This is a genomic window from uncultured Aquimarina sp. (genome assembly GCF_947495315.1).
Lineage (GTDB): Bacteria > Bacteroidota > Bacteroidia > Flavobacteriales > Flavobacteriaceae > Aquimarina.
Genome location: NZ_CANLYD010000002.1, coordinates 403,700 through 461,370, shown reverse-complemented (window position 1 = coordinate 461,370; position 57,671 = coordinate 403,700). Strand labels below are relative to the sequence as shown.

The 57,671-nt window shown below is 33.7% G+C and carries 57 protein-coding genes (2 of these 57 running past the window's edge); 25 read left to right on the top strand and 32 right to left on the bottom strand.

Annotated features, from left to right (window positions below; translation table 11 throughout):
* From Q0910_RS05480 to Q0910_RS05430, 11 genes are all read right to left on the bottom strand, one after another.
* Positions 1-597, bottom strand: partial view of an ABC transporter permease gene (locus Q0910_RS05480; protein WP_299213360.1) — the 5' portion only. Its footprint begins 513 nt before the window's first position; the window shows 597 of its 1,110 coding nt (coding positions 1-597); the start codon lies at positions 595-597; its stop codon lies off the left edge, out of view.
* An 11-nt stretch (positions 598-608) separates the two neighbouring features.
* A complete protein-coding gene (locus Q0910_RS05475) occupies positions 609-1,109 on the bottom strand; it encodes a DUF2141 domain-containing protein (RefSeq protein WP_299213359.1) in 501 nt (166 codons plus the stop codon).
* Between the two features lie 12 nt (positions 1,110-1,121).
* Positions 1,122-1,850 (bottom strand): ABC transporter ATP-binding protein, encoded by a 729-nt coding sequence (locus Q0910_RS05470; protein WP_299213358.1) that lies wholly within the window; start codon positions 1,848-1,850, stop codon positions 1,122-1,124.
* Positions 1,843-2,220, bottom strand: a complete 378-nt coding sequence (locus Q0910_RS05465) for a hypothetical protein (protein ID WP_299213357.1) — start codon at positions 2,218-2,220, stop codon at positions 1,843-1,845. The genes Q0910_RS05470 and Q0910_RS05465 overlap by 8 nt, the downstream gene beginning before the upstream one ends.
* A gap of 4 nt (positions 2,221-2,224) precedes the next feature.
* Positions 2,225-3,148, bottom strand: a complete 924-nt coding sequence (locus tag Q0910_RS05460) for an ABC transporter ATP-binding protein (RefSeq protein ID WP_299213355.1) — start codon at positions 3,146-3,148, stop codon at positions 2,225-2,227.
* Complete coding sequence (locus tag Q0910_RS05455; RefSeq protein ID WP_299213354.1) at positions 3,149-4,063, bottom strand: HlyD family efflux transporter periplasmic adaptor subunit; 915 nt, start codon at positions 4,061-4,063, stop codon at positions 3,149-3,151.
* A gap of 8 nt (positions 4,064-4,071) precedes the next feature.
* The gene (locus Q0910_RS05450) at positions 4,072-5,355 is read right to left on the bottom strand and encodes a TolC family protein (protein ID WP_299213353.1); all 1,284 of its coding nucleotides are present in this window, start codon (positions 5,353-5,355) and stop codon (positions 4,072-4,074) included.
* 72 nt (positions 5,356-5,427) lie between these two features.
* A complete protein-coding gene (locus tag Q0910_RS05445) occupies positions 5,428-6,039 on the bottom strand; it encodes a TetR/AcrR family transcriptional regulator (protein ID WP_299213352.1) in 612 nt (203 codons plus the stop codon).
* A 102-nt stretch (positions 6,040-6,141) separates the two neighbouring features.
* Positions 6,142-6,504: a TfoX/Sxy family protein gene (locus Q0910_RS05440; protein ID WP_299213351.1), complete on the bottom strand. Its 363-nt coding sequence runs from the start codon at positions 6,502-6,504 to the stop codon at positions 6,142-6,144.
* A complete protein-coding gene (locus tag Q0910_RS05435; RefSeq protein WP_299213350.1) occupies positions 6,504-7,169 on the bottom strand; it encodes a DUF2461 domain-containing protein in 666 nt (221 codons plus the stop codon). The genes Q0910_RS05440 and Q0910_RS05435 overlap by 1 nt, the downstream gene beginning before the upstream one ends.
* Before the next feature lie 134 nt (positions 7,170-7,303).
* A complete protein-coding gene (locus Q0910_RS05430; RefSeq protein ID WP_299213349.1) occupies positions 7,304-7,666 on the bottom strand; it encodes a VOC family protein in 363 nt (120 codons plus the stop codon).
* Between the two features lie 93 nt (positions 7,667-7,759).
* On the opposite strand from Q0910_RS05430, the gene Q0910_RS05425 reads away from it, so the two are divergent.
* Entirely contained in the window at positions 7,760-9,151 is a 1,392-nt protein-coding gene (locus Q0910_RS05425) for a hypothetical protein (protein ID WP_299213348.1), read from the top strand.
* Here the strand turns inward: Q0910_RS05425 and Q0910_RS05420 are convergent.
* Both Q0910_RS05420 and Q0910_RS05415 read right to left on the bottom strand, forming a co-directional pair.
* Positions 9,148-9,861, bottom strand: coding sequence for a LytTR family DNA-binding domain-containing protein (locus Q0910_RS05420; RefSeq protein WP_299213347.1), 714 nt, complete (start codon positions 9,859-9,861; stop codon positions 9,148-9,150). The two genes, Q0910_RS05425 and Q0910_RS05420, sit on opposite strands and share 4 nt — an antisense overlap.
* Positions 9,851-10,894: a histidine kinase gene (locus Q0910_RS05415; RefSeq protein WP_299213346.1), complete on the bottom strand. Its 1,044-nt coding sequence runs from the start codon at positions 10,892-10,894 to the stop codon at positions 9,851-9,853. Before Q0910_RS05415 ends, Q0910_RS05420 begins: the two co-directional genes overlap by 11 nt.
* Before the next feature lie 257 nt (positions 10,895-11,151).
* On the opposite strand from Q0910_RS05415, the gene Q0910_RS05410 reads away from it, so the two are divergent.
* The 3 genes from Q0910_RS05410 (at position 11,152) to Q0910_RS05400 (ending at position 12,826) form a co-directional block, all read left to right on the top strand.
* Entirely contained in the window at positions 11,152-11,655 is a 504-nt protein-coding gene (locus tag Q0910_RS05410) for an ankyrin repeat domain-containing protein (RefSeq protein WP_299213345.1), read from the top strand.
* A gap of 63 nt (positions 11,656-11,718) precedes the next feature.
* Positions 11,719-12,297, top strand: coding sequence for a Crp/Fnr family transcriptional regulator (locus tag Q0910_RS05405; protein WP_299213344.1), 579 nt, complete (start codon positions 11,719-11,721; stop codon positions 12,295-12,297).
* 82 nt (positions 12,298-12,379) lie between these two features.
* Positions 12,380-12,826, top strand: a complete 447-nt coding sequence (locus tag Q0910_RS05400) for a nuclear transport factor 2 family protein (protein ID WP_299213343.1) — start codon at positions 12,380-12,382, stop codon at positions 12,824-12,826.
* Between the two features lie 58 nt (positions 12,827-12,884).
* On the opposite strand, the gene Q0910_RS05395 is transcribed toward Q0910_RS05400, so the two are convergent.
* Genes Q0910_RS05395 through Q0910_RS05385 form a run of 3 tightly spaced genes read right to left on the bottom strand, consistent with a single transcriptional unit; the run spans position 12,885 to position 14,898 of the window.
* Positions 12,885-13,778 (bottom strand): hypothetical protein, encoded by an 894-nt coding sequence (locus Q0910_RS05395; RefSeq protein WP_299213342.1) that lies wholly within the window; start codon positions 13,776-13,778, stop codon positions 12,885-12,887.
* A 17-nt stretch (positions 13,779-13,795) separates the two neighbouring features.
* Entirely contained in the window at positions 13,796-14,266 is a 471-nt protein-coding gene (locus Q0910_RS05390; protein WP_299213341.1) for an SRPBCC family protein, read from the bottom strand.
* A gap of 50 nt (positions 14,267-14,316) precedes the next feature.
* Positions 14,317-14,898 (bottom strand): TetR/AcrR family transcriptional regulator, encoded by a 582-nt coding sequence (locus Q0910_RS05385; protein ID WP_299213340.1) that lies wholly within the window; start codon positions 14,896-14,898, stop codon positions 14,317-14,319.
* Positions 14,899-15,189: 291 nt separating this feature from the next.
* On the opposite strand from Q0910_RS05385, the gene Q0910_RS05380 reads away from it, so the two are divergent.
* The 7 genes from Q0910_RS05380 to Q0910_RS05350 all read left to right on the top strand — a co-directional run bounded on the left by Q0910_RS05380 (position 15,190) and on the right by Q0910_RS05350 (position 22,873).
* Positions 15,190-15,786 carry a TetR/AcrR family transcriptional regulator gene (locus tag Q0910_RS05380; protein WP_299213339.1) on the top strand — a complete coding sequence of 199 codons (597 nt, stop codon included), beginning with the start codon at positions 15,190-15,192 and terminating at the stop codon, positions 15,784-15,786.
* A gap of 170 nt (positions 15,787-15,956) precedes the next feature.
* The gene (locus tag Q0910_RS05375) at positions 15,957-18,338 is read left to right on the top strand and encodes an efflux RND transporter permease subunit (RefSeq protein ID WP_299213338.1); all 2,382 of its coding nucleotides are present in this window, start codon (positions 15,957-15,959) and stop codon (positions 18,336-18,338) included.
* Between the two features lie 19 nt (positions 18,339-18,357).
* Entirely contained in the window at positions 18,358-19,131 is a 774-nt protein-coding gene (locus tag Q0910_RS05370; RefSeq protein ID WP_299213337.1) for an outer membrane lipoprotein-sorting protein, read from the top strand.
* Between the two features lie 110 nt (positions 19,132-19,241).
* Positions 19,242-20,444, top strand: coding sequence for a hypothetical protein (locus Q0910_RS05365; RefSeq protein ID WP_299213336.1), 1,203 nt, complete (start codon positions 19,242-19,244; stop codon positions 20,442-20,444).
* Positions 20,445-20,611: 167 nt separating this feature from the next.
* Positions 20,612-21,649: a M12 family metallopeptidase gene (locus Q0910_RS05360; protein WP_299213335.1), complete on the top strand. Its 1,038-nt coding sequence runs from the start codon at positions 20,612-20,614 to the stop codon at positions 21,647-21,649.
* Between the two features lie 114 nt (positions 21,650-21,763).
* Complete coding sequence (locus tag Q0910_RS05355) at positions 21,764-22,348, top strand: hypothetical protein (RefSeq protein WP_299213334.1); 585 nt, start codon at positions 21,764-21,766, stop codon at positions 22,346-22,348.
* A gap of 6 nt (positions 22,349-22,354) precedes the next feature.
* Positions 22,355-22,873 (top strand): nuclear transport factor 2 family protein, encoded by a 519-nt coding sequence (locus Q0910_RS05350; RefSeq protein WP_299213333.1) that lies wholly within the window; start codon positions 22,355-22,357, stop codon positions 22,871-22,873.
* Here the strand turns inward: Q0910_RS05350 and Q0910_RS05345 are convergent.
* The 6 genes from Q0910_RS05345 to Q0910_RS05320 all read right to left on the bottom strand — a co-directional run bounded on the left by Q0910_RS05345 (position 22,870) and on the right by Q0910_RS05320 (position 31,643).
* Positions 22,870-23,523, bottom strand: coding sequence for an HAD family hydrolase (locus Q0910_RS05345; RefSeq protein WP_299213331.1), 654 nt, complete (start codon positions 23,521-23,523; stop codon positions 22,870-22,872). The genes Q0910_RS05350 and Q0910_RS05345 overlap by 4 nt on opposite strands.
* A gap of 17 nt (positions 23,524-23,540) precedes the next feature.
* Positions 23,541-25,949 (bottom strand): TonB-dependent receptor, encoded by a 2,409-nt coding sequence (locus Q0910_RS05340; RefSeq protein ID WP_299213329.1) that lies wholly within the window; start codon positions 25,947-25,949, stop codon positions 23,541-23,543.
* Between the two features lie 3 nt (positions 25,950-25,952).
* Positions 25,953-26,672 carry a DNA repair protein RecO gene (gene recO, locus Q0910_RS05335; RefSeq protein WP_299213327.1) on the bottom strand — a complete coding sequence of 240 codons (720 nt, stop codon included), beginning with the start codon at positions 26,670-26,672 and terminating at the stop codon, positions 25,953-25,955.
* Complete coding sequence (locus Q0910_RS05330; RefSeq protein ID WP_299213325.1) at positions 26,672-28,933, bottom strand: two-component regulator propeller domain-containing protein; 2,262 nt, start codon at positions 28,931-28,933, stop codon at positions 26,672-26,674. The genes recO and Q0910_RS05330 overlap by 1 nt, the downstream gene beginning before the upstream one ends.
* A 123-nt stretch (positions 28,934-29,056) precedes the next feature.
* Positions 29,057-30,400, bottom strand: coding sequence for an NADP-specific glutamate dehydrogenase (gene gdhA / locus Q0910_RS05325; protein WP_299213323.1), 1,344 nt, complete (start codon positions 30,398-30,400; stop codon positions 29,057-29,059).
* A 103-nt stretch (positions 30,401-30,503) separates the two neighbouring features.
* Positions 30,504-31,643: a cystathionine gamma-synthase gene (locus tag Q0910_RS05320; protein WP_299213321.1), complete on the bottom strand. Its 1,140-nt coding sequence runs from the start codon at positions 31,641-31,643 to the stop codon at positions 30,504-30,506.
* A gap of 186 nt (positions 31,644-31,829) precedes the next feature.
* On the opposite strand from Q0910_RS05320, the gene Q0910_RS05315 reads away from it, so the two are divergent.
* Complete coding sequence (locus Q0910_RS05315) at positions 31,830-32,585, top strand: DUF3298 and DUF4163 domain-containing protein (RefSeq protein WP_299213319.1); 756 nt, start codon at positions 31,830-31,832, stop codon at positions 32,583-32,585.
* On the opposite strand, the gene Q0910_RS05310 is transcribed toward Q0910_RS05315, so the two are convergent.
* Entirely contained in the window at positions 32,580-33,035 is a 456-nt protein-coding gene (locus tag Q0910_RS05310; protein ID WP_299213318.1) for a DinB family protein, read from the bottom strand. The genes Q0910_RS05315 and Q0910_RS05310 overlap by 6 nt on opposite strands.
* A gap of 100 nt (positions 33,036-33,135) precedes the next feature.
* Here Q0910_RS05310 and Q0910_RS05305 point away from each other — a divergent pair, with 100 nt between their 5' ends.
* Both Q0910_RS05305 and Q0910_RS05300 read left to right on the top strand, forming a co-directional pair.
* On the top strand, positions 33,136-33,489 hold the full coding sequence (locus Q0910_RS05305; protein WP_299213316.1) for an ArsC/Spx/MgsR family protein: 354 nt from the start codon (positions 33,136-33,138) through the stop codon (positions 33,487-33,489).
* Positions 33,482-34,375 (top strand): DMT family transporter, encoded by an 894-nt coding sequence (locus Q0910_RS05300; protein WP_299213314.1) that lies wholly within the window; start codon positions 33,482-33,484, stop codon positions 34,373-34,375. Before Q0910_RS05305 ends, Q0910_RS05300 begins: the two co-directional genes overlap by 8 nt.
* Here Q0910_RS05300 and Q0910_RS05295 read toward each other — a convergent pair.
* The gene (locus Q0910_RS05295) at positions 34,367-34,843 is read right to left on the bottom strand and encodes a thioesterase family protein (RefSeq protein ID WP_299213312.1); all 477 of its coding nucleotides are present in this window, start codon (positions 34,841-34,843) and stop codon (positions 34,367-34,369) included. The two genes, Q0910_RS05300 and Q0910_RS05295, sit on opposite strands and share 9 nt — an antisense overlap.
* Before the next feature lie 89 nt (positions 34,844-34,932).
* On the opposite strand from Q0910_RS05295, the gene Q0910_RS05290 reads away from it, so the two are divergent.
* The 7 genes from Q0910_RS05290 to Q0910_RS05260 all read left to right on the top strand — a co-directional run bounded on the left by Q0910_RS05290 (position 34,933) and on the right by Q0910_RS05260 (position 44,438).
* Positions 34,933-35,841: an AraC family transcriptional regulator gene (locus tag Q0910_RS05290; RefSeq protein ID WP_299213310.1), complete on the top strand. Its 909-nt coding sequence runs from the start codon at positions 34,933-34,935 to the stop codon at positions 35,839-35,841.
* A gap of 140 nt (positions 35,842-35,981) precedes the next feature.
* A complete protein-coding gene (locus Q0910_RS05285; RefSeq protein WP_299213308.1) occupies positions 35,982-36,749 on the top strand; it encodes an SDR family oxidoreductase in 768 nt (255 codons plus the stop codon).
* A 79-nt stretch (positions 36,750-36,828) separates the two neighbouring features.
* Positions 36,829-37,830: a bestrophin family ion channel gene (locus Q0910_RS05280; protein ID WP_299213306.1), complete on the top strand. Its 1,002-nt coding sequence runs from the start codon at positions 36,829-36,831 to the stop codon at positions 37,828-37,830.
* Positions 37,830-38,789, top strand: coding sequence for an alpha/beta fold hydrolase (locus Q0910_RS05275; RefSeq protein ID WP_299213304.1), 960 nt, complete (start codon positions 37,830-37,832; stop codon positions 38,787-38,789). Before Q0910_RS05280 ends, Q0910_RS05275 begins: the two co-directional genes overlap by 1 nt.
* A gap of 213 nt (positions 38,790-39,002) precedes the next feature.
* Positions 39,003-42,920 carry a S8 family serine peptidase gene (locus Q0910_RS05270; RefSeq protein ID WP_299213302.1) on the top strand — a complete coding sequence of 1,306 codons (3,918 nt, stop codon included), beginning with the start codon at positions 39,003-39,005 and terminating at the stop codon, positions 42,918-42,920.
* A gap of 102 nt (positions 42,921-43,022) precedes the next feature.
* Positions 43,023-43,538, top strand: coding sequence for a GNAT family N-acetyltransferase (locus Q0910_RS05265; RefSeq protein WP_299213300.1), 516 nt, complete (start codon positions 43,023-43,025; stop codon positions 43,536-43,538).
* Positions 43,539-43,583: 45 nt separating this feature from the next.
* Positions 43,584-44,438, top strand: a complete 855-nt coding sequence (locus Q0910_RS05260; RefSeq protein ID WP_299213298.1) for a phosphodiester glycosidase family protein — start codon at positions 43,584-43,586, stop codon at positions 44,436-44,438.
* Between the two features lie 490 nt (positions 44,439-44,928).
* Here the strand turns inward: Q0910_RS05260 and Q0910_RS05255 are convergent, their stop codons facing one another.
* The 8 genes from Q0910_RS05255 to Q0910_RS05220 form a co-directional block, all read right to left on the bottom strand.
* Positions 44,929-45,585, bottom strand: coding sequence for a CoA transferase subunit B (locus tag Q0910_RS05255; RefSeq protein ID WP_299213296.1), 657 nt, complete (start codon positions 45,583-45,585; stop codon positions 44,929-44,931).
* 27 nt (positions 45,586-45,612) lie between these two features.
* Positions 45,613-46,254, bottom strand: coding sequence for a peroxiredoxin (locus Q0910_RS05250; RefSeq protein ID WP_299213294.1), 642 nt, complete (start codon positions 46,252-46,254; stop codon positions 45,613-45,615).
* 42 nt (positions 46,255-46,296) lie between these two features.
* Positions 46,297-46,998 (bottom strand): CoA transferase subunit A, encoded by a 702-nt coding sequence (locus tag Q0910_RS05245; RefSeq protein WP_299213292.1) that lies wholly within the window; start codon positions 46,996-46,998, stop codon positions 46,297-46,299.
* 99 nt (positions 46,999-47,097) lie between these two features.
* Positions 47,098-49,422, bottom strand: coding sequence for a transglycosylase domain-containing protein (locus Q0910_RS05240; RefSeq protein ID WP_299213290.1), 2,325 nt, complete (start codon positions 49,420-49,422; stop codon positions 47,098-47,100).
* A gap of 20 nt (positions 49,423-49,442) precedes the next feature.
* The gene (locus Q0910_RS05235; RefSeq protein WP_299213288.1) at positions 49,443-51,773 is read right to left on the bottom strand and encodes a transglycosylase domain-containing protein; all 2,331 of its coding nucleotides are present in this window, start codon (positions 51,771-51,773) and stop codon (positions 49,443-49,445) included.
* Between the two features lies 1 nt (position 51,774).
* The gene (locus Q0910_RS05230; protein ID WP_299213286.1) at positions 51,775-52,269 is read right to left on the bottom strand and encodes a gliding motility lipoprotein GldH; all 495 of its coding nucleotides are present in this window, start codon (positions 52,267-52,269) and stop codon (positions 51,775-51,777) included.
* Positions 52,256-53,539, bottom strand: coding sequence for a regulatory iron-sulfur-containing complex subunit RicT (ricT, locus tag Q0910_RS05225; protein ID WP_299213284.1), 1,284 nt, complete (start codon positions 53,537-53,539; stop codon positions 52,256-52,258). The genes Q0910_RS05230 and ricT overlap by 14 nt, the downstream gene beginning before the upstream one ends.
* A gap of 146 nt (positions 53,540-53,685) precedes the next feature.
* Positions 53,686-54,717, bottom strand: a complete 1,032-nt coding sequence (locus Q0910_RS05220; protein WP_299213282.1) for a rhodanese-related sulfurtransferase — start codon at positions 54,715-54,717, stop codon at positions 53,686-53,688.
* Positions 54,718-55,218: 501 nt separating this feature from the next.
* Between Q0910_RS05220 and recA the strand changes: the two genes are divergently transcribed.
* The 4 genes from recA to Q0910_RS05200 form a co-directional block, all read left to right on the top strand.
* The gene (recA, locus tag Q0910_RS05215) at positions 55,219-56,232 is read left to right on the top strand and encodes a recombinase RecA (protein WP_299213280.1); all 1,014 of its coding nucleotides are present in this window, start codon (positions 55,219-55,221) and stop codon (positions 56,230-56,232) included.
* 205 nt (positions 56,233-56,437) lie between these two features.
* Complete coding sequence (locus tag Q0910_RS05210; RefSeq protein ID WP_299213278.1) at positions 56,438-56,857, top strand: hypothetical protein; 420 nt, start codon at positions 56,438-56,440, stop codon at positions 56,855-56,857.
* 40 nt (positions 56,858-56,897) lie between these two features.
* Positions 56,898-57,443 (top strand): RNA polymerase sigma factor, encoded by a 546-nt coding sequence (locus tag Q0910_RS05205; RefSeq protein ID WP_299213276.1) that lies wholly within the window; start codon positions 56,898-56,900, stop codon positions 57,441-57,443.
* 2 nt (positions 57,444-57,445) lie between these two features.
* Positions 57,446-57,671: the beginning of a hypothetical protein gene (locus Q0910_RS05200; protein WP_299213274.1), read on the top strand. Its footprint extends 1,475 nt past the window's final position; 226 of the gene's 1,701 nt are visible here — the first part of the coding sequence; its start codon is at positions 57,446-57,448; its stop codon lies off the right edge, out of view.

The window sequence follows — 57,671 nt, the reverse complement described above, 5'->3', positions numbered from 1 at the left end:
TTCTTTTGAGATTGTAAGCGAGGTCAACATCGCACAAATAATCAATAGTATGAGTGCAATAGTTCCAGGCACAAAATTGTAGGCGCTAATTAATTGCGGATTATATATCATTCGGGTTTCTACACCAATTTGAAATGGATTGAGACCAGCACTCACTTTTTCAGTTTTAAACTTGCGTACCATATCATTAACATACTGAACTAAAGTGTTGGCATTATTTGGGTCAGAACCATCAGCAATTAATTGAATCTTTAAAGGGTTTCCTGCATAAAAATCTTTTGAAAAATCATTAGGTATCACCAAAACCAGTTTAGACTTACCTGCTTTCATGCCTGTTTCTAATTCATTTTCTGAAATAAGATTACTATTAACTATAAAGTTGCCCGAACTTTGTAAATGGTTGATGAGCTGTTTGCTTGTCTCATCTTTTGCATGATCCAAAATATCGATTTCTGCATCTTTAAACTCATTGGTTACAGCGTAGCCGAAAATTAATATTTGCGCTAGGGGCATGCCAAAAAGTATCAATAAAGTACGCTTGTCCCTTATAATATGATAGAATTCTTTTTTTATAAATGCCCAAAATACCTTTAGCATGCTCTATCTTTTTAGATGATGAAAACCACGTCAATTACTTTTTCTACACCGTTCAATTCAATAGCACATTTTTTGAAATTGGGCTTACTTCGCTTAGTCAAATTTGAAGCACCAACACGTTCTTTAGGCATACCAATAAAGTTAGATTCAATTTCGCCATCATTATTTTCATCATGAAAAATTACAACTGCGTATGTACCATGAGGTACATTTTCGAAGGTGTAAGAAGTGGATTTTGAAAACTGCTTTACATAACCTTTTTTATAAGCCTTATTAACCTCTTTTGGAAAGCCTTCATCGGTATTAAAAAGCATAAAAACAATTTGTCCTTTCTTACTGTCAATGCCATTGACATTAACTTGAATGTTCCCTGAATTTATTTCATTTGATAATGTATTAAGATTCGTCTTAAAACTCATCATACTTGTGGCTATAATAACCAGTACAAATACCTTTTTATTCACGGCAAATCTATTTTTGAAGTGTTCATGAATTTTTTTTGAAAATTTCATAATTTTTATTTTTTAGTTACGTGCTAATTTTAAAAATACCTCATCCATAGATTCGGCGTTATAATGTGCTTTTAAATTATCGGGGGTATCAAGCGCTTCAATTTTACCATCTACCATGATTGAAACACGGTCACAATATTCAGCCTCATCCATATAATGTGTGGTTACAAAAATGGTACTGCCACCTTTTGCAGCCTCATATATGGCTTCCCAGAATTGTCGTCTCACGGCTGGGTCAACACCACCTGTTGGTTCATCTAGAAACACAATTTTTGGATCGTGTACCATGGAAATGGCAAAAGCCAAACGTTGTTTCCAGCCTAACGGTAACGCTTTCACTAATTTTGAAGCAACTTCAGTTAATTGAAGTTCTTCTAAAATTTGATCGGTCTTATCCTTAATTTTTTGTTTTGAAAGACCATACACTCCACCATAAAACCGAATATTTTCCTTGACGGTTAAATCCTCGTACAAACTGAATCTTTGTGACATATAGCCAATACGCTCTTTAATTTTTTCGGATTGTTTTATAACATCCAACCCAGCTACTGTTCCATTACCAGAAGTTGGCTTACTCAAACCATTTAGCATTTTCATCGCTGTTGTTTTTCCAGCACCATTGGCACCTAAAAAACCGAATATTTCACCTCTATATACATCAAAAGTAATAGCATCTACCGCAGTAAAATCACCAAATTTTTTGGTTAAATCTTGTACTTGTATAACCTTCTCATCATTCATTTACAATTGTATTTTGTGTGATTTTAAAAAAATGAGGGAATTCAAAATAAACACCAATCCATAGTAAAACCATTAAAACTACACCTGGTATTGGTGGTTCATGTGTCATCCAATTAGAGGCTATAATACCGCCTATGTATGCTGTGCAGAGCAAAAAACCAATATGTCTTGTTTTGGGATAAAGAAATACAGCAATACAAAAAAGCTTAACTATCGCCAGATAATTTAACATATGAGACATTCCTTTTGTATCCATCTCTTTAACTAAAGATTCTACTTGCAAAAGTTCTACAAGGGCTGTTACTGTGAGTAATAACATTGGTAACATCCATACAAAACGCCATTTGCTCTTTTTAACTTGCTCTTTCATTTTTTTATTTTATTAGTGATTCTTCGTTATCCGATAAATCCAAAAAAATATCCTCAACGGTAGGTTTGATTTCCTTAACTTCAGATACTGTAAATCCTTTTTGTTTAAGATGTATTTTTATAGTTTCAGTATTTAATCTTTCTCTGGTAATTAGGTGCAAATATTCTCCGAATGGCAAAACACTTTCCGTAAAATCTTGTTGTCTTAAATACTGAAGTGTATTGTAAGTTTCATTGGTTTTAATTGCATACAATGGTTTTTTAAAGTCATTCATCATTTGTTGCGGTTTATCAATTTTTAAGATTTTCCCTTTTTGAATCAGTCCAATACGGTCGCACAGGCTAGCTTCATCCATGTAAGGTGTACTCACTAAAATGGCAATATTTTTTTTCTTTAGGCTCTGTAGCATATCCCAAAATTCTTTTCTACTTACTGCATCTACACCAGTGGTTGGTTCGTCTAAAAACAACACTTCTGGTTTATGGATAAGCGCACAGCATAATGCCAATTTTTGCTTCATACCACCAGAAAGTTTTCCTGCCAAACGTTTCTTAAAGGGTTCTATTTGTATATAAATATCCTTAACCAAGTCATAATTTTCTTTAATGGTTGTGCCAAAAATGGTTGCGAAAAATGATAGGTTTTCTTCTACACTCAAATCTTGGTACAACGAAAACCGTCCAGGCATATAGCCTACTTTTTTACGTATGTCTTTGTAATTTTCAACCACATCATGACCAACTACTCTTGCCTTACCTTTGTCAGCAATAAGCAATGTGGTTAAAATGCGGAATAAGGTAGATTTTCCAGCACCATCAGGACCAATAAGCCCAAACAACTCACCTTCTTCAACATTAAAATTGATATCATCTAGCGCTAATACTTCACCATAACTTCTGCTTATATGTTCTACTTCTATAGCAGACATTTACTCCTCTTTGTGGTTAAATTCAATTTCACCTGGCATTCCTATTTTTAGTGTGCCGTTGTTTTTTACTTTTACCTCTATGGCATAAACCAGATTCACACGTTCTTCTTTGGTTTCTATGGTTTTAGGTGTAAATTCAGCTTCACTTGCAATCCAAGAAATAGTTCCACTTAACTCCTTATAGCCATCTTTATCATCATCAATTAGCACTTTTACAGTATCATTCAATTTTACATCTTGCAAAAGATTGGCACTTGTATAAGCTTTGAGTGTTAATTCATCAAGATTGGCAATTTTGTATAAAGGCGCACCTTGATTGACCAATTCGTTTGGCTCAACGAATTTTGTTAAAACTGTACCCGAAATAGGATTGCTGATGATATGGTCATTAATCTGTTGATTGATGAGTGCTACTTGCGCTTGTAGTGGTTTCCGTTCTGAAAGAACAGCCCGGTTAGCCACTCCAACATTTCGCCTGGTAGAGTTGATTTGTTGGTTAATTAAATCAATCTTTCCGTTATAATCATCTAACTGTTTTGCTGTTGCTGCTTTTTCTTTAAACAGGCGCTCTGTACGGTCACGTTCCCTGATAAGATTAGAACGGTCTTTTAAAAGAATGGCCACTTCTGGTGCGGCTTCTTGTAATTTTCCGTCTAAAGCCTCGATAGTTGCTTGTGTCTTTAATTTTTCAAGATGAAGTTGTAATGTATCAATGGCACCTACAACTGTATTTGCATTAAGTTTTTGCCCTTCTTCAATATTAAATTTCAATAATTCGCCACTACCTTTTGCGCTTACTGTGATTGTAGTAGCTTCAAAACTTCCATAGGCATCTGATTTTTCACCATTGCCACAAGCAGTTATAAATAAAGAAAGGATAATATATTTTATAAAATGAATGTTCATCTTTTGCATGACTGTACTTATAATTTTCCGAAGACGGTTAAATATTCTATTTGTAATTGTTGTAATTCTACTTTATGTAACTCGAGCTGTTGTTTTGCAGACAACTCTGCATTGACCTGAGTGATATAATCATTGGAGTTAATAATTCCATTGTTAAGTTGTGTTTCTGTCTGTTTCAGTATGTATTGTTGTAGTGTTACGATTTGCTCATCATTTTTGAGTTGTGTTTGTAATGCGTTAATCCTTTGCCGGTATTCTTCTTCTCTAGAAGCGATATCAAATTCAAAAGTTTCTTTATCTACCTTGGTTTGTTCTATTTCAACTTTTAATTTTTGGCGTTCTTTTTTCCCTTTACCCCAGTCTATTAAATTCCACTGTAAACGAATACCTCCTAAAGCGTAGTTTGCTGTTTCGGTATCTGTGAAATTTAGTGGATTTGGGTTTCCTATACCTCCCTGTGCAAAAAGTGAGATTTTTGGTTTTCGACCAGCTTTAATTGTTGCTTCCTGGGCGGTTAATAATTCTTTCTGATAATCGTACAGCAATTGCTCTGGTCTAGAAATATTGCCATCTATCATTTCGTTATTGAGCGGTGGTAAGATTAATTCTGTATCTACAGAAAGTGAAATTCCGAGAAGCTCTTGTAATACTGCAAAATATGCTTTGATATCTCCATCTAATCGAAATGTATCAGATTGCAATTCCAACTGACGTACTTTAAGCTTAGAGAGCTCACTTTCTAATACAACACCATTATCATATTGCACTTGTAAGGTTCTTATATTAGATTCTATATCATCGATTGAAGTTTTAAGCAACTCTTTTTGTTGCTTAGACAGTTTTATTGTAAAAAACAAGTTATTGACGCGATTTTGAAGTGTTCGTAATGTTACCTTTAGGTTTTGTTGGTTCACTTTTAATAAAGATTTTTCAATCTCTTTTTTAGCTTTTACCAAGCCTCCATTATAGAGGTCAAAATTCATATCTACGAAAGCTTTGAAAGTTTCTAACGGCAGTTCTACATTGCTTGTTCCTGTATTCAAGCTAACATTCTCACTTTGAATTTGCCCCTCCGCATTATGGGTTATATAAGGCAATCGCTCTCTATTGATAATTTGCAAATTAATCTTAGAAATTTCATCCAATAAGGCTTTATCTGCAATAAGCGGATAATGTTCTTCTGCCAAGACATAGGCCGTTTCTAATTGAAGTTTATCTATTGTCTGTGCTTTCGATCCAATACTTATATGAAGAACAATCAGTAGAACAATTTTGATTTTTTTTACGCATTCCCTGTTCATTATTTATTGATTTTCAATATTTAACAATCAACCATTAAGTTCAACCATTTGGTTGAATAAATGTAAAAAAAATTATTTTAGTAATGCATCTTTTAAGAAATTCATAACAATTTCCTTCCGTTCTTCCATTATCTGGTTATAAAATGCATCTGGAATTTCTAACATATTCTGGAAGATAGGTTTAGCAATAAAAGGAAACACAATCAAGGACATTACCGTAAGCATAAGATGATGCGGAAGAACCTGTTTTAAAACACCTTCTTCTTGCTCTTTTATTATTTGGTTCATAAATACTGGTAGTGTGTTGTTTACAGCCAGTCTCTGTTTCATCATAACTATCATATTTTTTCGTCCTTGGGAGAGCTCGTGCAATATAAACATAGGAATGTGAGGATTTTTTAACAGAGTATTAATATGAGTAGAAACTAAACGTTCGATTTTCTCTATTATAGTTCCCTCTCCAGAAATCGCATTTATGAAATTAGGAGCTGTCATCTCAATATAAGATGTCATAATTTTTTCGAATAATAATTCTTTACTTCTAAAATAGTAATGAAGCATGGACTTATTGATTTTGGCTTCATTGGCAATTTCCTGCATTCGAGCACCGGCAAAACCTTTTTGAACGAAGATTTTCTTAGCTGCCTCTAAAATTTGCGTTTCTGTATCTGTTTGCCTCACCATAAATTTTAGGTTTTGGCTAAAGTTAAGAAAAGATTTTTTACAAAAACTACCACAAATTAGTGAAACTAATACCTGAAATAAAGATTGTACCTTTCTCTAATCTTATTTCCTTTTTTTACTGCTTTTTGCCAAAGGATTAAAATCCAAGCATAATTGTATCCAGTATTCCAGATCTTCATCCAAATCAAACCCATCTGCGGTTACAAAAACATATCCTTTCATAGGTCTGCCCGTAAAATCCATAGGATGACAACCTTCTCTTTTTATAGCTTCTGTATATGCTTCTTCTCCTATACGAGCCATTAAAAGATCTGTTTCCTTCTTTTTATCATAATGGATTCCACAACACATTTTATCATCTACCATAAAGCAGAGACCTCCCATCATTTTTTTTGTATAGAAATTAGCTCTTTTTTCTTGGAAAATTTGATGAATCCGATCGGCTATATATTCGCTGTATGCCATTATTGAATTGCTTTGGTTAAATACTCATTTACAGGATGCATCACTTTCCAATAATTCATAAGTTCATCGATAAGAGATTCACTAGTAATAAGAGATGGAGCTTCTTCTCCTACAAAATAAAATTGTTTGTTGGCAATCAATGGTTCCTTCTTATATGCTTCTTTCCATTCCTTAGGAATTCGCTTTAAAGCTCTCCCTTTGATCTCTCCAAATTTTTGAACAAAATCTGAATTCTCTATTAATCTCCTAAATTCTGAGGGATCCTGGTCAATTTTAGTTCTTACATTGTGTAATTGTTCCTTCGAAATACCAAAACATCCTCCCATAACACCTACCATCTCCGGAGAAAAACGTAAAAACATCCCTGGAACACTCTTGTCCTTACGACCACCTCTAGATACGAATGCGGTATAGTGTAGATTATATGGTGATTTATCTTTAGAAAAACGAATATCCTTATGAATGCGAAGTATACAATCCTTAGGCTCAATTTCTAAGGCAGGATCATACTTTTGTATTTCCTGAATCATTTTACCTATAAAAACCTCAAAAGGTTTCTTGACACTTGCTTCATATCTCTTTTTATGAGTATGAAACCATTCTTTATGATTATTCTTTGATAGTTCTTCAAAAAAATCGACAAAATCTTCGGTGAAACATTGCATAACCAAATTATTAATATTTAAATATAATCAAACCGTTAGTTAGAGTGAAATCAAAACTTGTGCGTTTTGGATTACGTATTATAATTCCAAAATTATTTCTTCTCGACTTCACTCCAAATAACAGCTAAAAAAAGTTAGGACATAGAGTGAAACGCTACTCGATTTCCTTCTGTATCCAGAAATATAGCCATAAAACCATTTTCTCCAATAGAAGTTTTTGGCATCAAAACTTTTCCGCCTGCCTTCTCTACACGTGCTAATGGAACAGACAAATCATCTCCTCCATTAAGATACGCAAATGTTCCTTCCTGAGAAGGTGTATTTCCATTTCCGTGAGTTACACAACCTCCTACACCTCCATCTTTGTAAGGAAAAAAGGCCATTTTAAATTCCATATCCATCGGTTGAAGCTCTGTCTCTAAAAGTTCACTGTAGAACTTTACTGCTCTTTCAAAATTGGTACTTGGTATTTCAAACCAGCTAATTGCATTTGACATAATGATATATTGTATTGATTAAGAATATCTCAAAGGTATAGGATAGAAGTAAGTAAGAAAAACATTATTTTTGAAAAAACATAGGTTTCTAAAATGAAGAAAAACGAAGAATTATTCTTTCTGATCAAGTCATTAACCAAAAGCGAAAAACGTTATTTCAAAGTAAATGCGAAAGGGAATGAAACATCAGAATACATAGCGCTATTTAATGCAATTGATACTCAAAAAAAATATGATGAAGCCGAAATAAAAGAGTTGTTTAGAAATAAGGCATTCACTAATCAATTAACCACCATAAAAAATTACTTAAAGCAACGCATTTTACAATCTTTAAGAAATTATCATGCTCGAATTTCTATACAAGCAGAGTTAACAGATATTCTACGTAATATAGAAATTTTGTTTCATAAGGGCTTATATACCATTTGCGAGAGCGAACTAAACCGTGCAGAGAAAAAAGCAGTACATTTTCAACAAGATTTATTATTATTTCAGCTTCGGGATTGGAAAAGAAAAGTACATCAGGCATTATACCTACAGGATTTCGAAACTTTAAAACATATTGTTACAAAACAAAAAAAATCACTAAACGCTACTGTAGAATATATCAATCTTTTATTAGCGAATATTGATCCCATAAATTTCTCTTTATCTCATAAAAAAACACATCGAATTCAGAACAAAACACTAAAAACACTTCATATATATCGAAAACAGCTTGCAGCAAAAAACTATGAAAAAGCAAAACATACTATAGAAAAACTCATAAAAGAATGGGAACAGAATCCAGAACTACTCAAAGAATATTTCACAACTTACTTTTCGGTCTACAACAACTATCTTGGATATCTTGTATTTAAAAAATTGCACAAAGAAGCCTTTGTTCGGATTTTACTATTAAAACAAAAAGCAAAAGAAATTACAACCTCTTCTGCTTCTTTAATAAAAGAAACCTTACGTCTTTATAACATTGAACTAGAAATCCACAGAAACCTTAAAGACCTTCATAACACGCAAGAGGTTATTGAAAACATTCAGGACTTCATCAGCAATAACAAAACAATGATTCCGGCTAACTACTGGCTTTCTTTCCGCTTTCAATTTGCTAATATCTACTTTCAAAAAAAGGACTATAAAAAGGCATTACATTGGATCAATGACATCCTTAATTATCAAACCAAAAAAGACCGAAAAGATCTAATTACCTATGCATATTGGCTCAATCTATTAGTGCATTATGAACTCCAAAATGAATTTACTTTGAGATACTTAATTGATGCTATCAAAAAGCATATAAAAAAGCAAAGAAACATAGATTCCTATGAAAAATTATTATTAAAGTTTCTATCAAAAACTGTTGAGTATCCCGAAAAAGAAAAGAAAAAGGCATTTGATCAACTTTCTGAACAATTAAGAGAAGACCCGATTCCTAAGTATATTATGGGATACATAGATTTTAATGACTGGATTAACCATAAATATTAGTTGTTCTTTTCGTCTCTTTCGGAAAGCAGTGCAAAGAAATTATTTTTATAGGTGTTCCCTATAGATAATTGCTCATCAATAATCTCGATATAATCCGATCCATAGGCTGTTATTTTATCTAGCGCAACGATATAGGATTTATGGATACGAACAAATTGATCGCAAGGTAACAGTGTTTCTAAATCTGCTAATTTGTGATAAACCACCAAATCCTTATCTGGTAAATGGATTTTTACATAATTACTTAATCCTTCAATATAGAGAATCTCATTATAGTTTACTCTAACGTTTTTTCTATCTACTTTAAAATATTCATACGATTTAGAGGCAATTTTGGCATCATGATCATCTGTCCTTTTAGAACTTCCCACTTTGTTTATAGCCTTTAAAAATCTTTCGAAAGAAAAAGGTTTTAATAAATAATCTACTACGTTTAATTCATATCCTTCTAAGGCAAACTCCCTGTATGCTGTTGTTATAATGGTTGCGGGAGGATGATCCAATGTTTTTAAAAAGCCTAAGCCAGTTATTTTAGGCATTTCGATATCCAAAAACAGAATATCCACAGTATGTTCCTGAAGCACCTTTAAAGCTTCCATTGCATTATCGCACACTTCGAACACCTCAAGATTAGGGGTGTCCTCCACAAAACCTTTTACAATATTCTGGGCAATCGGTTCATCATCAACAATAAGGCACTTAAGATTCATCTATGGTCAATTTAATTGTTAAGTTAACTATAAAAGAACTATTGATTCTACGTATAAGTAACTCTTTGTGCTTTCCATAGATTAAATCCAGACGCCGAGATACGTTTTGAAGCCCAAGTCCTCCTCCATTACTACCCTCTTCTTTAAGCTTGGAAATACTGTTTTCTATGTTAAAAAACAATTCATTATTAGAAACCTTAATATGAATAGTAATCCATCCTTTTTTCACCTCATTCTTTAGTCCATGCTTAAAAGCATTTTCTACAAAAGGTACCAGAATCAATGGTGGAATTTCAACTCCTTCCACATTACCTTCTACCTTATAGTCGATGTCCACACGTTTTTCATAGCGTTCTTTTTCTAATGCTATTATATTTCCTATCAACGAGAGTTCCTTGTTTAGTGCAACTTTTTCGGTATTAGACTCATACAGTGTATAGCTTAAAATATCTGAAAGCTTTAAAATAAGAGCCGGAGTTTTTTTAGAATTTTCTAATGCCAATCCATAAATACTATTTAAGGTATTGAACAGAAAATGAGGATTGGTTTGAGATTTTAGAAACTTTAACTCGGCATTCGTTTTTTCTTGCTTTAGCACTTCAGTTTCATTACGCTGCTTAAACCAATCGCTATACAACTTAAAACCTGTGGTAAAAGCAACTGTAGTAGCTATAAGCATTATACATTGCACTAACCTGAAGAAATTTAATGGATCAAGAGGTTTTCCATCTACCCACTGCGGAAAATACATCGGATATCCCCAATACAGTACAAAATATCGATGTATGATTGCGGTAATTATTAAAATTACCACTAGTAAAAAAAGATATAATCCAAAGTTGTTTTTATACAAATACTTAGGAATTAATATAAACCAATTTACATAGACTGCAATCACTCTTGTTGGCAAATATAATAGCTCAAAGATAACAGCATCTTTAAAAGATTGTCCGTGACCCCATTCTGAGATCGCAAACAACACCATAATCGCTAACCAAAATAATAAATGATATGTAATATGTTTTATATTCAAGATTTTCAAAATACAATGATCTGCAAAATTAATATTTAAGCTTCCTACTTATTTGCTTTTATGTAAACTAAGGCAAAACTTATGTGAAATTAGGATGTATCGTTTACATCAATCTCAACCAATTTTACGGAAAAGATCTAGAGACTCGAATAAAAACCTAAATATCAACTTTTTATATTGTTATTTTTAAAAGAGATTTTAATAAAAATTCATCTTAAATCAATCAAAAAATAACAGTAACCTAAGATAGAAACATCATGGATAGAAAACAATTTTTAAGAGCTAGTATAGTTACTACTAGTGTTTTTACAGTATCACCTTATGTTCTCTTTGCAAAACAACAAGAAGGCCCCCAATTAGATAAAAAGGTAGTGCAGGAATTTGTTGGTGCTGGTCATAGTAAATTAGAAAAAGTAAAAGAGCTATTAGAAGAGTATCCTACTTTAATTAATGCAGCACATGATTGGAAATTTGGTGATTTCGAAACCGCGTTAGGAGCAGCAAGTCACGTGGGTTATAAGGAATTAGCTCAATATCTTATCGATAGCGGTGCACAGGCCAATATATTTACTGCAGCTCTTTTCGGAAAAATAGACATTATAAAATCTATGCTGGATTATTTTCCTAATACACTTCATGCCAAAGGTCCACATGGTTTCACACTTTTACATCACGCACAACGTGGCGGAGATGATGCTAGTGAGGTAACAGAATATCTTGTTTCGTTAGGAGCCAAAGAAACCAAAATCAAATTGTATTAAAAATCACTTTTAAAAAAGCTGTATTTTTATTGTGTTAACAATTGAATGTTAATATAGTAAAATATGACTGATACCGAAACTATCCTGAAGAGCACCTTAGTCAGCTTTCATAAACTCACAGATGCTGAGTTTAATAATTTTTTGGTCATAACAAAGTTCAAAAAATTGAAAAAGAAAGAATTTCTTCTGGAAAGTGGTTGTTACAATCCTGGTATGTTATTCATCACTAAAGGTATTGTAGGTTTATATGAAATCATTAATTCAAAAGAAGTTTACACTTCTTTTTTTCGATCTTCAGATTTTGCAAGTGAAATTACAAGTCTTGCTTCTCAAAAAACTTCCGCAAAAAATTTGATAGCTATAACGGATGTAGAAGGGTTTTACATCAGAAGAAATGATCTTTTACAATTATATGACAAGTCAGCATCTTTCGAACGGTTAGGAAGAAAGTTATTAGAACATTTGTTAAGTGAACAACATAAATTCACTTCGATGCTCACCTCGCTGAAACCAGAGGATCGTTATAAATATTTATTAAAAAACAATCCTGAATTAATCAAGCGAATTCCACTTCAATATCTAGCCTCTTATATAGGTGTAGCAAGAGAAACTCTAAGTAGAATTAGAAAAAGATCCTTGTAGATTTCATTTTGTGACGATAGTCACATTATTCCATTGTCCATATTTCTAGTTTCACATCGTATAAAACTTTAAAATTAAAACGATGAAAAGCATGATAATTCTTATGGTGTGTACTTTTTGTTTAAGTACTACTAATTGTAAGTCTCAAAACTCAGAAAAGGATATGGAAAAAGAAATTACAGAAGTAATAGAAACATTTATAATTGCCGGAGAAAAATGGGATATATCGGCCTTTGATGCGATATTACATTCGGATTTTAGGGTTATAGCTAATCAATACCCTACACCCGAAAAAACTTCGATCATTCCTGGTGCAGGATACATCGCGTTAATGACACAGAAGAAAATCGGTGGCACAAAATATGATACAGAATTTCTACATATTGATGTCGCTAAACATTCTGCCACAGTAATTGTTCTTTTAAAAAATAAAGAAAATAGCATGAAAGTCACTTTTCTTCTTATTAAAAATAATAATGGAGAATGGAAAATAATGTCTGATTTGGCAATTCAAAACCCAAATTCTTAATAGTAAAGCCCGTATTTCTATAATACGGGCTTATAATTATTTATTGATAACGTTTTTACTAATGAGCTTCATTAGGTTTAGAATTTCCATACAATGGTAGCCCTTCTAAAGGATACAACATATCTTTATTAAATCCATCAAATTTGTATTCCGAAAGTGTAAAATAGTAAACGTAACTCTCTTCTTTTTTAGGTGAAAGTAGCTGAATACTTACTTTGCTAGGTAAATATGTTCCGATACTGGTTTCTTTGCGATCAAATCTAACAGTACCGTGCTGCAATCCCTTAGGCATAGTAATAAAAAAATCATTGATTGTAACTTCCGTAAGGTCTATGAATCCGGTTTCTTTATTTATATAAATTAACCAACGATCATACTGGCTATTTGGTGCTTCCGACCCCCAGGTTGCATACACTAAATCGTATTGTTTATTCTCAAATTCCTTTTCTCCAGCATATCTTATTATAGGAGCTTCCAACATTCTAAATGGAGATTCTAATATGTAGTGATAGGTAGCTAAACCCCAAATATATCTATCATGTTCATGCTGTTTTAGCTCATCATTTTCATTATTGATTTTATATCCTTGCCACGATTGTAAGCCTTGTATAGCTCCTTTTTTTCTGCCTTCAAGATATTCTAACTGACCATCAAAGGTATTTGTAGCAAAACGAAACTGGAGATCATTTTTATTATTACCAGGAAAAGCATTCATAGGCATTATAAGCCAACCTTTTTTCCAATTAAATTGAGCAGTAACCTCATACACATCTGTTTTAGAGAATTTATCAAACCCCATCTTTTTCATGGAGGTTTCCAGAAGCTCTCTTCCTTTGGTATCAATCTGATCGGGATTACTTAATAGATAATCACTACGTAAATCAACAGATCCGCAAGATTGTATTGTTAAAAAGAGAGTAAACGAAAGTATCGATTTGATGAATAATTTCATGGTGCTTTGGATTTAAATTAGACTATAGTTTTCTTTTCTAAATTTTTAAGTGCTTTCTTCATTACCGATGGTAACATGATGTTTTTAGCCATCCACTTTTTAATTATATTCCCATTAGGATGGTAATACTGCGTCCAGATAACTTCTGTCCCTTCCATTTTTTCTATAAGTTTGAAATATCCCAAATGGTTTTTAACAATATGCATATCGGCAATCGTGTAGGCATATCCATACGGTGGATCCCAGTGTACTATCTTTTCTTCTAATAAATCAGGTCCAAATTGACACTGACGCTCACACCCTTCCTGCCACTCACCTTTTGAGTTCGCTTTTGTAAGATCAACTTTCTTAATCATTGGCATCCAGGATGTCATTCTCTGGTGATCAGAAACTACTTCCCAAACTTTATGAATAGGTGCGTTTAAAAACCTCTGTATCTGAAGTTGTTTAGGGGCGTTGGTAAATTGGTTTACATCTAGTGTTTTCATTTTTTTAATTTTAATTAGACCGTTCTACTTATTTTAATTTAAAAAAAATATTAAGCGTTAATAAATTCGAATGTCATCGCTAACCAGGTGTCCATATCCTCTCTTGATCTTTCAACTTTCATTTTAAAAAAAGTTCCATAAAAACCTGAATGCAAGTAATTTGAAATCTCCGTAGGACTAAATCTATCGGTAATTTCTCCTGCTTCTTGTCCTTTTCTTACCACATCAGCAATTAGATCAAGCCACTGATCAAATTGCTCTTTAGTCTCTTTGGCTAAAACATCATATAATCTTCCGGTCTCATTACCCATATTATTAATCAAACATCCACTACAGAAATTGTCCTCTTCATTATAATCAATTAACAATTTATAAAAGGATTTTAAAGTATTGATCGGAGTTTCTATTGATTCTTGAAAAATTCCTTTGAGCCAACTCCTATTTCCTTCTCCATAATATTGGATTACCTGTTTGGCAAAATCTTCTTTAGATTCAAAAAAATTATAAAAAGATCCTTTTGGGATACCAGCTTCTTTTAGGATTTGATTAATCCCTACATGATGATATCCATTCTTTCGAATCACCTGATAACCGACTTCTAAAATCTCTTCCTTATTATGTTTATATCCCATTTTGCGATGGTAAATATATAAAAAAATATCTAAATTAGACCAATCGGTTTATTTTTGATTCGAATTTAATTATTAACCACATCTAAAAATAAAGAAAGCATAGAAATAATCAATGATGTTGTTCTAATTAAAACATTTCGAACGGAAAGAAATCATGATTTCACAAACTGGACCGAACGGTTAAACAACTCTTTTATTATCAGTTAATTAAACCAATTAAACAAAAATTTAACATAATAAAATTTGCATCCTAGACGAGTGGTCATACTTTTGTTATCCCAAAATTAGAAAATGTCAAAGACACTTAAACATGAAATCAAAGCAGACCACCTTCTAGAAAAGGGGTTAGAAATTATTTGGTCTAAAGGGTATAATGGTACAAGTGTTAATGATATTGTTAAGGCGGCTGATGTTCCTAAAGGTTCTTTCTATTTTTATTTTGACAGTAAAGAAGATTTTGCGATAAAAGCATTGGACAAATATTTTACGATGCAATTTACTCCTGCCATAGAAGTTCTGAAACATAGTGATGGATCGCCAAAACAACGTTTATTGAATTTCTATGAGTTCCGAATTAAAGTGCTAAAAGAACAGTTAAAATGTAAAATGGGTTGTTTAGGATGTAATCTAAGTAATGAAATGTCTGAACATAATGAAAACATAAGAAATGCTGTTCTTGATAGACATAATCTAATTAAAGAGGAAATAACTGCAGTGGTCAAGGAAGCTCAGAAATTAGGAGAAATAGATCCTTCTATAAATGCAGAAGATCTTGTTGGGTTTATAGAAGATGCTGGCAAGGGAGCAATGACGACAATGAAAGAGATGCAGGACTCGTATCCTATCGATAACCATATGTATATCGTAAAGAGTATGTTGATCAAATAATTTTTTTTAATATCTTAATAGACGACCGGTCAATTTTAATTTTTAAATAAAAATAAAGAGCACTTGTCCTAATATAGAAAATGAAAACGTCTTAACAAGTAAATATTAACAACAAGCACTTAGTCAATCATTTAAAATATATAATTGACTGGTCAACTAATTACAAAACAATGAACGCAATAAAAAAAATGAGTACTGCTACAAATGCATTTGCAAAACGATGGGCAGAGTTTGTTATAAAATTCAAATGGCCTGTTTTAATAGTTACTCTAGTCCTTGCAATGGGGCTAGGCTCTCAAGGAAATATGGAATTCGATGGTGATTATCATGTGTTTTTCAGCAAATCCAATCCCGAATTAGAGGCTTTCGATGCTCTACAAGAGAAGTATACCAAAGATGACAATGTAGTCATTGTTCTGACTCCATCTAATGGGGATATCTTTACCAAAGAAAACCTTACTGCAATAGAAGAGCTTACTGCTAACGCCTGGAACACTCCCTACTCTTCTCGCGTGGATGCTGTTACTAATTTTCAGCATACTAGTGCTCAAGGTGATGATTTATACGTAGATGATCTATCCTATGAATCCTCTACCAAAACCGAAGCTGAGATTGCCGTCATAAAAGAGAAAGCTCTGAAAGAACCATTGCTCGTGAATCGTATCCTTAATGAAATTGGATCGGTAACCGCTATTAATGTTACGGTTCGTCTTCCTGGAGAAGATAGTGCGAAAGAAATACCTGAGGTTACCGCTTTCATTCGCGGCACAATAGCTGATTTCAAAACAAAATATCCTAATTTCGAAGTACACTCTTCGGGATTAGTACCCTTAAACACGGCATTCTTCGAATCTTCTATGAATGACCTGATGTTAACTATGATTATGCTAATTATTGTAATCATTACTACGTTTGTTCTTACCAGAAGTATCTACAGTACCGTTGCAACGTTTATTGTAGTGATGTTTTCTATTATGAGTGCCGTAGGTTTTGTTGGATTAATGGGTATTAAACTTACACCACCTTCTTCTGTATTTCCTACGGTGATATTAACTCTTGCCGTTGCCGACAGTATTCATATTCTGGTTACTATGCTACAGAAAATGCGTAAAGATGGATACACTAAAAAAGAAGCTTTAGTAGAATCCATGCGACTTAATTTCATGCCGGTATTCATAACTAGTTTAACTACAGTCATTGGATTCCTAACCATGAATTTTGGAGATGTTCCTCCATTCTGGGACTTAGGTAATATTACCGCGTTTGGGATGACCATGGCATTCTTATTTTCCACAACCGCTTTACCAGCTCTTATGGCTATTCTTCCCATTAAGGTAAAAGCAAAAACAAAAGTAGCAGCAGAAAAACCAGGTTGGTATACATCCTTAGGACATACTGTTGCCAAGCAACCTGTGCGATTGGCAATTATTTCTACTGTTGTTATAGGTATATTAACATTCTTAGCCACTAAAAACAGATTTAATGATGAATTCATTAACTATTTTGATGAGTCAGTAACTTTTAGAACAGATACCGATTATATAAGTGAAAATCTAACAGGTATTTATAATGTCGAATTCTCTGTAGGTAGCGGAGAAAGTGGAGGAATTAACAGTCCAGAATACTTAAGAAAACTGAATGATTTTGAGGACTGGCTCAACCAACAACCTGAAGTAGTTCATGTAAATGCTTTTAGTGAAGTTGCCCGAAGAGTAAATCGTTCTATGCACGGAGACGATGAAAATTATTATAGAATTCCCGATAGTCGAGAAGAAGCTGCACAGTATTTATTACTCTACGAACTTTCCCTTCCTTTTGGATTAGATCTCAATAATCAAATCAATGTAGATAAGTCCGAAACACGAGTAACAGTAACCATTGAAAATATAAAAAGTGCCGACATGATTGCTTTTGCAGATCGAGCAGAAACCTGGTTACAAAACAACACTCCAAAACCTATGCATGCTATCGGAGTAAGTCCTACACTTATGTTTTCTACACTTGGTTTCAGACAAGCAGACAGTATGTTTAATGGTAATATCATTGCCTTGATCTTGATTTCTCTAGTACTAATGCTAGCCCTTAGAAATTTTAAATTAGGCCTCTTAAGTATTATTCCAAATGTGACACCCGTTTTGGTTGGGTTTGGATTTTGGGCATTATACAAAGCGCAGATCAATACTGGTATGGTAATCGTATTCGGGATGACGTTAGGAATTATAGTAGATGACACCGTTCATTTTATGAGTAAGTTTCTACGTGCACGTCGAGAATTGGGTTATGATGCCAAAGAAGCTGTGATTTATGCTTTCGAGACTGTAGGCAAAGCACTAGTTACGACGACAATTGTTCTTCTAGCAGGATTTACTGTTCTTTCTACTTCCTCTTTCGCATTGAACAGTTATATGGCCAGAATCACTCTAATCATTATTTCGTCGGCACTTATTATTGATTTCATATTACTCCCTTCCTTATTGATCTTAACAAGCAATAAGAGTGAATCAAAAGAAAATATAAAAGAGTTAAAACCACAAATACAACTTGATAAATAATTTTAAAACATATTTTACAATGAAAAAAATAATTCTAGCAGGAATTGCTTTACTAAGCATTTCTATAGTAACTGCACAAAGCGCAGAAGAACGAGGACTACAAATAGCTAAAGAAGCTGATAAAGCTGACCAAGGATTCAATAGTTCTATAGTAAATCTAAAAATGACCCTAAAAAACAAAAATGGTCAAACTAGTGAGCGTTTATTAGTTACAAGAACTTTAGAGCAATTAGATGATGGTGACAAATCAATGATTGTTTTTAATAGTCCAAAAGATGTAAAAGGAACCTCTACGCTAACTTTTACGCATAAAATCGGGTCAGACGATCAGTGGTTGTTTTTACCTTCTATCAAAAGGGTAAAAAGAATTTCTTCTAATAATAAATCCGGCCCTTTTGTTGGTAGTGAATTTGCCTATGAAGACCTTTCGTCACAAGAAGTAGAAAAGTATGGTTATAAGTTTCTAGAAGAAAAAGGAAACCTTCTTGTTGTAGAGCAAGATCCCGTTGATCCAAAATCAGGTTATACAAGACGAGTAGTTACTTATAATAAAGACAAGGCATATCGTTTAGAAAAAGTAGAATTCTATGATCGTAAAAACTCCCTATTAAAAACACTCACTTATAGTGATTATAAACTGTATAAAGGAAAATATTGGAGAGCATTGACCTTGGATATGGTGAATCATCAAAGCAATAAAGAAACACAATTAAAATTTAGCGATTATAATTTTGAATCCGAGCTTTCTGAAGATGATTTTACCCAAGTAGCGCTTAAAAGAGCAGGAAAATAATCATATAGCATATAGCACACATAAGGCAGGTTTTTAATTGTACTCTTACTCTTTACAAAATATCCCTTAGTAATTAAAACTGTCTTTGTGTGCTTTTTAAATTGTATTAAATGAGAATTAAAACCACTTTCCTTCTACTGATTTTATTATTCCAAATAAGCTCTTATGCTCAGGAAAAAGTTAAAAAAGTCACTCACGACTTCGAATTAGAGTTAGAAGGAGAATATCGATATTTTTATGAAGACGCTCTTTTTGAAGGTCAAAAGGATCATTTTCCATCACTCGGTATTACACCAGAATATTCTTTAGAATGGAACAAAGGATATGAAAGTATCAACTTCAAAGGTTTTTTTAGATTAGACGTTGATAACGAAAGAACACATTGGGATATCCGAGAACTTTATTATCAAAAGGCTAATAATAATTGGGAATTCAGTTTAGGTTTAAAAAAGGTTTATTGGGGAGTTACGGAAAGTAACCATCTCGTAGATATTATTAATCAAACAGATGCTGTGGAAACTTTTGATGGAGAAGAAAAACTAGGACAACCAATGGCGCAGTTTACCTGGAGTACAGAAAAATACGGGTCTTTTGATTTTTTCTATCTTCCATATCACCGAAAACGTACTTTTTCTGGAAGAAAAGGAAGACTTCGCTTTCAGACAGTAATTGATAAAGATGAACTAACGTATGAAAGTAGCGCAAAAGAATGGAGACAAGATGTTGCTTTCCGTTGGAAACATTACTTTAGTATTTTTGATATTGGTCTTTCTCATTTTTATGGAACTGGTAGAGAGCCTCTTTTTACATTTGACTCCGTCGGAAACATTAATGCTTTTTATCCAGTCATCAATCAGACAGGTTTAGACTTACAAATTACTCACGATGCTTTTTTATGGAAACTGGAATCTATATATCGCCATGCAGATGCTCAGGATTTCTTTGCTCTGGCAGCCGGCTTAGAATACACATTCTCTAATATCGATGGGAACGGTTTAGATATAGGAGTTCTAGGAGAGTATTTATATGACGAACGAGATGAGTTAGCTTTAAATGCTTTGCAAAATGATGTGTTTTTTGGTAGTCGTATCGCTTTTAATGACACACAAGATACTTCTATCTTGATCGGTGGAATTGCTGATTTAGAATCTAGTAGTAAAATTTTTAGCTTAGAAGCTTCCAGACGCTTTGGGAGCAGTTGGACGGCAGAAGTAGAAGCTAGAATCTTCAATAAAATTGATACCAATGAACTGATATTATCTAATTTCAGAGAAGACAGTTTCTTTAAAATTTCAATTTCAAAATACTTCTAAAAAAGATTGATTATCCAACTTTTAATTAACTAAAAACACTGTCTACTATTTATTAAGTTTAACGTTTTAACCATTTTTTTTAATCAAAAGTTAATTTGTTATAAAAAAGTAATATTTGATAATCTTTTGGGTTTCATCTAATGTTAATAACTAAAACACAAACTCAAATGAAAATCAACAAATCAATCCTAATCTTAGGTACAGCAATAGCTGTATTTGCTTGTTCAGAGAATGAACCTATTTCTGAATTAGAAAACCTAAACCCCGAAAACCCATCTTTTGACGGAGCTGAAAGAGCTAATTTCACAGAAACCGGAACAACCAAAGAAGGATATTATGCCGGATTACCGATTACTTATGAATCAATAGGTAGCGATAACATTTTTGAGGGAGATATTATTCTACCAAAAGATGAAATCTATACAGAAGATTCTAACTTTGTACTAGAAGATGGTCAGAACCCTTCGGAAAGCAAAAGTGTTGGAAGAACTTCAGGAAGATGGCCTAATAACACTGTGTATTATACAATAGCTAGTGATCTACCTAATAAATCGAGAGTTACCAGCGCAATTGCTAGCTGGGAAAATAATACCAATCTTACTTTTGTACAAAGAACGAACGAATCCAACTATATCTATTTTAGACCTGGTGGTGGTTGTTCGTCAAGCGTAGGAATGATTGGTGGAAGACAAAACATCAATCTAGCTAGTGGCTGTAGCACTGGAAACACAATTCACGAAATTGGCCATGCTGTTGGATTATGGCACGAGCAAAGTAGAGCCGATAGAGATCAATATGTTACTATTAACTTTCAGAATATTCAATCTGGTAAAGAATTTAATTTCAGAACGTATGTAGAGCAAGGTCGTGATGGTGATGAATATACTGGTTCTTTAGATTTTGGATCTATTATGATGTATGGTGCATATTCGTTCTCTAAAAATGGACAACCTACAATTACCAGAAAAAATGGAAGCACATACTCTGTTCAGAGAAACGCACTGTCATCAGAAGATTTACAGGGAATCGATAAAATGTATCCTGATGGAGGCGATGGAGGCGGTGAACCAACTTATGAAAATGGTCAGTATTATACCGTTTATGGGTTAAGAGTATATAGATATAATGATAAGTGGTACTATTACAGTTCTAACAACGGATGGAGAGAAGTTGTATATGTTAACGGTGCTTGGTACTATGCCTAAGATATAATTTAAATATAGTGATCAATTGTTTTAAGCCTTAGGTAAATTTACCTAAGGCTTTTAATTTTTAGTTGCAACGATATTCCCTATTTTTGGTCTGTTATTGAAAATCTTATGATGAGATCATTGTTATCCTTATTACTAATACTAATTATCATCTGTCTTGGGTGTAAAAACGAGAATACTGTTAACACCAAAGAGGAAATTGAAATTATTCAACTTGATAGTTTATCAAAAGAAAAAGCTGATATAGATGTATTAAAACTTTCTACACAAACAGCAAAAGATTTAGAAAGCTTTGAAGATTTCCAGAATCTTAAGAGCTTAATGCTGTCTATGAATAAGTCAAATCCTTTTCATATCAAGAAATATGCAGATAGTGTTGATTTATTAGTACAAAGTTTCAAAGAAAACTTATCCGAGGATTTAAAAGTGAATCCTATAAGTTCCAGAATTGCAGTATTAGCTACAGAATCCGGATTATTATTGCAGCTAGCGCAAAAGCAAAATCAAGATGCTCAGAAACTAATGGATGCCAATATCAGGTTACTTACTGCCTATAATAGTTTAATTATTCAGCTAAATGAGTTGTCATTGGCAATACCAGAAGATATTGAAAAAGAACTACTGAGAGAGCGAGATATTTTAAGGGACTCTATTCTAAATCCAGAAGAAAAGAATGTAGAAATTGAAGAGTAAGTTATTATGAAAAATATTATTATTTTTATTTGTTTAGTGATCGCGATTAGCTGTACAGCTCAGACAAAGGATACTAAAGTCAATGGCGCAAAACAAGAAATCAATCAGGTTTTAGAGCAATGGCACAAAGCTGCTGCTGATGCTTCGTATGATACCTATTTTGAGTTAATGACTGAGGATGCAATATTTATTGGAACTGATGCTACAGAAAATTGGGATTTGATCTCTTTCAAAGCATTTTCTAAACCTTATTTTGATAAAGGAAAAGCATGGAGTTTTAGCACTTTAGAAAGAAATATATTTACACAAAATACAACGAATCTAGCTTGGTTTGATGAATTATTAGACACACAAATGGGTATTTGTAGAGGTAGTGGTGTATTAGAAAAAACAAAAGAAGGTTGGAAAGTAAAACATTATGTACTTTCTATTGCAATACCTAATGAAAATGTAAAAGAAATCACTGCCCTCAAAAAAACCTTTGATAATGATTTGATTAAGAAACTAAGAAGCAAGAAAAATTAGAATAAAGTTTTTCTAAATTCTTCTACATTAGCATAGCACTTAGTTGCTCCGTTCTCTAATAATTTTTCTTTATTCTTGTTTCCTATTCCAACAAAATCTAAGGATAAATTCTGAGCTGTTTTTAGATCCCAAAGTCCATCTCCCACAGAAACGATACTTGTAAAAACTGATTTATTATAAAAAGCTTTTGCTTTTTCTACCGCATCCATAACAAATCCTTCTCTTGGTTCATGAGTCATAGAAGTAGCTAGTAACAATTTATCATACCAAATATCACATTGCTCTAACTTGAGCATTGCAGGTTTAGGTAATGCTCCTGTTGCAAAACAAAACGGTATAGAATTATCCCTAAAAAACTGTATTAAAGATTTAGCTCCTTTAATCTCTTTTACAGGATCAAATTTAAGCATTTGTGTAATCAGATTATTCTCAAAATCCCCTAATAGATTCTTCGAAAACTTATCTTTAAAATTACGCTCATAATTATAACGTAATGCATAGCTATCCGTATGATGTTTGTAGTTATTATAATCGGTATCGATATCCTTAATTCCGAGACTTATCATAGCTTTGGTAACAGAATTAAGATACATCGCTACACTATCCGTTAAAGTTCCATCAATATCAAATATGTATAATGTATCTCTCAATAGTACCGTTTTTTAACCTATAAAGAATATTTTAACGATACAATAAAATTTCTTCCAGCTCCTGCAATACCTGAAGAGTATGGTCTATAACGCTGATCAGTAATATTCTCAATTGTTAGGGTTGCCTGTAAACTTTTAGTAAATTGGTATCTTGATCGTATATTAAGTGTATACCAAGAAGGAGAATATGGGTTCCCATTTTCATCAAGCGCATATAAAAAGTCATTATTTTGCTGTGATGGTGCTAATTCTTCAAAATCAAACTGACCATTGTATATAGTGGAGAAATCGATCATCCATTTATCCGTAGTATATGTAAGATTTGTACTTCCGAATTGAGGAGCCACGTGTCTTGATGGTGAAATGGATCCATCATCCAATTCCTCTTCTCCACCCGTAAAAGTATATTTTGAAGAAAGGTTGAAGTTTTTTATAAAATCATAACTAATTCCAGCTTCAAAACCATAAACCTGTGCATTTGCAGCATTCTGAATAGCTTGTACATTACTCAATTCTCCTCCAAAAAGAACTTCCGTTTCTCCATTAAGTGAAAAATCTCTACGAACCAATGCATTATCAAGCTGCGTATAATAGGTTGCTAAATCGATTTTAAAATTTTTCCCCACATTTGCCGTCACTCCTATTTCGCCATTATATGCATATTCTGGTTCTAAATCTGGATTGGGCACAACCACGGAACCAGGTTCGGAGTCAAAAATTTTACCTACATCATCAATATTAGGTGCTCTAAATGCTGTTGAAAAATTTAATTTCCATTGCAAAATATCATTCGGCAACCAACTAATTCCTGCTGTTCCTGTAAATGCTTCTGTATCTAAATTAGCCTCAGTAAAAGGAAAATCAAAAAATACATCATCAAATTCCGAATATAAGATGATCCTGTTATATCGTATACCTCCTTGAAATCTTAATTTTTCACTCAGTTTACTTTTTAGACTAGCATAAGCTGCTATAGACTGCCAGGTAGATCCATCTGGATACCTAGAAGGCGCAGCTGCAATCTCATTAGTCGAAACATTAAGTTCTGAACCTTCAGAAGATACTTGGTTTAAAATATATTCTAATCCATAATATACAGTTGTCTTATCATCAAACTTCTTTTCAAAATCAAGATTCGCAGAATACGCATCTACATCTTCTTTCGTTCTAGACAATATATCTCCTCCAAAATCACGATCATTTCTACTTTCTTGAAAATTTTGATAAGCCGCTGTAAATTTAACCTTATCGTATAATCGATTTTTCCATTTATTGGTCAACTGAATATTCCCCATTAACCATTTTTGAGGTCCATAATACCAATCAGCGTATCTTAAATTTCCATCACTTCGACGAATCAAACGATCATATCTCGGGTAGTCTGATGTTTTTGTATAGATAAAACCTGCATTTATATCCCATTTTTCATTAGGTATAAAATGTACTTTTTGTAAGAAATTTATTTGATCATATCCAGTGAACTTCTGAGTTTCCGGATCATCATTTTCTATAACAGTGTCTACCCCATCAATAGTCTCTACATATTCATTTCGCAAATAATCATCAGGCCCATGACTTCCCATTTTCAGATCATCAAAGTCAGTATAGCTCGCGCTTGTCAAAAATGCCCATTTTTCTAAACCAATATTAAAATCAATATGACCAGTTTTCTCATTACTTGCACTAGCATACCTCATTATTGCATTACCACTCAATTTATTTTTACCACGTATCGCTATCTTGGGTTGAGCTGTATAAAAATTCATTACACCACCTACAGCATCACTTCCATACACTACAGATCCAGGACCCAATATTACTTCTGTTCTATCAATAGTAAAAGGGTCCACAGAGATTACATTCTGTACATTTCCTCCTCTAAAAATTGCGTTATTCATACGAACTCCATCTACCGTAAGCAATAATCTGTTAGTAGAAAATCCACGGATGATTGGACTACCTCCTCCTAATTGACTTTTTTGTATAAATACTTGACCACTACTTTGTAAAAGATCCGCAGAAGTTTGTGGTGTAGAAAAAGCTATTTCATCAGAGGTTATACTAACAATCTTTTGGGTAACATCTTTTTTATCTTGCTCCCATTTAGAAACCGAAATAACAACTTCTGATAATTGGTTTTCATCTACTTCAAGATATACAATATTAGAAGATGCAATAATTTCAGATTTAGTTGATGTAGCAGTGATATGAGAAATGTGAATAAAATATAGCGTTTCAGTCTCCGAAAAAACCGAAATATCAACCATTCCATCAAAATCGGTTATAGCTGTTTTTGACTTTGTTTTATTGTGAATTGTAACACTAGGGATCGGTTGATTATTTGATCTACTTAGTACTGTGATACTTTGAGCAGCATTATCTGTGATAAAAAATAAAGTGAATACAACAACTAAAAATAAGCGCATTACTTAATTAAAAATTTCATTCAAAATAGAAAGCGACTTCGGTTTTTTAAAACCGTGCAAATGTAGCTCAAAATATACTAATAACATGTTAAGAATTTCATTTCTTACTATCCTAGACATTTTAATACTCATACTTTCTTCAAATGTCGTGCCTAAAAACTCCTTGAATATCAAAACACTATTTCCTTCCACACAATATATATTAGAAGTATCATCCTGAAAACAGCCATCCTGCATATTAAAAACAGACAAGGACATATCTGACACATCAGGATAAAAACCTAAATACTGTGTAAGTTTTATCAAAAATGAAATATGAAAATTACCAATATTATCGTGAGAATCTAACCACAAAAATGTGGTTTCCAGGTAATGAAAAAGCTCTTCGTTTACTTCTTCTTCCCGAATTGTATTTTTTAATATTTCTGAAAGAAAAAACACTAATGAGCTTTTTACAAAATCTGTATGCAGAGATTGATATGGAATTAGAATTTTAGCTTCTTTAATTCTTTCTAAAGTACCTTTATCTTTATGATTAGCTTCTATCTCTAATAACGTCAAAGGCTGAAACAACGATGCTCTTATTTTTCCTCGTTTGGATTTTAATATGCCTTTTAATAGATAGGAGCGTAATCCGCTGGTTTTTGTTAACAAAGAGACTATTAAATCACTTTCTCCATAACGCAAAGAGTGAATTACTATAGCCGAAGTCTGCACAATCATTATCTAACAATCAAAAGCTTAGAAACAGTGGTTTCGCCCTGATCTTCTCCGGTAACTAAAATAAGATAGACTCCAGAAGCGACTTTATGTCTTCCAAAGGCAGTAGTATCCCACTGAATACTTCCTCCTTCGCTAATTTCTTCATACACTAAATTACCTTCGATATCTGTAATCTTAACATTTGCTCTGCTTGTTAATCCCTTTATGGTAACTCGCCCATTAAATCCCGGCCTTACGGGATTAGGAAATGCTGCTACGTTATCTAGATTACTTTCGGGTCCTGTTGCTGTTCCTTTAAATTCAAGCAACCCTAGTTCAGTTGCAAAATAAACGGACCCAGTAGAATCATCTACAGAAATGTCTCTAACATTATTTGTAGGTAAGGGAGAATTATCTTTTGTGAAATGAGCTAAGGTTTCCTGACCATCTGAAGAGAAATAAAACACACCTGATGATGCTGTTGCTACCCACTTGTTATTAGATCCATCTGCTTCAATATCTGTGATTGTTTGATCAAATAAAAGTTCTTGAGGAACACCTTCGTTGTCCAAAATAATAATCTGACTAGCTTGCGGATTACTTTGTTGGAACACTCCCGAAGTATTAAATAGCACTCTGATTCCTCTAAAGGTACCTATCCATAGTTGATTATTTCGATCTACTTCTAAAGCCAAAACGTAATTACTTGGTAAATTAGAACCTTCTGCTTCTCCTGATAACTGAATCAGGTTTCCTGTATTAGAATTATAACCAACTACTCCAGAACTCCAACCACCAAAAAAAACATTGCCATCCCTGTCGATTACTGTATCTGCATAACCCAGATTGAGTCCTAGATTTAAAGAAGAAACATCCACGTTAAATATTTCTCCATTGTTCGGAGAAAATCTTTTTAACCCATTATCTACTCTAGAATGGTTTATCCAAAGATTACCACTCGAATCAAACACTGAACCATTTAACCTTAGAAGACCTTCAAAACCGCTGTTAGTTTCATTATACAATTCAGTGGCAACGTTATTATTTATCTCTAATAAACCGTCCTCATAACTACTAATAAAAACCTGATCTTCATTATTAGGATTTATAGTAATATGAGATAGAGATGTCACTCCAAGTACTTCATCTTTAGGAATATTAAACCATCCACCTGATGTAAGTTTACTAATACCACACTGCTTAAGTGGTCCAAATCCAAATGGATTAAAATTCACATCATACCGACCAAAAACCACCCATAAATTATCATTTAAAGCTTCTAAACCAAAAGCAGAATTAAGTAATGGACCCTCAGGAGTAACCGAAGTTTTAGAATTTAAATTGTTTAAATCAATCTCTAACAATCCTCTACTCTGAGTTCCAATGTATATATTATTATCAAAGGTTAACGCAGAATTAAGTGAAAAAGTATCCTCTGGAGTACTGATAACAGATGCTATCTCCTGAAAGTTGGAGTCCACTACTAAAGCATTATTAGATGTAACTACAGTTAAACCTTCTGAACTAACAGATGCATCTATTACATTGGCTGAAGCTGTAACAACGGTGGTTAAAACAGTACTCTCTAATCTGCGGACAAGGTTGTTATTTTCCCAAACCAGAATTTCATCGTTAAACAATGTAATCCCATTATACCCTCCAGGAATCAAAGTGGTCCATTGGTTAAAATCGACCAGATTTGGATTATTAACACCAGCTACTAATATACCGTTACTAGCAGTAGTTGCATATATAGAATTATCTGATACGGTTGTTCCTGTAATATTTATTTGTGATCCTGCCGGGCCAACAAAAAACGTATCTCCAAATTCAATTCTTTCTAAATTAAACTCTACAAGCCCAAACTCCGTAGAAATTAATAATTTATCCTGATTCTCGAAAAAGTGATTAATTCTTTTTTGTGTTGGAGGAATTGTCGGTTTTTCTAATATATCAATAAACGTTCTAACCTCATCATCAATCACCAGTTCCAATAATCCATTTTCATAACCAATAACCGTAATATCATATATGGAACTGTGATAAATAGTAGAAATAACTTCTCCAGATAAACCATTTATAGTTGAAAAAGTTTCTGAAGTTCTAGTATCTGTATCATAAATAAAAACAGCGTTCTCAGAAGCCACATAAACTTTATTGTCGATTGCATATGTATCTCTAACCTGAAAATACGAATAATGCCCTGTCCACTGATTACTGAAATCTTGAGCAAAAAGACACAATGGAAAAATTAGGAGTATTAATTGTCTGAAATATTGCATAATTTATGAGTGATATTAACCTGCCTTGATAACACGCTAAAATACTAAATATTGCTTTTAAATAATGAAAAAAGCCGTTCTAATCTAGTAAGAACGGCTTTGATTATAAATACCTATTATTATTTATATAACTCCTTGTGCCAGCATAGCATCAGCAACTTTTACAAAACCTGCAATATTTGCTCCTTTTACATAATCCACATATCCATCTTCATTGGTACCATATTCAAGACAAGCAGAATGAATTTCTTTCATGATTTGCCTTAATTTCTCATCTACTTCTTCGCGAGTCCATTTATATCTCAGCGAATTTTGAGTCATTTCTAATCCAGACGTTGCAACACCTCCTGCATTAGATGCTTTACCTGGTGCAAAGAAAATTTTTGCTTTGTGGAAAACTTCAATTGCCTTATGTGTACTTGGCATATTTGCTCCTTCACTTACACAAATACATCCATTAGCAACTAGTTTTTCAGCATCATCACCCTGTAATTCATTTTGTGTTGCACAAGGTAATGCTATGTCGCATTTCACCTCCCAAGGAGTCTTCCCTTTATGAAACTCTGCTGATGGATACTTCTCAACATATTCATGAATACGCCCTCTTTTTACATTTTTAAGTTCCATTACAAAAGCTAACTTTTCTGCATTAATACCATCCGCATCATAAATATATCCGGATGAATCCGATAAAGTAACCACCTTTCCTCCTAGTTGTGTTGCTTTCTCTGCTGCATATTGCGCTACGTTACCAGAACCTGAAACAGTCACTATTTTTCCTTCAAAAGAATCACCTTTAGTTCCTAACATGTCTTGTGCAAAATACACAGTACCATATCCAGTAGCTTCTGGACGGATCAATGATCCTCCCCAAGTAATTCCTTTACCAGTAAGTACACCGGTAAACTCGTTACGCATTTTACGGTACATCCCAAATAAGAATCCAATCTCACGACCTCCTACACCAATATCGCCCGCAGGAATATCAGTATTAGGTCCGATATGTCTAAAAAGCTCACTCATAAAACTATGGCAAAAACGCATAATCTCATCATCAGATTTTCCTTTAGGGTCAAAATCAGATCCTCCTTTACCACCACCCATAGGAAGCGTAGTCAAACTATTTTTAAAAACCTGTTCGAAAGCCAAAAACTTTAAGATACTTAAATTCACCGAAGGGTGAAAACGAAGCCCTCCTTTATATGGACCAATTGCAGAATTCATCTGAATTCTATACCCTCTATTTACATGTATTTCTCCTTTATCATCTACCCAAGGTACACGAAACATTATAGCTCTCTCGGGTTCTACCATTCTTAATAGAATGTTTTTCCCATTATAAATTTCTTTTGTTGCGATATAAGGAATTACCGTTTCCGCAACTTCTTGTACTGCCTGTAGGAACTCTGGCTCATGCGCGTTACGAGCTCTTACTTCTTCCATAAATGCATCTATCTTTGCTTGCATATGTTAATAGGATTAAAATATTCTTGTTTAAAGGTTAATTTAACGTGTCAAATATATGTTATTCTCAAAAAAATACATCTATTTTTTTGAATTTAATAATACTTTATCCAATTGCTTGTTCTAAATCTGCAATTAAGTCATCTACATCTTCTATACCAACACTTAATCTAATCAATGAGTCTACTACTCCTGTTTTCTCACGTTCTTCTTTTGGGATTGATGCATGTGTCATACTAGCTGGATGTCCAGCTAAACTTTCTACACCTCCAAGCGATTCTGCCAAGGTGAAAATCTTTAAATTTTCTATTATTTTGATCGCTTCATCAAAATTACTGCCTTTGGGAACAAAGGATATCATACCTCCATATCCATCCATTTGTTCTTTAGCAATATTGTGATTAGGATGATCTTCAAATCCTGGCCAATATACTTTTTCAATCTTAGGATGGTTTTTAAGGTATTTCGCAATCAACTCTCCATTTTCGCAATGACGTTGCATACGAATGTGCAATGTTTTAATTCCCCTAAGTGCTAAAAAACTATCCTGAGGCCCACAAACAGCTCCACTGGCATTCTGAATAAAGTACAAACGTTTCGCAACCTCATCATCTTTAACAATTAAGGCTCCCATTACTAAATCACTATGTCCTCCTATATATTTAGTAGCACTATGCATTACAATATCAGCACCGAGATCTAAAGGCTTCTGTAAATATGGCGTTGCAAATGTATTGTCCACCGCCAACAAAACATTATGTTTCTTTGACACCTTAGCGATTGCTTTGATATCAATAATATTCATCATCGGATTCGTTGGCGTTTCCACCCAGATCAATTTGGTATTTTCATTCACATACGATTCAACCTTATCGGCATTTTCCATTCCAATGAAGTGAAATTTGATTCCAAAATCTTCAAAAATCTTAGTAAACAATCGATAAGTCCCTCCATATAAATCATTAGTAGAAATAACTTCATCTCCCTGCTTTAGCAACTTAATCACTGCATCGATAGCAGCCAATCCAGATCCAAACGCCAAACCATGTTTTCCATTTTCTATACTTGCAAAAGAATTTTCTAATGCTTTTCTCGTTGGATTATGTGTTCTACTATATTCAAATCCTTTATGTCCTCCGGGTGTTGTCTGGGCATACGTAGAAGTTTGATATATTGGAGGCATTACGGCTCCATAAGCAGGATCATGTTCTTGTCCTCCATGTATGGCTTTAGTATTAAATTTCAATACTTTATATTTTTATAATAATTCTTAATTTTTTGACGTTCCTTTAGTCAACTCTTATATTTTCGAACAGAAAAAATTAACTTGCACTTTTTTATGTTAAAAAACTGAACAAATGTATGATTTAATTCGTTCTAATCATATCTCAATGAATACCTTTAGTAGATGATTAACACAAAACCTAACACCATGCTGAGGGTCATTTTTTTTCTAGTGATTCTAGTGTATTTTAACAGTTGTGAGACTAGCGAATCTTTCACTTTCCAAAAGCGAACAATAACCATTGATGATTTTTTTGACTGTCAGGCGACGGATTGTGCCATTACAGAAATCTTTCTCTTAGAATCTGTAAGTGAAAGTGAGATTTCGAAAAGTATCAATGTAGAAATCGAAAAAGCTGCTTCCTCTCTCTTAAATATGGAAGATGATGTCTCTTTGAACTCGATGGAAAAGGCTCTTAAAAGCTTCAATACTTCTTATCAAGAGATGAAAAAAGAGTTCCCTCAAGAAACAATTCCATATGAAGCTAGCATCAATTGCGATATGAGTTTCCAAAATACTGACATACTCTCTGTACTTGTGGATTCTTATATTTTTACCGGCGGAGCTCACGGAAGTGGTAATTCTACTTACTTAAATATACATCTAAAAACTGGTAAAACTATAGCAAACGAAAAGTTGATAAAAGATTATAATAATTTTTCAAATTTTGTAGAAAATGTGTTTAGAATAACTCACTCAATCCCTGAAAATCAATCTATAAATAGTACCGGATTCTTTTTTGAAAATGATACGTTTGCACTTCCTGCTAACATTGGTCTGACTGATACTCATCTTATTTTGTTGTATAATCAATATGAAATCAGTTCATACGCTGAAGGGCCTATAGAATTAAAATTCGATAAGGAAGAAGTTGTAGATTATTTTACTATAAATATACTATAGTGATTTTTTAAGTGCTAAAATATAACCAAGGTGGATTCCTTCATGAAAATTATTAAAACTCATAGCGTCTTTTACAGATTTTAACACAAAACCAGTACTTGTTGGGTATTCTTGATACTCCTTAAAAATCCCCGCACTAATATCTTCTTCTGTTTTGTCCAAAGTAGAAAATAATAATTCCTTGATTGTATTCACTTCTTCTTGTGATACCATTCTTTCTGTTTTGGTTCCTTTCTTATAAAGACTTATCATTTCATCATCAATCATTAGAGGCAACCCACTTAATTTATAAACAAGTAATTGTTGTGTGACTACTACATGTGCAATATTCCAGATCAAATTATTAGAAAATCCTTCAGGAACTTTGTTAAGATCCTCTAATGAATAATTATCCATAATTTTGAGAAGTAATTTTCTATTGGTTCTTGTAATCTCTAACTGGTCTTTCATATCTACTTAGTAAATGTTCTTAATTTTTAGCCAAAAATATGAGTTTTCATTGTGAAATGAATTTCCTTTGTGTTGATTTTTGACATTTAAATAACCATCTGTGAAAAAAATATACTATCTATCCACTTGTGATACCTGTAAGCGAATTTTAAATGAACTGAATCCTTCTTCGGATTTCGTTTTACAAGACATTAAAGCAGAAGCGATTGCACTTGAGCAATTAGAAGAAATGAAATCCCTTGCGGGTACTTATGAATCTCTTTTCAGCAAAAGAGCAAGACTGTATAAAGAAAGAGATTTAAAAAACCAGAATCTTACTGAAGAAGATTATAAGAATCTTATACTAGAACATTATACGTTCTTAAAACGTCCTGTAATTCTGTATGACAACCAAATATTTGTTGGAAACAGTAAAAAAGTAGTAGAAGCTGCAAATACAGCTATTAATGGATAAAAGAACAGTAGCATTGCTAGCGGCTTTTGGCGCCAGTTTGATTTATGCAATAAATCATACACTGGCAAAAGGAGTAATGCCTACTTATATTAAACCTTTTGGTTTTATACTTCTTCGAGTTGTCGGTGCAGCAGCACTTTTTTGGCTTGCTTCTATCTGGGCTCCAAAACAAAAAATTGAACGTAGTGACTGGCTCAGGATATTTGGATGTGCAATTTTTGGTATGGTGATCAATATGTTGATGTTCTTTAAAGGACTTCAGCTCTCTACTCCCATAAATAGTTCTGTAATGATTACCATCTCTCCTATTTTGGTATTCATTTTATCTGCCATTTTTCTAAGAGAAAGAATCACGCTTCTGAGATCTGCAGGTATTTTACTTGGTTTTTCTGGAGCACTAGGACTTATTCTTTTTGGGGCAGAAACCAGACAAGATGCTCCTAATATACCTTTGGGAAATATCTTATTTATTATTAACGCAGCTTCTTACGCCATTTATTTAGTATTGGTAAAACCGTTAACAGCAAAATATCACTCTTTTACCTTAATGAAATGGTTTTTCCTGATTGGTGTTATCATCAATTTCCCTATTACAATTTCAGAATTTAGTGAAGTACAATGGACCACTCTTCCTAATGATGTGATATGGAAAATGGTATTTGTCGTTGTAGGAACGACTTTCTTTACGTATTTATTAAATGTGTTTGCGTTAAAGACATTAAAAGCGTCAACTATAGGCGCATTTATTTATTTGCAGCCTTTATTAGCTATTAGTTTTGCCATGGCAATGGGTGCAGATTCATTAAACTTAGTTAAAATTATATCCGCTCTACTAGTATTTTTAGGTGTATATCTGGTTACTAAAAAACCGAAAAAACTAGCTTAAATCAACTGGTGTTTTCGCAAATTTTCTAGTATCCTCCTTGGTAAGAATTTTAAAGTTATCAGGACGTTCTACTTTATCCATAAACTGAAGCATTTCTTCAGGAAGGGCTATTAGTTTTCTGGTTTTTAAATCTAACCAGGCTCCCATCATCTCGCAACGTGCAAAATTTCTCCCCTTATGGTCATAAAAATTATGTACAAATTCGAAAAACTTTCCGTCCTCGCTCATTCCAGCTAATTCTAAAGAAACTTTGACAGGTTTGCCATAAAAAACTTCTTTAAAATAATAGATATGCTCATAAAATGTAATGGGGCCAATATTAAACTTAGCCAAAAGTCTTTGATCAAAACCCATATCGAATAAAAATGACATGCGTGTATGAGCAGCATACTCTATATATGTTTTGTTTCCTAAATGACGATTGGCATCAATATCATTCCATCTAATCTCAAATTCTTTTAAGTACATATCCATTAATTTTACGCCGCAAAAATACAAAACACTTATTATGCCTGCATAATAAACTCCTGTTAAAAATTGTATCTTTAATCCAATTCATGAAAACATCTTCGAACATAAAAGCCTACGATAAGCTCTCTGATCTTTATAATGATGAGAATGTGGGTAAAAGTATACTTCAGGATTCGGATTTTACGATACACAGAATGGAAAAGGTGCATCTAAAACCTATAGAATCACCAGTGTTTAGAGCGAACTACTTTTCGTTTATTTTAGTTGAAAAAGGAAAGAGTTTTTATACAATCGATGATCATAAATTTTACACAAAACCAAATACATTATATTTTACAAATCCCGGTCATTTAAAATCCTTCGCAATAGAAGAGGTTGTTTATGGTTTTATTATCACGTCATCAGAAGAATATCTGAAGGAGCATATTCATGCAAATGTTTTTGATGAGTTCTCCTTTTTATTGACAGAAATGGTACCTCCTTGTTTTTTGGATCGAGATCGTTTTTCTGAATTACTCCATTTGTCTGAGCAGATTCTGGAAGAACAAAGCAAAAAATCCATATTAAAGCATAAAATCATGAGTTCACTTTTTATGGTATTTCTTTTAAAAGTGAAAGAGTTTTTACTACAAGATGATTCTTTTAAAATAGCATATGATCGAGACAGCGAGATCGTGAATCAATTCAAAAAAGATCTAGAAAGTGTATTTCGATCAAAAAATCTAAAGAATGGAGATTTGCAAGTTGCTGCATTCGCTGAAAAGCAACAATTACATCCAGCTTATTTTTCTACAGTTGTTAAAACCAAAACGGGGCAATCTGCCAATAAATGGATACAAGATAAAACTGTTATTGAAGCGCAAGCTTTACTTTCTAAATCTAACACTCCGGTTAAAGAAATTGCCTATCGACTCGGTTTTAATGAACCCACTCATTTTTCGAAATTCTTTAAAAAGCAAACTGGTCTGACTCCTAATCAATATCGCAATAAGTAATTTTATCAAAACATTTCTTTAAAAATACCTAATCTTAGAAATATACCATACTTCCTAAAACATATGCCTTTATGCGCCTTGATTTCTGGATGATATTTGCAGTGTAATCATTTAATAATCTTTTTAAAAACGCAAATATTATGAAAAATTTAGACAACAAAATCGCCTTGGTTACTGGAAGTAGCAGAGGATTAGGAAAAGAAATGGCTATCAGATTAGCACAACAAGGAGCCGACATTTTAGTCACTTATAATTCAAATAGCACGCTAGCGGATGAAACCGTTAAAGAAATTGAAGCCCTAGGTCAAAAAGCATTAGCATTTCAACTTAATGTTGGTGATGCTCATTCTTTTGATACTTTCTTTTTAAATATTAAAACCAGCTTGGAACAACACTGGAATACTTCAAAATTTGATATTCTGGTAAATAATGCAGGTATTATCGCTCATGAAATGGTAGCAGAAACCTCTGAAACAACTTTTGATAATCTAGTAAATATCCAGCTAAAAGGACCATTTTTCATTACCCAAAAAGCACTTCCTTTACTTAATGATGGCGGAAGAATAATAAATATTTCTACTGGGTTAGCTCGTTTTAGCCTACCAGGATATGGAGCTTATGCGTCTATGAAAGCTGGTATTGAAGCCTTCACAAGATATTTAGCAAAAGAATTAGGATCACGCCAGATCACTGCAAATGTTGTAGCTCCAGGAGCTATAAATACCGATATGAACAAAGATGCTTTAGAGAACAATCCAGAACTGGAGAAAATACTATCCTCAGTAACTGCATTGGGTCGTGTTGGTGTAGCTAAGGATATAGGTGGTGTAGTAGCCTTTTTAGCTAGTGAAGATGCCAGATGGATTAATGGTCAACGTATAGAAGCTTCTGGAGGAATGTTTCTGTAATATTCAATCCTGAATAAATAAGACCTCACTAGTTTTGAAAACCAGCGAGGTCTTCTTATTTTAGAACAAAAATTAGTAGATGTATATTAAACGTAATATTGGCTGGGGACTCATCCTTCGCTTTGCTTGGAAAAACTTACTATTCTTCTCCTTTTATACTGCCAGTATTTTTTCGCTGTATTATTTTTTGGATTTAAAATTTATAGACATACCATTTCAACCGCTATCGCTGATTGGTATAGCTGTTGCCTTTTATATTGGTTTTAAAAATAGTCAGAGTTATGACCGTTTCTGGGAAGGACGCAAAATTTGGGGTGGCATAGTTAACTATAGTAGAACTTGGGCAAATCAAGTTTTAACACTTGTTAATGATGATCAGGAAACCAAAAGAATTTTGATTTATCGTCATATCGCGTGGATTAATGCATTACGCATACAATTAAGACAACCTACTTCTTTTTCCATTAAAGAAAATGCAGCTGTAGAACGTCTCTTTAACAAACACGCAGAGCGTAATCCTGCTTGTGATGCTACTAAGAGTTTTGTTTCAAACGAAGAATATAATGATTTACTTCAAAGAAAAAATGCTGCCACTCATTTAGTAAAAAACCAAGGACTGCACATTAAAGAACTATTAAATTCAGGAAAAATAACAGAATTCGACAAACAGCTTTTTCATGGAGTATTAGAAGAATTATACAATCTCCAAGGAAAATGCGAACGTATTAAAAACACTCCTTTTCCTCGGCAATATGCCTATTTCAGTACCGTTTTTACCTGGATTTTTGTTTTGCTATTACCTTTTGGGTTATTAAATGTTTTTGAAAATGAACTTAATGATATGTCTCAGCACCTGCAACCATGGTTCATCTTTTTAATGATTCCGTTATCTGTTTTGGTCTCCTGGATATTTACCACTATGGAAAAAATTGGTAGTAATAGCGAAGATCCTTTTGAAGGCAGAATTAATGATGTTCCGATGACAGCTTTATGCAGAACTATTGAGATTGATCTTAGAGATATGTTAGATGAGAAAGAGCTTCCTGAAAAAGAAAAACCAAAAGACAATATCCTTTATTAATGCCAATAGTAGAATCACAATACACGCCTCCTTATTTTTTTAGAAATGGTCATTTTTCAACCATATTTCCAAATTTACTGAGAACAGTTAAAGGAATTAATCAAGAACGTGAACGTCTAGAGTTAGATGATGGTGATTTCATAGATATAGATTGGAGCTATCCATTTAATCCTATATCCGCAAGAAAGGTTGCCGTACTAATTCACGGATTGGAGGGCAATGCTCAACGACAATACATCACAGGATTAGCGAGACACCTAAACAATAATCATTGGGATGTAGCTGCAGTAAATCTTCGCAATTGTAGCGGAGAGGTTAATAGGCTATATAGATCCTATAATGCAGGTGTGAGCCAGGATTTAAGTTCTATTATCACTCATATTATCGAAAAAGACTATAGTAATATTTCCATTTGTGGATTCAGCCTTGGAGGAAATATTACATTAAAATATTTAGGAGAAAGATCCACTCCTTCTCAAGTTAAATCTGCTGTTGCGGTATCCGTTCCTTGCGATCTTTATGACTCTTTAATAGAAATCAATAAGCCTAAAAATTTTATATACCAACAACGTTTTATTAGAAGTTTAAAAGAAAAATTAAGGGAAAGACAAGAGGTTTTCCCAAACAGAATTAGTAAATCAGACATTAGTGCCTGTAAATCTCTAATGGATATTGATGACCTATATACTAGCAAAGCACACGGATATGCGGATGCCATTGATTATTATACAAAATGCAGTAGTAAGCAGTTTTTAAAAGGTATAGACATTCCTACACTTATCATTAATGCTAAAAATGACACTTTTCTAGGAAATGCATGTTATCCGATTAAAGAGGCTAAAGAAAACTCCAATCTATTTTTAGAAACACCGAATTTTGGAGGGCATGTTGGATTTTATCTTCGTGGAGAAACCTATTATAACGAACAGAAAACCATAGCGTTTTTACAGAAATGGTAAAGAGGCTTAACGTTTTTACCGTATTTTGTAATAATATTCCTACAGACTCTAACACATGAAACAAATGTTAAGCCAATGTTAAGGTTTTGTATGGTAATTTTCAGTCTCTTCATCGAAAATCTTTTTTTAATTAGGAATAATTTAAGAGTTTTGGTCGTTTCCTTAGAGAATCATCAAGGAAATTAAATAATAGCTAACTCAAACTCAATAAAAATGAAAAAACGTTACAAAAACCTTACTGGGGTATTTGGCTTTTTGCCAAAAAGGTTTGGAAAACTACACATGCTGGTTTTTTCTTCTATGTTTCTCCTTTCTACTGGAGCATTTGCACAAACAAAAGAAGCTATATCAGAAATCAGGTCAAAAAGTAATCTTTCAGAGCTTAATCAACTACAAGCAAAGAATGTTGAAAAAGCTGCGCTACTGAAAAAAGAAGCAATACAGGCTGCTCAGAAAAACGGATGGCCAATAACAGCGACACTAAAAGATGGAAGTTTTGTAGAATTACAAAGACTAGCAGAAGATGGAAGTGCTATCTATTATTCTACTATGAACGTTGCCGCGGCTAGATCAACCAGAGCAAATCATCTTAATATCGGAGGGTCTTTAGGATTAAATCTTGATGGACAAAACATGACCGCTTATGTATGGGATGGTGGTCACGCTAGAGCATCTCACCAAGAATATGATGGAGCTGGAGGTAACAATCGTGTTACTATACAAGATACTTCAACAGAAGGAGGTCTTCAACTTAACTTTCACGCTGCTCACGTAACCGGAACTATTATGGCTTCTGGTGTACAGGCAAATGCTAAAGGGATGGCACCGCAAGCAAAAGTAAACGGTTATATGTGGAATAATGATGTTGCTGAAGCTACTGCTGCTGCTGCAAACGGAATGCTACTTTCTAATCATTCTTATGGTTTTAGAAGTGATTTAGTTCCTGATCAGTATTTTGGTGCTTATATCGATGAGTCAGAAGCTTGGGATGAAGTAATGTTTAATGCACCTTACTATCTTATGGTAGTTGCTGCAGGTAACGACGGTAATCAAAATAGTTATAATGGTTCTCCTTTAGGTGGTAACTCTTCTTATGATAAATTAACCGGACATTCAACATCTAAAAATAATATGGTTGTTGCTAATGCTCAAGATGCGAGTATAAACGCAGATGGATCTTTGAGTAGTGTTTCAATTAATAGTTCTAGTAGTGAAGGACCTACTGATGATTTCAGAATCAAGCCAGACATTACTGGTAATGGTACAAGTGTGTATTCAACCTACGAAAGTAGTGATACTGCATATGCTAGTATTACTGGAACTTCTATGGCGTCGCCAAATGTTACAGGATCTCTTTTATTATTACAACAACATTACAATAACCTGAACGGAAATTTTATGAGAGCTGCAACCTTAAAAGGATTAGCGCTACATACTGCAGATGATGCTGGGCCTTCTGGACCAGATGCTGTATACGGATGGGGATTAATGAATACTAAAGCCGCTGCGGAAACTATCTCTGCAAACGGAAACGAATCTAAAGTTGAAGAATTAACTTTAAGTAGTGGTCAAACATATTCAATCACCGTAGATTCCGATGGAACTAACCCATTAATGGCATCTATATCGTGGACAGATCGTGCTGGTACTGCAACAACTGCTACCAATTCTAATACTGCTGTTTTAGTAAACGATTTGGATATTAGAGTTACTAAAAATTCTACAACCTATAATCCATACAGATTAACAGGTGTAACAACAAATGGTACTGGTGATAACACTGTAGATCCATACGAAAGAATCGATGTAGCTAATGCTTCTGGTTCTTATACGATTACCGTAACGAATAAAGGATCTCTAGTTGGAGGAAGTCAAAATTTCTCTCTTATTGTAACTGGATTAACGGGTACACCAATAGTTTGTAATGCTACCGTACCAACTGGAGTAGGATCTTCTAACGTAGGTTCTGATACTGCTACTATTAACTGGACAGCAGTTCCTGGAGCATCTTTCGATGTAAGATATCGTCAAACGGGTACTTCAACTTGGACAACTCAAGCTGGTGGTGGAACTTCTTATGTAATTTCAGGATTAACTGCTACTACATCTTATGAAGCACAGGTAAGAAGTACTTGTTCCGATGGATCAACTTCTTCTTATAGTGCATCAACAACTTTTACCACTACAGAAGTTCAATTAAATTATTGTGCATCTAATGGTAATAGTGTTGCTGATGAATATATTGGTAATGTTCAATTAGGAACAATTAATAATGCTTCTGGTGCAGGAAGTGGTGGTTATACTGATTTCACATCTATTTCTACTTCAATTGCAAAAGGAAGTTCAAATACGATCACTGTAACACCAACTTGGTCAGGTACAACTTATAGTGAAGGATATAGCGTATGGATAGACTACAACCAAAACGGTGTATTCACAGATTCTGGAGAACAAGTATGGACTCAAGCAGCTACTCAAACTACACCAGTTAGCGGAACTTTTACTGTACCATCAAGTGCTATAAACGGAAATACAAGAATGCGTGTTTCTATGAAATACAATGGAGTACCAACTTCTTGTGAATCATTCGATTATGGCGAAGTAGAAGACTATACAGTAACAATTGGAGCTTCAACTGGTGACACACAAGCGCCAACAGCACCAACAGGATTAGCTGCATCTGATATTGCAGAAACTACATTAACACTATCTTGGACAGCTGCTACTGATAATGTAGGCGTAACTGCTTATGATGTATATCAAGGAAGTGCTATTTTAGGAGAAGTTACTGGAACAACAGCAAATGTTACAGGATTAACTGAAAGTACTGCTTATCAATTTAGTGTAAAAGCAAAAGATGCTGCTGGTAATGAATCAGGATTTAGTAATACTGTTGATGTTACTACTGCAGCTGCACCGGATACGGAGGCACCAACAGCACCAACAGGATTAGCTGCATCAAATGTTGCTGAAACTACATTGACTTTATCTTGGACAGCTGCTACTGATAATCTAGGCGTAACAGCTTACGATGTGTATCAAGGAAGTACTGTTTTAGGAGAAGTTACTGGTACAACAACAAATGTAACCGGATTAACTGCAGATACTGCATACCAGTTTAGTGTGAAGGCAAAAGATGCAGCTGGTAATGAATCCGCTTTTAGTAATACTGTTAATGTTTCTACAACAGGCGGATCTACAGGTGGCGGATGTACATCAGGTATTTCCTCTTTCCCTTATAATGAAGGATTTGAAAATACACTAGGAGCTTGGACACAATCTACTGCTGATGATATTAACTGGTCAGTGGATGCTAGTGGAACACCTTCTGGTAGTACAGGACCATCTTCTGCAACACAAGGCACATATTACATTTTTGTGGAAGCTTCTGGTAACGGAACTGGATATCCTAACAAACAAGCAATATTAAATTCACCTTGTTTTGACCTATCTGCTCTTTCGGAAGCAAGTTTCACATTTAGTTACCATATGTATGGTGCAACAGATATGGGAAGTATCGCTGTAGACGCTAGTACTGATAATGGCGCAACTTGGACAAATATTTGGAGCGAAACAGGTAATCAAGGAAACTCTTGGCTAAATGCTAGTATTGATCTAGCTGCGTATGTAGGTGGAGAAGTTCAATTACGATTTAACAGAATTACTGGATCTACTTGGCAAGCTGATATCGCAATAGATAATGTATCACTAACCAATACATCTGGTGGTGGTGGATCTACAGATATCTGTGATGGAGTTTCGGAATGGAGTAGTTCTCAATCTTACCAAACAGGTGATAGAGTTACATATCAAGGAAACTTATTCGAAAGAACCGCTACAGGATGGACTAATCTAGGAGCTTGTGGAACTACAACGTCTTTTGCTACAACTTCTGACGATACTTTAGGACCACCAACTACATTATTATCCATACATCCTAATCCTTTAGAAGGAGCGATTCTTTATGTACAAACAGGAAATTCTGGAACACTAGACTATTCAATTTACAATATGTTAGGTCAAACAGTTCTTAAAGGAACTTTCTCTAACACTATAAATGTTCAAGCATTAGAAGCTGGAGTGTATATGCTACAAGTAAATACTAAAACAGCTCGTTTTATAAAAAAATAAAATTATAGATAGATAACCTTAATTTTTAATAAGGCCCTGAAGCAAAAATGTTTCAGGGCTTTTTGTATACTTGTTATTCTTAACTAATAGAATACGTTTACTATGGAATACTTCGAAACAGAAAGACTCCTATTAAATCCTGCAACCATTGAAGATGCAGCTTTTTATCTTGAATTACTTAATTCACCAAAATGGTTACAAAATATTGGAGACCGAAACGTGAAATCAATAGAAGACGCGGAACGTTATATTACAGAAAAAATGACACCTCAACTAGAACGATTAGGATACTCTAATTATACCGTAATCCGCAAATCAGACAACGCAAAATTAGGTTGTTGTGGTTTACATGATAGAGAAGGAATCGAGGGTGTTGATATTGGGTTTGCTTTTTTACCAAAATATGAAGGAAAGGGGTACGCCTATGAGAGTGCTCTAAAAATAAAAGAAGTTGGGATTGCAGAATTTGGGATTCAAAAAATAAGTGCTATCACTATACCCGAAAACAAATCCTCACAAAAACTATTAGAAAAATTAGGTTTTACATTTATCAAAATCATCAATATTCCTAATGATGATGAAGATCTTATGTTATATGAATATCAAACAAACGTTTAGAATTAGGTACTTTGCACCAACTTAAGATAATAATACTTTATTCATATGAAAAACATTGTAACCATATTCTTTTTAGCATTATGTCTTGTAATTATAAGTTTTACTAGTCTTAAAGAATCAAATATTGAAAACAAGTTCATAAGTTATGAAATCAATCTAAAGTATCAGAATTTAAGATTCTATTGGAAAAACGACAATGATAAAAATTATGGAAACTTCCAGAATCTCAAATCAGAACTACAAAAGAATAATCAGGAATTAATTTTTGCTATGAATGGTGGGATGTATAATAAAGATTTATCGCCTCAAGGACTGTATATCGAAAACAGTATCATTAAATCTAAAATAGATACCCTTAAAAACGGATATGGAAACTTCTATCTACAGCCTAATGGGATATTTTATATCACAAAGGATAATAAACCTGCCATTCATACTACTACTAGCTTTAAGAATGACGGAAACATCAAATACGCTACTCAATCTGGTCCTATGCTGTTAATCGATGGTCGAATCCATCCTAAATTCAATTTAGGATCTCCTAATATTCATATAAGAAATGGAGTTGGAATACTTCCCAATGGGAATTTACTTTTCGCTATGTCTAAAGAAAAGATAAATTTCTACGATTTTGCCAGCTATTTTAAAGATAACGGTTGTAAAAATGCATTATATCTTGATGGATTTGTATCTCGAACCTATTTACCATCCGCCAACTGGGAGCAATTGGAGGGAAACTTTGGTGTAATAATACTGAAACAAAACCAAAAAAATAGGGATATTCTTTTTTTTAAAACAACAATAGACTATATAACTAAAAGTAAGTATTCAATAAAAAAACCTGTTAAGCTCAATAGACTAACAGGTTTATTCATCGCGACTTGGGGAGGTTGCGATTAATTAACAACAAAAAATCACATAACAAAAATTATCTTTTTTGTTAAAACAAAAATACTTTTTTTGCTAAATACATACAGTTAGAAATCAACTCGATTGTAGGCTTAACTGATTTCTGTAGACGATTTATACGTTTTTTCATAATAGGGCAATGTGTGAGGGTTAAAACTTAATTAATATTTTAAAAAGAGAACAATTAAAAAACCGTACTTCTTTATAGGGACTGCTAATATGCAAAATATTTTTGGAAACGACGTTTAAATGCCATTAAAATCGACAAAATACTCAAAATTTTAACATTTAAAGGTGTTTTCGTAGTGTTTGTAGGCTGAAGTAAAGGTTTAAGTAAGTAAAAACAATAGTTAAAAAGTAGTCTTTTTCTTACTTTAAGCATAATTATTATGCCTGTTTATTGATAACGTTTCCTTTTCTGATTTATTATTCGTTGTACTCTATTTAATAATCGTTTGCCTTGATATAGAATTTGATCAAATCAATCCAAAACCATTTCAGGTACATTTCCATCAATAATAAGCTTTCCTTCGGTGGCATTTTTAATATCTTCTACACTCACTCCGGGAGCTCTTTCTAATAATTTAAATCCATCATCAGTAATTTCTAAAACCGCCATATTAGTAACCACTTTCTTAACACAGGCTACGCCAGTTAATGGTAAAGAACAGCTTTTAAGTAGTTTAGACGCCCCTGCCCTATTCGTATGCATCATTGCCACTATAATATTCTCTGCACTAGCAACCAGATCCATAGCGCCTCCCATTCCTTTCACCATTTTTCCAGGTATTTTCCAATTTGCGATATCACCGTTCTCTGCAACTTCCATCGCACCCAGAATAGTTAGATCCACATGTTGACCACGTATCATATTAAAACTCGTAGCCGAATCAAAGAAAGAAGCACCAGGCATTGTAGTAATTGTTTGCTTACCAGCGTTAATGATATCAGCATCCTCTTCTCCTTCAAAAGGAAATGGTCCCATACCCAACACACCATTCTCACTCTGAAACTCCACTTCTATCCCTTTAGGGATATAATTTGCAACCAATGTAGGGATACCAATCCCCAGATTGACAAAATATCCATCCTCAAGCTCTTTAGCTATTCGTTTTGCTATTCCGTTTTTATCAAGCATAATTGTTTTCTTCTAATTTTATAAGAATTAATTCACATTAGGTTGCGGAGTCATTCTTAAATAAGGTTTGATCTCTGTATGTCCCTTAGGAAATAATGCAGGTATTTCTTCATTACTTACCGAAGGAGATATTACACAATCTTCTCCTTGATTCCAGTTAGCAGGAGTAGCGACTTTATGATATGCTGTCAATTGTAATGAATCTATAACTCTTAATAACTCATCGAAATTACGTCCAGTAGAAGCAGGATAAGTAATTGTAAGTTTTATTGTCTTATCAGGTCCTATTATAAAAACAGAACGAACCGTCAGCTGGCTATCAGCTTTAGGGTGAATCATGTCATACAGCTCAGATACCTTTCTATCTTCATCTGCGATAATCGGAAAATTGACATTTGTATCTTGAGTTTCATTAATATCTTTAATCCATCCACGATGCGATTCCAATCCATCGACACTCAGTGCAGCCACCTTTACATTTCGCTTATTAAATTCATCAGTATACTTTGCCACAGTTCCAAGTTCTGTTGTACATACTGGTGTATAGTCTGCGGGATGTGAAAATAAAATCCCCCAGCTATCTCCTAACCAATTATGAAAATCAATTTCTCCTTCTGTTGTTTGCGCCGTGAAGTTTGGTGCTTCATCTCCTAATCGTAATACCGCCATGATTTGTGTGTTTTAAGTTTTAAAAGCTTTTTTTACTTATTGTTATTCTTTCTTTCGAACAGTTCGTTGTTCAATTCTCTTCTCATATCTTTCTCCCTGAAAAATTCTTTGCACAAAAATCCCAGGAATATGTACATGATCCGGATCCAAGGTTCCTGCAGGAACTAATTCTTCTACTTCTGCCACCGTAATTTTTGCAGCTCCACACATACAAGGATTAAAATTTCTGGCTGTACCTTTAAAAATTAGGTTTCCCGCTTCATCTCCTTTCCAAGCCTTTACAAAAGCAAAGTCCGCTTTAAAAGCTTTTTCTAGTATATACATTTTGCCATTAAACTCTCTGGTCTCTTTTCCTTCAGCTACTTCAGTTCCGTAACCTGCTGGCGTATAAAATGCCGGAAATCCACCTTGTGCGGCCTTACATCGCTCCGCTAATGTCCCTTGAGGAATAAGTTCTACATCTAGCTCTCCACTTAACATCTGACGCTCGAATTCATCATTCTCACCTACATAAGAAGAAACCATTTTTTTGATTTGTTTTTGCTGAAGCAACAGTCCTAATCCGAAATCGTCAACACCTGCGTTATTAGAAATGCAAGTCAATCCTTTTATGTTTTTCTTTACTAATTCTGCAATAGAATTTTCTGGTATTCCGCAAAGCCCAAAACCTCCAAGCATAAAAGTCATGTTGTCTTTTACGCCTTCTGTAGCTTCAACAACTCCACCCACTGTTTTACGAATCATAGTGTTCAATTTTAGCAGATTAAAAGTACTAAAAAAATAGTACTAAAACGTTTGAACACTCATAGTTTTAGAAATATTTAATGATATTTATATAAGAGACTAAAAACCAAGTTCATCATCTACCTTATTCCTTTTTTCATAGATTTCGCAATCTAACTCAATGGAAAGGTTTTCAGGTTTTTGAAATTCAGATTTTGAAATATCCAAATTATCATCCCCATAACATTTTTTCATGTAGAGCGCCCAAATCGGAAGTGCCATAGTCGCTCCTGCTCCATATGTTGTAGATTGAAAATGTGTTGATCTATTATCTCCTCCGACCCAAACTCCAGTACAAAGATTAGGAACAATACCCATAAACCATCCATCACTCTGATTTTGGGTAGTTCCTGTTTTTCCAGCAATGGGATTTGTAAATCTGTATGGGTGACCTGTAACTACATTCTTATAAAGATATTGATCAGAAGCTTCTGTTCTAAGTCTTTTACCCGATCCAGTTTGCGTAACACCTTCCATCAAATTAAGAGTCATATATGCAGATTCTTTGCTAATTACATCTTTTCTTTCAGGAAAATTATCATACAATAATATTCCATTCTTATCCGTAATATGAGAAATTATGAAAGGTTTGACATATATTCCTTCATTTGCAAAAGTACTGTATGCTCCTACCATCTCAGATAACTTAAGATTTTCAGTTCCCAAAGATATCGATGCGACCGTATCTATATCTGATTCTATACCTAACTTTTTAGCCAAATTGATAACCGGTTCTGGTCCTATTCTATCAATTAATCGAGCAGAAACGGTATTGACCGACCCTGCTAACGCATCTTTAAGGGTTACAGATCCTACATAATTTCCATCTGTATTCGTCGGAGTCCAATCTTTACCTGATACTCCATGCTTTCCGACAGGTATAGTCACTTTTGCCCTTGGTATTTTATAACAAGGTGAATATTTTAGTTGATCAATAGCAGTGGCATACACAAATGGTTTAAATGTAGACCCCACTTGTCGTGTTCCCTGATTCACATGATCATATTTAAAATATTTGTGATTAATACCTCCGACCCAAGCTTTTACTTCTCCAGTTTGAGGATTCATAGACATCAATCCAGTATGTAAAAACTTTTTGTAAAACAAAATAGAATCACGTGGAGTCATTACAGTATCCTTGATCCCCTTCCAGGAAAACACTTTCATCTCTACTTTCTTATCAAAAGAGGTTAGAATCTCTTTTTCACTTTTACCCAAATCGAGCATTCTTTTTCTTCTGGAAGAAGTTCTAATAGCTTCTTTTACTATATTATTTACTTGTAGACTTGAAATACCCCTAAATGGTGAAGTACTATTATTTTGTTCTTGCTTATCAAACTCTTTCTGTAGATTACTCATATGTTCCGTAACTGCTTCTTCTGCATATTTCTGCATGCGAGAATCAATAGTCACGTAGATTTTTAAGCCATCTCCATAGATATCATAGTATTCTAATTCACCTTCTTTATTTTTTCCCTTAGGGTTTAACTTAATCCATTTTTCCACCCACTTTTTTACTTGCATTCTAACGTAAGTAGCGCTACCTTCAGAATATCCTTCTGACTTGTAATCAAGTATTAAGGGAGTTTTTTGCAAACTATCTTTTTCTTGAACCGTCAGATATCCGTATTTAGCCATCTGGCTTATTACTGTATTTCTTCTATCAATGGCATTTTTTAATCTAGTTTTTGGATTATATATGGTTGCGCTTTTTAGCATCCCTATAAGCACTGCAGATTCTTGTATATTTAGATCCTTCGGTTTTTTATTAAAATAAATTCTCGATGCTGATCCTATGCCAATAGCTTGTCTAGCGAAGTCATATTTATTTAAATACATGACTATAATTTCATCTTTTGTATATTGCCTTTCCAAGCGAGCAGCAATTACCCATTCCCTAATTTTCTGAGTATATTTGTCCCAATTTTTCGATCGGAGACCTATAAAAAGTAATCTGGCCAATTGTTGGGTGATCGTACTTGCTCCTCCCCTTCTACCTAACGAAGTGAAAGCTCTCATAGTACCTCTTGCATCCACTCCCGAATGTTCATAAAAACGAACATCTTCGGTAGCGATTAAAGCATTTACAAGGTGTGGTGGTAATTCATTATAAGTTATTGGAGTTCTATTCTCATTAGGCTTAAAAATAGTTCCTAATTGCTCACCGTCAGATGATATAATCTGAGCAGCCAAATCATTTTTAGGGTTTTCCAATTGCTCGAAGGTTGGCATTTCACCTAAAGCACCCCAGCTAGCCAGAAGAAATAAAAAGATTACAATGGTCAAAACAGCGATGAAGGCAATCCAGAAATATCTAACATATTTACGTGTATTAAAATTGACTGGTTGTCTATCCCTTTTTGCTTTAAAAACCGATTGCTCCATTCTAGCTTAATGATTATAATCTAAAGACCAAACTCATCTTCTATAGGATCCTCTATCTTTATATTTTCCTTAAACTCTTTGCAATCCACTTCTATTGTTAGATTCTCTGGCTTTTTAAACCCATCTTTCGATACTTTAAGTGTTTTATCGGCATAACACTTTCTCATATATAATGCCCATATTGGCAATGCCATAGTAGCTCCTTGTCCATATTTTACAGAACTAAAGTGAGTAGCACGATCATCTCCTCCAACCCAAACACCTGTACAAAGATTAGGAACTATACCCATAAACCATCCATCACTTTGATTCTGTGTTGTCCCTGTTTTACCAGCAATTGGATTCGTAAATTGGTAAGGATATCCAGTAATCACGTTTTTATAATCATATCTATTAGAAGGTCCAGATCTAAGACGTGCTCCAGATCCTGATTGGGTAACTCCTTCTAGCAAGTTTAGCGTTACATATGCTGCTTCCTTACTGATCACATCCCGTGTTTCTGGTTCAAATTGATACAAGGTTGTACCATTTTTATCTTCAACACTAGTAATCATTACTGGTTTATTATAAATTCCTTCATTGGCAAAAGTACTATATGCACCTACCATCTCTGATAACTTAAGATCTACAGATCCTAATGCTATAGAGGCAACTTCTATAACTTCTGATTCTACTCCAGATTTTTTTGCTAATCTTACAATAGGTTCCGGACCAATACGATCCATTAAACGAGCAGAAATAGTATTCACAGACTTTGCAAGTGCTTCTTTAAGACTTAGATATCCTGTATATTTAGCATCGCTGTTCTTTGGAGTCCAATCCTCCATTACACCATGTGATCCCGCAGGAATTGTGATTTGGGACATCGGTAACGTATCACAAGGAGATAATTTAAGTTGATCTATTGCTGTTGCATATACAAAAGGCTTAAAAGTAGAACCTACCTGACGTGCTCCTTGATACACGTGATCATACTGAAAATGCTTAATATCAACACCTCCAACCCAGGCCTTAACCTGGCCTGTTTGCGGTTCCATAGACATCATCCCTGATCTTAAAAATCTTTTATAATACAAAATAGAATCTCTTGGAGTCATAATAGTATCTATATAACCTTTCCAGGAAAATATTTTCATCTCAGTTTTAACATCAAAAGATTTTAGAATATCTTTTTCACTCTTATTCTGAGATAACATTTTTTTTCTTCTTGCAGAACTTCTAATAGCTCTTTTAACTATTCCTTCAACTTCTTGCTTAGTTAAATCTCTAAAAGGCGCTGTTTTATTTTTCTGTTCCTGTTTATCAAACTCTTTTTGTAAGTTAGACATATGTTCCTGAACAGATTCCTCTGCATATTTCTGCATTCTCGAATCAATAGTAACATTAATTCTTAGTCCATCTCTATAAATATTATAGTATTGAGGATTTCCGTCTTCATCTTCTCCTTTTGGGTTTTTTTCCACCCATTTCCCCATCCAACTTCTTACATATTCTCTAAAATAAGTAGCTATTCCGTCAGAATGACCTTCTGGTGCATAATCTAAATTTAAGGGTAGTTGTTGTAAACTATCTTTTTCTTGAGTAGAAATATATTCATATTTTGCCATCTGAGACAAAACTACATCACGTCTGTTTTTTACTAATTCTGGTCTTCTTAACGGATTAAAAAGCGAAGAATTCTTTAACATCCCTACTAGCACTGCTGCTTCTTCTTTCTTAAGGTCTTTTGGTGTTTTATTAAAATAAATACGAGAGGCAGAACTTATACCTATCGCCTGATTAAGGAAATCGTATTTATTGAGATACATTGCCATGATCTCATCCTTGGTATACTGTCTTTCTAATCGAGTAGCGATTACCCACTCCTTAATTTTTTGGGTATACCGTTGCCATCCTTTTGATCTTGTTCCAGTAAAAAGAAGTTTTGCCAACTGTTGTGTAATGGTACTTGCACCTCCTTTTTTGCCTAAAAAGGCAAAAGCACGAATCGTTCCTCTAGCATCTATACCAGAATGTTCATAATAGCGTGCGTCTTCTGTTGCTACCAAAGCATTAACCAAGTCTGGAGCTAAATCTTCAAAATTAACAGGAGTTCTGTTTTCTTTAAAAAAAGTTCCTATTTGCTTTCCATCAGAAGAAATAATCTGAGTTGCTAAATCATTTTGAGGGTTTTCTAATTCATCAAAACCTGGCATTTCTCCAAAATATCCCCAACTGGCAAAAAGGAATACTAATATTGCCAAAAATATTCCTGACGCAAAAGTGATCCAAAACCACTTTATGTATTTGAACACATCTAATTGAGGGGTTTTTGATGTTTTTCTTGTTGATTTGGGTGTTGCTTTAGCCATATTATTTAGGGTTTTCTGCAAATTCTATTCTAAAACCTATATCAGTAATTCCTTCCAAAGAATTTATTCCAAGTGTCTCTCCATTTTTTCTCATTGCATGCTGAAGTACCACTTTATATACTCCTTTTTCTGCAAAATTTACATTTGTTTTATACCAAAGTTTACTTTCTTTTACATCCGTAAAACCAATACCTAACCATTCTCCATTTGGTTTTGCCATTTCATATTCTAAAGTATCTGTAACTATTTTGCCGTTCGGAAACTCCATCTCACTAATCAAAAACAGATTACTAAACTTATAGTCGTTCGTGTTTCTTACATTGATAAATAGATTATATCGTTGTAATGAATCAAGTTCGGGTAAGGTAAAACGTATCTTTTCATCTTTTTCCCAAGAGTTTGATACTGTTTTATATTCGTCAAAAACTCTTGTGTCATCACAAGAAACAATACCTATTAACAGAAAAAGTAATGTAAAAAACCTACGATTTATCATTATTCTTGCGCTGCTGTGGTTTACGTTTTTTATTACGTTGGTTGTTTTTTTTCCTATTTGAGTTTTTGCTCTCAGTATTTCCTTCTTTTGGTTTTTGAGAAGTTGGTTTTTGCTTTTCTACAGAAACTTTCTTTTTATTTCTGTTTCGGTTTTTATTCCTCCTTCTATTGCTTCTTTTTGGTTGATCAAATCGCGTAAGACTATCTTGTCCTACAACGTTCTCAAAATCAACTTTAGTATCTTCAATGAGTTCTGAAGCAAATTCTTCAAGGCTAGCTACCGTTTCTTTCTTTTTATTTGATTCAATAATCTCATTTGCATGATCGGCAGAAATTTTATGCCAATTCATCCATTCTCCTTCATAAGCATACCATAAATACCCTTTGAATATATCAATTTTCTGACAAACAGCCGTACCTTTTTCGGTATGGAGTTTAACCTCGGTCTTAGGGAACTCTTTTAAAGCATCAATATATGCATCCAGTTCATAATTAAGGCAACATTTTAGTTTACCACATTGACCGGCCAGTTTCTGAGGATTTAATGATAATTGCTGGTATCTGGCGGCACTAGTATTTACAGATCTAAAATCGGTAAGCCAGGTAGAACAACATAATTCTCTTCCGCAAGAACCTATTCCACCTAATCGAGCAGCTTCCTGGCGAAAACCTATCTGGCGCATTTCTATTCTGGTACTAAATTCTTGTGCAAATTCTTTAATCAATTGTCTGAAATCGACCCTATCTTCTGCTGTATAATAAAAAGTACATTTAGAACCATCACCCTGAAACTCTATATCAGAGATTTTCATCTGTAGTTTCAGACGAATTGCTATTTCTCTAGAACGAACTTGTATTGCTTGCTCTCGATCTCTAGCTTTTTGCCAAATATCGATATCTTTTTGTGATGCTTTTCGGTATATTTTTTTAACATCTTCACTGTCTACCTCTACCTTCTTCTTTTTCATTTGGATACGCACCAACTCTCCTGTAAGTGTAACAATACCCACATCATGTCCTGGAGAAGCCTCTGTAGCGACAATATCCCCTATACTCAATGAAAGATTTTCTGTATTCTTGAAAAAGTTTTTACGTCCGTTTTTAAAACGAATTTCCACACAATGAAAAGGAGCTACACCGCTAGGAAGCGACATATTAGATAACCAATCAAAAACAGTTAACTTATTACAACCATCTGTACCGCAGGTACCATTATTCTTACATCCTTTTGGTTGTCCGTCTTTCCCGGAGGAACAACTACTACACCCCATATTCTCTTGCTATATTGAAATTTGTCTGTGATAAAACACAACAAATATGATTCTTACTTAGGTCGAGTGTTTTACACATCCGACATCTTAATCGATAAAGATACTATGATTTCTTTTAAAACCATAGTATCTAAATCATTTTAGCGTTACTGCTTATATTTTAGTACTTCAGAACGACCTTTCTTAAAAATTTTATTACTATTTCCCTTACCTTTCCTCAATGCTTTTTGTTCTTCATAAGGTAAGCTATTAATCTCTTTACATTCTATAGAACAACAACTATCCATAGCAGTTGCACATTCCTCACACTGAATGAACAGGAGGTGACATGCTTCATTTTCGCAATTAACGTGGGTATCACAAGGTTTTCCGCACTGGTGACAATTAGAAATTACATCTTCAGAAATTCGTTCTGATCTTCGATGATCAAAAACAAAATTTTTCCCTAGATATTTATTCTCTAATCCTTTTTCTTCTACCTGTCTGGCATATTCTATAATTCCACCTTCTAATTGAAATACATTTTTAAAACCTTTATGTTTATAATATGCACTCGCTTTCTCGCATCGAATTCCACCTGTACAATACATTACTAGTTTCTTATCCTCTTTATGCTCTTTTAGATTTTCTTCAATAATATCCAAAGAATCTCTGAAGGTATCTACATCAGGAGTTACTGCCCCCTTAAAATGACCAATCTCACTCTCATAGTGGTTACGCATATCTACTAATACAGTTTCCGGATCTTCAATCAATTGATTAAACTTCTCAGCATCTACATGAACTCCCTTATTGGTAACATCAAAAGTTTCATCATTTAAACCATCTGCTACAATTTTTTTACGAATCTTCACTTTCAATTTCAGGAAAGATTTGATATCCTGTTCTCTGGCAATATTCAATCGTACATTCTCCAGAAAAGAAATACTATCTAAATGTTTTTTGAATGCTTCAAAGTTTGGTGCCGGAACGGATAATTGACCATTAATGCCTTCATTAGCGACATAGATTCTTCCCAGAACGTCTAGTTCGTCCCAATGAATAAAAAGATGATTTCTGAAAATTTCAGTATTACCGATGTGTGCGTACTTGTAGAAAGAGAGTGTAAGACGTTCCATACCTGCCTCCTCAATAAGAGTAGCTCTCTCCTTTGCACTTAATTTATTGTACAGTTGCATGCTATACTAATTTTTTAAGTTAAAAGAATTTATTTACTTTCTGCAAAAGTACGAATCATAGTGTAATATGCAAGACAAGAATAGTCTGGTTTTGAATAAAAAAAATGCCTTGAAAACCACTTCAAGGCATTTTTTGGGCTAATTCGTTATTTAATTAATTTACTTAATCTAAACGACTAAAAGTTAAATAACGAAGCTAACCACCTTCAACTATACAATTACTAATACTAGTAACTGTATAGCCATCAAGTTTGTGTCTTACGACTCTTTTAAGAAATTTCATCTACATCCTCCTTCCTCACAGTTTGTTCAAGTTTTGCTTTCTTTAAAGATGCAGTAAAAGAAAAAAGGTTGCGTATGCTTTTAAAAAAAATAAACTATTGCTCTATTAAGCTAATAATCATTGTTAATAAATTAGTCAGATAAGTGTAATTTTTGAAATGGGTTTACAAAAAACTTGTAGTATTTTAGCCAAAATCAATTACAAAAGAAAGTAAACGCATGAGTACGGATAAAGAAAAAGATGCAAAATTAAAAGCGTTAAAACTAACTTTAGACAAACTAGATAAATCCTACGGAAAAGGTACCGTGATGAGGATGGGTGATTCTGCAGTTCAGGAGGTAGAAGTAATTTCTACCGGATCACTTGGATTAGATTTAGCTCTTGGTGTAGGAGGATATCCTAGAGGTAGAGTCATCGAGATTTTTGGTCCTGAATCTTCGGGTAAAACAACACTTACAATTCATGCGATTGCACAAGCACAGAAAGCTGGTGGAATTGCTGCTTTTATAGATGCAGAACACGCATTTGATCGTTTCTATGCAGAAAAACTAGGTGTTGATATAGACAACCTTATTATTTCTCAACCTGACAATGGTGAACAAGCATTAGAAATTGCAGATAACTTAATCCGATCGGGAGCAATTGATATCATTGTTATTGACTCTGTAGCTGCATTAACTCCAAAAAGTGAGATTGAAGGTGAAATGGGGGACTCTAAAATGGGACTTCATGCCCGATTAATGTCTCAGGCTTTAAGGAAATTAACTAGTTCTATTAGCAAAACAAATTGTACAGTTATCTTTATTAACCAACTTCGTGAAAAAATCGGAGTAATGTTTGGTAATCCAGAAACTACCACTGGTGGTAATGCTCTTAAATTTTACGCTTCTGTGCGTTTAGATATCAGAAGATCTACTCAGATTAAAGATAGTAACAGTGAAGTGCAAGGAAATAAAACTCGAGTAAAAGTTGTGAAAAACAAAGTAGCTCCGCCATTTAGAACAGCAGAGTTTGACATCATGTATGGTATGGGAATCTCTAAAACAGGAGAGATCATTGATATTGGTGTAGATTACGAAATTGTTAAAAAGAGCGGTTCATGGTTTAGTTATCAAGACACAAAACTTGGTCAAGGAAGAGATGCTGTGAAATCATTACTAAATGACAATCCTGAACTTATGGAAGAATTGGAAGAAAAAATCAAAGAAGCCATAAAAATTGTTAATGAATAATGTAACCCTCATAAACTAATACTAAAATCCCGAGCCTTCGGGATTTTTTTATACCTTATATCCTAGTTCTATATATGAATTCGAATTAAGAATTTTAAAGTTGTACAATATCTCCTAAAAATTATCTTGTACGAACGCAACCAAATACCAATAGTTACATCTATATGATACAATTTGGTATGTAGAACCTCAAAATTATTTTAATATGAAAAGGATAGGAATAATTGTACTGATTATTTTTTCAAGTTGTTTGACAAGTTGCTTGAATGATGATGATGGAATCATTTTTTCGTATGAAAGAGTTCCCATAGAACGAGTAGACATCCCAGGTCAATTTACGAGAGGTGAAACCTATAAAATCACAGTTTTTTATTTTAGACCTTCTGATTGCCATTCTTTTAGTGGATTTGATTATGACAGAGTGTCAAACGAACGTACAGTTTCCGTAGTCAATGTTGTCGTTCAAGATCGTATGTGTGAAGATCTTGCTGAAACGGATTTGATTGATCCCCAAATTAACTTTTTTGTTGGATCAGAAGACTCGTACATTTTCAGATTTTGGCAAGGCACAAATGATCAAGGAGAAAATCAATTTTTAATTGTAGAAGTTCCTGTTGTAGAATAAGGCTTTGATAGTATAAAGTTAACCAAAACAAAAACTGTTCGTGAGTCTAGATCAACTCATAAAAAAATGTAAGAAACAAGATGCTAAGGCGCAAGAACAACTGTATAGATTATATGGTAGTAAATTATTTTCTATCTGTCTAAAGTATTCTAATAATTATGCAAGCGCTGAAGACACCTTGCAGGATGCCTTTATTACAATTTTTAACAAAATAGAACAGTACAAAAGTAAAGGTTCTTTTGAGGGATGGATAAAACGAATCACTATCAATACTGCATTACAAAAATACCGAAAACAAAAAGTTTTTGAAATTATTGGTGAGGACCAGATAGAAGAGGTAGAAGTAGAAATAGATGAGGATAATGTTTCCTTGGATTATCTTCTAGAGATTATTCAGCAATTACCAGATAGATATCGATTGGTATTTAATCTTTATGTATTAGATGGCTATTCTCATAAAGAAATTGCAGAAATGCTTAGTATCTCAATAGGAACCTCTAAATCCAATTTGGCAAGAGCCAGAAACATTTTGAAAGAAAAAATAGAAACTAATCATGAACCGCGCGTTCAGTCAATTGAAGGATGAAGATGAGTGATAAAAAAAACATAGATAGATTGTTTCAGGAAAAGTTCAAAAATTTTGAAGTTACACCTGATGATGCTGTCTGGAAAAAAATTCAAGATCGAAAAAAGAAGGATCGGAAAAGAGTACTTCTTATACCATTTTGGTATCGCATTGCCGGGATTGCTGCATTAGTAGCAGTAATTTTATCTGTTGGATCCATTTTTCTACCTGAAGACAGTACTCAAGACT

Bases quoted from the DNA above. Each gene is read 5' to 3' on its own strand.
- Q0910_RS05435 (WP_299213350.1), bottom strand. From the start codon at position 7,169: ATGCAATGTTTCACCGAAGATTTTGTCGATTTTTTTGAAGAACTATCA.
- Q0910_RS05340 (WP_299213329.1), bottom strand. From the start codon at position 25,949: ATGCGCTTATTTTTAGTTGTTGTATTCACTTTATTTTTTATCACAGAT.
- Q0910_RS05430 (WP_299213349.1), bottom strand. From the start codon at position 7,666: ATGTCAAATGCAATTAGCTGGTTTGAAATACCAAGTACCAATTTTGAA.
- Q0910_RS05405 (WP_299213344.1), top strand. From the start codon at position 11,719: ATGACTGATACCGAAACTATCCTGAAGAGCACCTTAGTCAGCTTTCAT.
- Q0910_RS05290 (WP_299213310.1), top strand. From the start codon at position 34,933: ATGAAAACATCTTCGAACATAAAAGCCTACGATAAGCTCTCTGATCTT.
- Q0910_RS05380 (WP_299213339.1), top strand. From the start codon at position 15,190: ATGTCAAAGACACTTAAACATGAAATCAAAGCAGACCACCTTCTAGAA.
- Q0910_RS05390 (WP_299213341.1), bottom strand. From the start codon at position 14,266: ATGAAAACACTAGATGTAAACCAATTTACCAACGCCCCTAAACAACTT.
- Q0910_RS05230 (WP_299213286.1), bottom strand. From the start codon at position 52,269: ATGATAAATCGTAGGTTTTTTACATTACTTTTTCTGTTAATAGGTATT.
- Q0910_RS05420 (WP_299213347.1), bottom strand. From the start codon at position 9,861: ATGAATCTTAAGTGCCTTATTGTTGATGATGAACCGATTGCCCAGAAT.
- Q0910_RS05425 (WP_299213348.1), top strand. From the start codon at position 7,760: ATGAAGAAAAACGAAGAATTATTCTTTCTGATCAAGTCATTAACCAAA.
- Q0910_RS05385 (WP_299213340.1), bottom strand. From the start codon at position 14,898: ATGGGATATAAACATAATAAGGAAGAGATTTTAGAAGTCGGTTATCAG.
- Q0910_RS05250 (WP_299213294.1), bottom strand. From the start codon at position 46,254: ATGGCGGTATTACGATTAGGAGATGAAGCACCAAACTTCACGGCGCAA.
- recO (WP_299213327.1), bottom strand. From the start codon at position 26,672: ATGATTGTGCAGACTTCGGCTATAGTAATTCACTCTTTGCGTTATGGA.
- Q0910_RS05235 (WP_299213288.1), bottom strand. From the start codon at position 51,773: ATGGCTAAAGCAACACCCAAATCAACAAGAAAAACATCAAAAACCCCT.
- Q0910_RS05310 (WP_299213318.1), bottom strand. From the start codon at position 33,035: ATGAAAGACCAGTTAGAGATTACAAGAACCAATAGAAAATTACTTCTC.
- Q0910_RS05300 (WP_299213314.1), top strand. From the start codon at position 33,482: ATGGATAAAAGAACAGTAGCATTGCTAGCGGCTTTTGGCGCCAGTTTG.
- Q0910_RS05445 (WP_299213352.1), bottom strand. From the start codon at position 6,039: ATGGTGAGGCAAACAGATACAGAAACGCAAATTTTAGAGGCAGCTAAG.
- Q0910_RS05330 (WP_299213325.1), bottom strand. From the start codon at position 28,933: ATGCAATATTTCAGACAATTAATACTCCTAATTTTTCCATTGTGTCTT.
- Q0910_RS05375 (WP_299213338.1), top strand. From the start codon at position 15,957: ATGAACGCAATAAAAAAAATGAGTACTGCTACAAATGCATTTGCAAAA.
- Q0910_RS05270 (WP_299213302.1), top strand. From the start codon at position 39,003: ATGAAAAAACGTTACAAAAACCTTACTGGGGTATTTGGCTTTTTGCCA.
- Q0910_RS05240 (WP_299213290.1), bottom strand. From the start codon at position 49,422: ATGGAGCAATCGGTTTTTAAAGCAAAAAGGGATAGACAACCAGTCAAT.
- Q0910_RS05465 (WP_299213357.1), bottom strand. From the start codon at position 2,220: ATGAAAGAGCAAGTTAAAAAGAGCAAATGGCGTTTTGTATGGATGTTA.
- Q0910_RS05365 (WP_299213336.1), top strand. From the start codon at position 19,242: ATGAGAATTAAAACCACTTTCCTTCTACTGATTTTATTATTCCAAATA.
- Q0910_RS05280 (WP_299213306.1), top strand. From the start codon at position 36,829: ATGTATATTAAACGTAATATTGGCTGGGGACTCATCCTTCGCTTTGCT.
- ricT (WP_299213284.1), bottom strand. From the start codon at position 53,539: ATGGGGTGTAGTAGTTGTTCCTCCGGGAAAGACGGACAACCAAAAGGA.
- Q0910_RS05450 (WP_299213353.1), bottom strand. From the start codon at position 5,355: ATGAACAGGGAATGCGTAAAAAAAATCAAAATTGTTCTACTGATTGTT.
- Q0910_RS05265 (WP_299213300.1), top strand. From the start codon at position 43,023: ATGGAATACTTCGAAACAGAAAGACTCCTATTAAATCCTGCAACCATT.
- Q0910_RS05245 (WP_299213292.1), bottom strand. From the start codon at position 46,998: ATGATTCGTAAAACAGTGGGTGGAGTTGTTGAAGCTACAGAAGGCGTA.
- Q0910_RS05395 (WP_299213342.1), bottom strand. From the start codon at position 13,778: ATGAAATTATTCATCAAATCGATACTTTCGTTTACTCTCTTTTTAACA.
- Q0910_RS05285 (WP_299213308.1), top strand. From the start codon at position 35,982: ATGAAAAATTTAGACAACAAAATCGCCTTGGTTACTGGAAGTAGCAGA.
- Q0910_RS05460 (WP_299213355.1), bottom strand. From the start codon at position 3,148: ATGTCTGCTATAGAAGTAGAACATATAAGCAGAAGTTATGGTGAAGTA.
- Q0910_RS05470 (WP_299213358.1), bottom strand. From the start codon at position 1,850: ATGAATGATGAGAAGGTTATACAAGTACAAGATTTAACCAAAAAATTT.
- Q0910_RS05360 (WP_299213335.1), top strand. From the start codon at position 20,612: ATGAAAATCAACAAATCAATCCTAATCTTAGGTACAGCAATAGCTGTA.
- Q0910_RS05275 (WP_299213304.1), top strand. From the start codon at position 37,830: ATGCCAATAGTAGAATCACAATACACGCCTCCTTATTTTTTTAGAAAT.
- Q0910_RS05350 (WP_299213333.1), top strand. From the start codon at position 22,355: ATGAAAAATATTATTATTTTTATTTGTTTAGTGATCGCGATTAGCTGT.
- Q0910_RS05455 (WP_299213354.1), bottom strand. From the start codon at position 4,063: ATGCAAAAGATGAACATTCATTTTATAAAATATATTATCCTTTCTTTA.
- recA (WP_299213280.1), top strand. From the start codon at position 55,219: ATGAGTACGGATAAAGAAAAAGATGCAAAATTAAAAGCGTTAAAACTA.
- Q0910_RS05315 (WP_299213319.1), top strand. From the start codon at position 31,830: ATGCTGAGGGTCATTTTTTTTCTAGTGATTCTAGTGTATTTTAACAGT.
- Q0910_RS05255 (WP_299213296.1), bottom strand. From the start codon at position 45,585: ATGCTTGATAAAAACGGAATAGCAAAACGAATAGCTAAAGAGCTTGAG.
- Q0910_RS05220 (WP_299213282.1), bottom strand. From the start codon at position 54,717: ATGCAACTGTACAATAAATTAAGTGCAAAGGAGAGAGCTACTCTTATT.
- Q0910_RS05440 (WP_299213351.1), bottom strand. From the start codon at position 6,504: ATGGCATACAGCGAATATATAGCCGATCGGATTCATCAAATTTTCCAA.
- Q0910_RS05400 (WP_299213343.1), top strand. From the start codon at position 12,380: ATGAAAAGCATGATAATTCTTATGGTGTGTACTTTTTGTTTAAGTACT.
- gdhA (WP_299213323.1), bottom strand. From the start codon at position 30,400: ATGCAAGCAAAGATAGATGCATTTATGGAAGAAGTAAGAGCTCGTAAC.
- Q0910_RS05210 (WP_299213278.1), top strand. From the start codon at position 56,438: ATGAAAAGGATAGGAATAATTGTACTGATTATTTTTTCAAGTTGTTTG.
- Q0910_RS05260 (WP_299213298.1), top strand. From the start codon at position 43,584: ATGAAAAACATTGTAACCATATTCTTTTTAGCATTATGTCTTGTAATT.
- Q0910_RS05475 (WP_299213359.1), bottom strand. From the start codon at position 1,109: ATGAAATTTTCAAAAAAAATTCATGAACACTTCAAAAATAGATTTGCC.
- Q0910_RS05410 (WP_299213345.1), top strand. From the start codon at position 11,152: ATGGATAGAAAACAATTTTTAAGAGCTAGTATAGTTACTACTAGTGTT.
- Q0910_RS05370 (WP_299213337.1), top strand. From the start codon at position 18,358: ATGAAAAAAATAATTCTAGCAGGAATTGCTTTACTAAGCATTTCTATA.
- Q0910_RS05355 (WP_299213334.1), top strand. From the start codon at position 21,764: ATGATGAGATCATTGTTATCCTTATTACTAATACTAATTATCATCTGT.
- Q0910_RS05295 (WP_299213312.1), bottom strand. From the start codon at position 34,843: ATGTACTTAAAAGAATTTGAGATTAGATGGAATGATATTGATGCCAAT.